Genomic DNA, 54259 nt, shown 5'->3' on the forward strand with positions numbered 1-54259 from the left:
TCGGCCTCTGACGCGCAGGAATCAGGCGCTGGAGAGGAAAAGCATTGAAAAGCTGAAGGCTGCCCAAGGCAGCCTTCAGCTATGAACAACTTTCCCCGGACACTAGTGACGGTCCCCGTGGGAATGCCGCTCCCGGCGCTCCGCGCCATTAGGGCAGGTTGACGCGGAGCGTCACAGGCTGCATTCCCACGCAGAGCGCGGGAACGATCAAAGGTCTCAGCCTTCCTTACGCTAGCTTCGCACCCACCGGCACAACCACCCTCGGCTTCCTGAACACCAGCACGTTCCCGGCCATCACCAGCACCAGCCCCATCAGCGCCGGGGCGGTCCATTGGTAGCCTTCGGCAAACGCCGACACATTCAACGCCACCACCGGGAACAGCACCGTGCAATACGCCGCGCGCTCCGGCCCCATGCGGCCGACCAGGGTGAGATACGCGGTAAATCCAATCACCGAACCCGGGATTACCAGATACAGCAACGAGCCGATGTACCGCGCGTTCCACTCAAACGCGAACGGCGTGCCGCTCAGCAGGCAATACACGCACAGCATCGTTGCGCCATACAGCATGCCGTAGGCGTTGGTGGTCAGCGGACGCAGACCGGCCTTCTGTTGCAGGCTGGAAAGCATGTTCCCCGCCGAGAAACACAGCGTGCCGAGCAGGGTCAGCGCCAGGCCGATCAAGGTCTCGCGACTGGCGCTGTGCCCAGCCAACTCTGGCCAGAACAGGCACGCCAGACCGATCAGGCCCAACGTGCCGCCCATCACCACGTTGCGCGCGATTTTCTGCTTGAAGAAGATCCGCGCATTGAGCGCGTTCCACAGTGTCGCAGTGGAAAACACCACTGCCACCAGACCGGTCGGGATCCACTGGCTGGCGGTGTAGAAGCACATGAAGTTGACGCAGAACAGGCACAGCCCTTGCGCCAGACAAATGAGCTGCCCGCGCCGATTGACCTTCTGCAGTTTCCCGGCCGCCAGCAACAGGGCGAAGATGATCAGTGCCGCGAGGCCGAAGCGGTAGACAATCGACACCGGGATGGCGACTTCGCCCAGTTGCAGTTTCAAGGCAATCCAGGTCGTACCCCAGATCAAAACGGTCAGCAGATACAAGGTGATGTTCATGTCAGGCTCCCCAGTGAAGCCTCAGTCTGGCGGCGCGGGTCTGCGCTCACTTGCAGAAACTTGCGCATTTGATCGTCACCCCGCTGGCAGGCGGCAGCGCTCGGAGTAGGATGCGAGGCGTAGAGGAGTCTCCATGTCGTCACTCGAAACCATCCAGGTTTTTCAATCCCTGAACAGCTCGCCCCACGCGCAGCTGGAGAAATGCGCGCCCCTGGGCGACGGGGTGATGGCGGCGCTGTGGAACAACCGCCACGACGCGCAGAATTACCACGCGCCTACGCACCACACGCTGTCGTGCTACATCGACGGCGGCACCGGGACGTTTCGCCGCGATCAGCCGGACCAAAAAGGCGCTCCGGACAAGATCTGCACGCTGCCGGCCGGCCATCAGTCTTCCTGGGTGGTGAACGGGGAAATTCGTCTGGCGCATCTGTACATCAGCCCCGAACAGTTCGCCCTCAACTGCGTCACACTGCTGGATCGCGAGCCACGCCAGCTGGCGTTGCAGGAGCACACGTTTCTGGATGACCCGCTGCAGGCCGAGCGCTTTCATCGCCTGATCCGCATGGACTGGAGCGAGCCCGGCGAACGCATGCTCACCAGCAGTCTCGCCCATGAGCTGCTCGATCACATGGTCCTGCGCCAGGTGGGACTGCGCGAAGGGTTACGTTTGAAGGGCGGATTGGCGCCGCACCTGCGCCGTCAGTTGGTCGAGTTCATCGAGCAGAATCTGGCCGATCCCTTGAGCCTCGGCCAGTTGGCGGGCCTGTGCGCGCTGTCGGAATACCACTTCGCGCGAATGTTCCGCGAAAGCTTCGGCCTGCCGCCGCACCAATACCTCCTCGCCCGGCGCCTCAACCGCGCGCGCGATCTGCTGCGTTCGACGCGCAAGCCGTTTGGCGAGATTGCCCTGGAATGCGGCTTCGCCAGCGCCAGTCATTTCAGCAACCGGTTCAAACAGTCAGTCGGTGCAACAGCAAGTGAGTACAGGGCGGCGTTTCAGTCCCGCTAAAACTCCAGCGTCGTCGCCATCACCACCTGCCGCGAATCCCCCAGCGACACGAAATAACGGCTCACCGCCGAGCTGTAATACGTGCGATCAAACAGGTTTTTCACGTTCAGCTGAAATTTCACTTTTTGCCCGTCCAGTCGGGTTTCGTAGGTCGCGAACGCATCGGCGACGGTGTAGCCCGGCAGATCAAAATCGTTGTCGGGATTGCCCGGGCGTTCGCCGACGTAATGGCCGCCCAAGCCCGCTCGCAAACGGTCCGCCCCCATCACCGCGCCAAAGTCGTACACCGCCGAGACCGACCCGCTGTGCCGGGGCACGTTCTGCAAGCGGTTGCCCTTCAGCGTCGGGTCTTCAACCACCCAGGCATCAGTGAAAGCGTAGCCGCCAATCAGGCTCCAGCGTTCTGACAGCTGCCCGCTCACGTCCAGCTCCAGACCCCGCGAGCGCACCTGACCCGCCGTGGTGTACACCGTGTTCGCCGTTAGCGAATCAAAATTCGCCACCAGCACGTTGCGCTTTCGGATGTCGAACAGCGCCAGCGTCGCACTGATGCCATCGGATGAATCCCACTTGGCACCCAGCTCCCACGCTTTCGATTCTTCGGGCAGCGTCGCTGAATCCAGCACGGTCCCGCCCGCCAGCGTGGCGATGCTGGAGTTGGGCTTGAACGCCTCGGTGTAACTGCCATACACCGACAGCTCGTCGCTGTAGCGGTAAACGAGGCCCGCTCGCGGAATCCACTTTTGCCCGTTCAAATCGGTATTGCGCGTGAACGGCGAGCCTTTTCCTGCCTGCTGATCGAACACTTGGTAGCGGGCACCCGCGACGAAAATCCAGCGATCGGTGAGGTGCACGGAGTCCTGAGCAAACACCGAGTCAGTGCGCAGAATGTCGAGCTGATGGCTGTCCGCCCCACTGATCTGAGTGCCCTCCGCTTCCTGGCCATACACCGGATTCACGTAGCTGAACGTGCTTTGGCTTTTCTGGCGAATTAACTCACCGCGCGCAATCTTGCGGTATTCGTCATCGACGCCGATCAGCAGCTCGTGCCGCATGCCGGCCAGCGAGGTGTCGCCGCTCAAGGTGAGGGTAGTGAAGCGATCGGTGCTCAGGGCGTTGCCGGTGCCGTCGATGGAGCGGGTCAGCGTCCCGGTTGCCGGATCGACGGCGGCCACGCGCACCTGGCTGGCGTCGTAGGTCTCGCGGTTGTAGCTGTAGCCGAGGTGGCCTTTCCAGTTGTCGTTGAAGGTGTGGTCGACCTCGAATCGATACAGGTCCGAGCGCCCTTCCATGTTATTGAACGGCTCGTCCAGACGCCGGGTCGCTGGGATGTTCAATGGACGGTTGGTGCGCGGATCGATGGCCGTGCCGCGATCAAACGGCGAGAGAAATTCCCGATGCTCGTAGGACGCCAGCACTTCGGTGTCGTCGCCATACCAGGCAAGCGACGGCGCCACCAGCGACTCACGGTGCACGCCGTAATTGCGCCAGTAATCTTCGTCTTCGTGGTCAACGATCAGGCGATACGCCAGTCCGGTCGCCGCGCCTCCAGCGCCATCCATCGCGCCGGTGCTGTCGAACGTTCCGCCGCTGCCGTTTTTGCCTGCGCCGTAGCTCGAACCCCGAGCCGTGAGGGCGTCGGCCGACTGCAACTGCGGGCGCTTGCTGACCACATTGATGACCCCGCCCGGGTCTTGAATGCCAAACAACAGCGATGCCGGCCCCTTGAGGACTTCGACGTGTTCAACAGTGGCATTGAGGTTGCGGCCCTGCACCACCGGCATGCCGTCGCGCATGATTGAACCGTCGCGATTGTCGCCAAAACCGCGCTTCATCAGCGTGTCCTGGGTGCTGCCGAGGGTGTTGCCCTGGGTGATGCCACTCACGTTGGCCAGCGCATCGTCGAGGTTGCGCGGCGCCTGATCGCTCAACACTTGCGCCGGAACAACGCTGACCGCCTGCGGGTTTTCAAGCGGCGGCGTCGCGCTGCGCATCACCGATGTCACAGCAGGCGGCTGATAGCTGTAGGCACCGCTGCGAGTGGAATCGATCTGCGTCGCGCCAACGGTGACCGCGCCCTCAGCGGGGCGGGATTGCAGCGTGAAGGTGTCGTCGGTGGCACGGCGGAACATGAGGCCGGACGTGCTCAACAGCACGCCTAACGCCTGTTCCGCACTGAACGAGCCAATCACCGCCGGGGCATCGACCGCGTAGGGCGCATCCTGGGTGTAAATCACGCCCTGCCCTGTCACCCGACTGAAATCCCTGAGCGCCTGGGACAGCGGTTTGGCCGGGATCGAAAAGTCGTAGGCCGGCACGGCTGCCTGAGCGCACGCGCTCCATAGCGCCACCACCGAAACGCCAAACCCACTTCTCACATCGATCAACCCCGTTTAAATGCGATACGCCTCAACAGCTCGCTTGCGATCAACGGATCACAATGACCCGCCCGAGCACTTCGTACTGCTCAAAGCCAACGACGGATTTCAACGCCGCCAGCACGGCCTTCGGATCGCGGCTCGGAAAGCTGCCGCTGACGGTCTTCGCGGCCAGTTGATCGTTGAGCAACATAATTCGCCCCGGGTAATAGCGGTTCAGGTCGCTGATGACATCGGCGAGCGGCGTGCGGGCGTAATTGAGCCAGCCCTGACGCCAGGCCAACTGGCTTTCGCTGTCGACAGGCTGCGGATCACTGGTGCGTTCGCGGTCATAAGTGACCCGCTGACCGGCCGTCAAAATCTGCTGCGGCGCATCGGAGGCCGCCTTTACGCCAACGCGCCCCGAAAGCACGGTGACTTGCGCCCCGACGGGCTGCAACCGTACTTCGAACTGGGTGCCCAGCACCCGGATTTCCCCGCGTCCGCCATCGACCACAAACGGCTCGCCGGTGTGGGTGACTTGAAAGAATGCGGCGCCACGGCGCAGCTCGACGTGCCGCTCACGCGCATCGAAATGCACGGCGATCGCGCTGTCAGCGTCCATCGTCACCTGCGAGCCGTCGGCCAGCGCCACGGTCCGGACCTGCCCCGGTGCCGACACATAATCGGCGCTCAGATCCTCCGCCCAGCGCTGCGGATTCCAGCCCATCCCAACGCTCACCATCAGCACCAGACACGCCGCCATCGCCAGCGCCGCCCCCCAGCGCGGGAGCCTTTGCGGCATGGGCGTATCCATTTTCCGCAACAAGGCGTCGAGCGCGGCGGCGTCCTCTTCGGCCAGGGTGGCGGCAGGCTCTTCACTGAGTTCCCACAGCACCTGAGCCTGAGCGTAAGCCTCGGCATGGGCAGGATCGGCGTGCAGCCAGCGGCTGAAACGCGCCTGATCGGCGACCGTCGGTTGGTTGTGCAACACACTGAGCCAGCTCAGCGCCATGGTGTGGGGATCGGCATTTTGATCAGGAACGGCATTCATCGACGTATGCCCCCGGATTTCCCACCAAGGGGCACAACCCGCGCGGCGTCCTCATTCACGCTCGCCTTGCAGGCCTGCAGGGCGCGCATCATGTGTTTCTCCACGGCACTTTGCGAAAGGCCCATGGCCTTGGCGATTTCGGCGTACTTGCGCCCATGGATACGGTTGAGCAGGAAGATCTGACGGGTTTTCTCCGGCAATCCGCGCAACGCCGCTTCGATGTGACGCAAATCATTGCTCGCCTCCAGCGCCGCCTGGGGTTCGTCAGTCTCGGGCCGATGCGCGTCAGGCAGCAACTCGTCGCTGAGCCGGGCGCGGGTGCTTTCATTGCGCAGATGATCAATGGCGATATTGCCAGCGCAGCGCAGCAGATAAGTGTTGAGCTCCTCGACCTGCACCAGCGGACGCCGCCAGAACCTGAGAAACAGGTCCTGCACCAGGTCCGCCGCCGTCGCCCGACAACCCACCCTTCGGCTGACCAGCGCCTCCATTTGCGGGCGCTGGGACAGAAACACCTCCAGAAACCGCGCGCGTGCAGCTTTCGGGGCCTCGTGGTCGAGGTCCTGACACGCTGAGTTCAAGGACGGAGGCGGATCAATCATGGTTCAGGCACTAGGTGGGGAGATGCGAGGCGCGATATTAATGATAAATATTCTCATGCGCAAAAGATGTCCGACGAATCTCGCAACAAATCTGCAGCGCCTGAAACCAGACCCTGAAAAGGCGCAGCCCAGTAAAAATGGACTTGCCGGTCGAGTTCCCGCGTCCGCGAAATATATTCTCGGTTCCAAGGGGTTGAATTGTTCGTGGATCGGCGCCAACACTGTGAATGAGGGCAGACGAAAAACAGCTCGTCCAGACTCTCCCGAGCAAGCCAAAGTAAGGGAAGAACTATGCAAATCCAGGTCAACAGCGATAACCACATCGAAAACAGCGTCCGTCTGGAGGAGTGGGTACGAACCACGGTTGAAACTACGCTCGAACGATACGAAGAGGATCTCACCCGCGTTGAGGTCCACATCAACGACGAAAACGGCGACAAGCCCGGCCCGCATGACATCCGTTGCCAGATGGAAGCCCGGCCAAAAGGACACCAACCTATTTCCGTGACCCACAAGGCCGATTCGATCGATCAGGCAGTGGATGGCGCAGCGGTCAAACTGGACCACGCCCTGGAACATCTTTTCGGAAAACTGCGCGGCAACAAACGCGGCGCGGCTCCGGTGATTGAAAGCGATCTGGATGACGAACCCGTCAGCGCTGATGCGTTGCTCGAAGAAGAATTTCTCGAGAAGGATGAAGCATTGCACGGCTGATGCAGCAGCCTTGAAACACTAAACTGCTGATGGAGGGGCGGGTCTGGAAACGGGCCCGCCCCTTTTTTTGCGTGTTTTTTGATTGCCGAGCATCCGCATGCAGCGCTGGGATAGACCTGCGACAAGCTTGCTCTCAAACCTACGCACACAAAGAACGCATGAGGCGCGCAAATGGTGCCGAGCGGGAATTGACCAAGCAGTTAGCCATTACAAGATGGAGGCCGAAACTATGACCTGCCTCTCGATTCAGCGGCCCGCGATGCACCTTTTGGGCGCATTTAAACCTTTCGTCCCTTGTGGCCCAAACCCTGCAAGCTTTGTATCGTCGAGCTTACACCTCACCTGCACGCCCCATGCTTATTGGCCTCGCGCGCAGTGACTCGCCCAATGAGACGACGTTTCAACGGACCACTGATGGATATCACCGCGACTTCAGCGAGAGCGGCCAGGGCAGGAATCATTAACCGTTGATCGGCTTCGAGAACTAAAGGGATTCACCCTCAGTCAACTTATGCAGATCGTTAACAGGTAACAGGCCATGGATAACCCTTTTCAACTGATCACCGACGCCTTCCACCCCGACTACCGGGTCAACCTGAGTATTCAGGGTCTAGACGGGACCATCATGCTGACGCTGTCGAATGAGTCAGGTGTGGTTGCCAAACGCCTGCTCAGCGCGGAGCAACGCAACTCGCCCAAGCGTCTGCGTCGCTTGATCGAAAGCATCCAGTTCGGCATCGCCATCGAACAGGGCCACAGCGCCATCAAGATCCTGGCAGCCATGACCGACGGCGACCTCAAGCAACTCTCGCCGCCGCCCACCCGAACCAGCTTCCTTGGCCGTCCGCAGCTGACTGCTGGCATCTGATTGTTCGATGCGCATGGAGTGAGGTGATCTCTGTCACCTCTCCAGCGCAGCCCCTTCGGGGCATCAGTGTTGATGCGCCCTGCCATCCGCCAATGATCGCCGATTCCCCTCTAAGTCCCGCCGATTCAGCCCCCAGACAGAAAGCACCTGTTACAACAAACCTGTAGCAAGCCGGCTGCCCCGTTACAAAAAACGGCGAGCAGCAGAGTCTGGACAAGTCTGAGGTGACGATATGTCTCTACGATACATAGCGCTGATTGGCGCGCTGGCCCTCGCGACCGGGTGCGTGGAAGAAAGAGTGGTACACGAGCGCCGAGTGGTCGACCGACCCGCGCCCCGCGCCGAATACGTCGAAGTCGTCGCCCCGCAAGCGCCGCCCGTGCGCGTCATCGAAGAAGAACCGGCCCCGCGTCCGGGCTACATCTGGTCCCGCGGCTACTGGCGCTGGAACGGCAACCGCTACGTCGCCGAGCACGGCCACTGGGAAGCGGTACGGCCTGGTTATCGCTATCAACATCCTTACTGGGAAAGCCGAGGCGATGGCTGGCATTACCATGTTGGGGTGTGGGTGAACTGACCGTTGTTTGCACATGAAAATGCCCCGCTGAGACGGGGCATTTTTTATGGATTTGCTGGTGGATAGGTCATCGAAAGCAGTTCATTGGTTGCAAGCAATGGTCTCCAAGGCGCGCTGAGGCTTTCCTAAGCAGAGTCGCACCAACCTCAGCATTTGGGCAATATCACGAGAATTGCGACAAGCCAGATGACGGCGGTCAGCTAAAGTCTGCAGCAAAGCGAAATCGGCAATCAGGACTGATTATGGATATTCAAGCGTTAAGACAAGCCGCCATAGAACTGCGGAAACAACTGGAACTGTATAAAGAAAAAGAGCCAGCGGCACTGGCCTTGTACGGACAAATGGAGCATTTGATATCCGCCGCTGAGCGTGGTGAGATCACTACCCAGGTTGAGGCACGGGATATACCAGGCGGTCGCTTAATGGATGAATCAAATCTCCGAAAATATCGCGATCTCTCTGGGGCCTACAGCAATTTTTATGTCGAACTCATCGAAGGTCGTGACATGCTCAAAATGATAGAAGAAATCATGAAAAAGGTCAGAAAATAAAAGAGTCTTGCTCTATTAACCTTGGACCGATATTAACTCTCCGGAGACGTACCGCTACTTCTCGGCGCTGGGTACTAACCGCCTGCACGCCAAACGCCAAAAATTAGTCGGACAAGCGTGGAATGAGCCCTAAACGATAAGGACTCGCCTCATCACTAATCCACCTTCTCCTGCACCGAAGGATACCTCGACGAGGAATACCTCACGACCAGAATCGAGAATGCCAGCAACAGCACGCCGCCGCAGACGTAAATAATCCCCAGATCCGGCGCCTTGTGGTGCGACACGTCACTGATCAGCAAGCGAATCAAAGCGGTCACGCCGATATAGAGCAAGAAGCGCAGGGGCATGTGGTTGGTCTTGAAATAAATCCCGACCATCGCGCCCAACTCGAGGTAGATGAACAACAGCAAAATATCATCTACGGCGATGTACTCCTGCCCGAGCATGCCGATGAAAGCCTTGATCGCGGCATAGGCGGTCACCGCGCCGATGCCGAACAGCGCCAGATAATGAAACGCTTCAACGGCCAAGTTGCCCAAGCTATTGGCGCCGCCATGAAGCTTCGCCCGCATTCGATCTGCCCATTTCACACCCGCCATCCCTCACCTCCCCTGCCCCAACCAAAATTGTTCATAACGAGCGCTGCGCTTCAGCGCAGCGGTGGATCTGTCGACGCAGGGATTCGGCCCCGCTGCTTTTCACGATGCACTTCCTTGAGTAACCCAGATCGGATAATGCTCCGTGCGCACGACGGTTTGCTCGTGCGCAGCCTGGTTGTAGGCAAGCATTAATAGGGCCATCGGCTAAGGTTGAGAACGTGACCAGATGTCGCAAGGCAGCGCCTGACAAAAAAGTGGGCGCACACCCCCTACCCAAGCAGCGGTGATTCACCTATGCTGCGCACTGTATAAATACACAGTAAAAAGACGGGGTACGCTGTCTTTGCATCATCTGTCGGCCATACGCGTTGAGCGACCGGGCTGATCCCTTACAACTCTGGAAATGACGACGAGGCCAACAATGGCTGTTGAAACCCTTTACCGCAGTACCCGTGATTTGGAGACTACGTTCGTGGACCGGAAACTCGCCGATGCGCATGATCAGATGCTGGAACTGGCAGAGCTGCTCACCGATGTGTTGATGAAGAACGTCGCCGGCCTCTCCGAAAAACACGCAGAAGACGCCAGTATTTTCATGGCGAAAAACCGCGCTGTCTTCGCCGCTGCGTTCAAAAGCAATGCGCTGGCCCTCAACGAGCTGGCACCCGCGGCGGAGCAGGCAGAGTAATCAGGCCGCGACCTCGGCCCACCAAGTTGAATGCAGGCTTGCCACCAAAGCGATTCACTCCATGTCCAGCAGCCGTTCTGCCAGCTCATCTGCAACCCGCGCGGGTGAGCGCTTTTCAGCTTGCGCATGGGCGAACACCTCGGTCAGCCGAGTGCCGATCTGAGACAGATGCGCGGTGATGGTGCTGGGGCTTTGCCCCTGATGATGCAGCGCGACATAGATCAGGCCGCCGGAATTGATCACGTAATCCGGGGCATACAGAATGCCGCGCGCTTCCAGTTGGTCGGCAATGGCGGCGCAGCTCAATTGGTTATTGGCGCCGCCCGCCACTGCAGCGCAACGCAACTTGGTCACACTGTGGCTGTTGAGCACCCCGCCCAGTCCGCACGGCGCAAGGATGTCGCAAGGCGTACTGAGAAGTGCCTCGCTGGCGATCGGCTTGGCGCCCAATTGCTCCATGGCGAGTTGCACCTTGCCGCTGTCCAGATCAGCCACCAACAACTCGGCACCTGCGGCATGCAGCTGTTCGGCGAGCGCATAACCCACATGCCCCAACCCCTGAATTGCCACGCGCAAACCTTCGAGATTGTCGCTGCCCAGTCTTGCCATGGCCGTTGTGCGGATCCCCGCGTACAAACCCAGCGCGGTGTGCGCAGACGGATCGCCCACCGCCGTAGTGCTGGTGACATGCGGGGTGAATTGCGCGATGCAGTCCATGTCCTCCCTGGAAGTGCCGCTGTCCATGGCCGTGACATAACGTCCGTCGAGGGTCTGCACGAATCGCCCGAACGCCTCGAACAAGGCAGCCCGGTCAGGCACGTGGGCCGGACGCATGATCACGGCTGTTCCACCGCCCAGTGACAACCCGGCCAGCACGGCTTTGTAGCTCATGTTCCTTGCCAGCTGAATGGCGTCCTCGATGGCGCTCTCTTCGTTTGGATAGGACAGGTAGCGACAGCCCCCCATCGCCGGACCTTTCTGGCTGCTGTGGATCGCGATCACCGCCTTCAGGCCGGTACGCGGCTCGACCATCATGTGCAGTGATTGCACGCGTGAGCTTTGCATGAGAGCGAACATGGGCACTGCTCCCCTTTTTCGTACTGCCGAGTATAGGCGCTGATTGAAAAAAAGAAGGCCCGGCCGGGCGGATCCGGACGACGGACTGCCGTTGGCCGCGCGCGATGAATCAACGCTGGACGAAGGCAGCGGCCAGGGATAAAACAGAGCCATCTGTTAATTCTTCTCAGCCGTCTTATCCTGCCGGAGAAGTCAATGAATCCGCGCCAGCAATGTATTGCCTGTCTAGAACGGAACCCGCCGTCCACGTTCGAAGCTGCGATATGGATCGCTGCGGAGCACGACGGGCAGGTTGATTTCCAGGTTATCCGCGACCAACTCACCGCTCTGGAACGCAGTGTCAGCGCAGCCCTACCTCTATTGCCGGCCGCAGAGCTCGCCCAGCCCTTGCTGCGGCAACTGGCGACGTTGGGGTTTCAGCAGGACGATGCCGCTCAGCCCAAACCCCAGGCTGCTTTGATTCACAAGGTCCTTGAACGTCGTCGCGGCCAGCCGCTGGGGCTGGCGCTGGTTGCGCTGGAAATGGCCAAGCGGCTGGAGATTCCCCTCGAGGGCGTCAACTTCCCCGGGCATTTTCTGCTGCGCGTGCCCGGAGCCGACCATACGCTGGACCCTTACGGCGGACGCAGACTTTACCCGAAGGACTGCCGTGAGCTGCTGCTGCGCCAGTTCGGCGCGGACATGCACCTCAAGGCCGAGCACATGAAAACCGCAACGCCAGCGGCAATGCTGCAGCGGCTGTCGCGAAACCTCCGGTATCTGCATCAGCTAAACGACGACTTGCTCGCCGCACTCAAGGACGCGACTCGCGTGATGGAGCTGGGCCAGGCCAACACCAGCGATTACCTCGCTCGTGCCACCCTGTACCAGCATCTGGAGTGCCCGCAGGCCGAACGTTTCGACCTGGAGCATGCGTTGATGTTGAGTGAAGACCCGGTTCAACGGGTGCGGCTCACTCAACGTTTGCAGTCTCTACCCAGCGGGCGCGCAGTCCATTAAACGGTCTGGGTTGCCAGTTTTTTTACCGCCCACTGACCAACTTTCGCACCCAGTCCCTGATCATGGGTAACAAGATCCTTGACGCCGCCGCCTACACTTATTAATTCAAAGACAGCGGATCCAAAAAACCATGAGGCTGTCGCGCGATCTCCGTCGTGATAGGCGAGCAAGCCTCGTTGCACATCAATGGCAATATGAAGCGCCGTCCATGCAAGCGCTGCGCCGGGAAACGGCGCCAGCAGCGCGGAGCCCAGTGTTCTTACAACCGAATATACCTTTTCGGCCCAGCGTTCCGTCTTGCTTGTAATCTGGGCATCGACATCCGCAATCATGCGGCTGACTTGTTCGTCGTAAAGATCATGGATGTCCGTGACTCGATCGGTATTCTGGTGTTCGCTATTTTCGATGCGGACCCATTGCTCCGGGACGTTGCGGTCCATGGCATCGAAACGAGACCCTGCACTGGGCTGCCCTTTATACGAAACTCGAAGGTAGTAATAGCGACGCATATCTGGTGAGCGCATGAGTTCCAGGTAGTCGGTCAACCTCCGGAAACTGACGCCATCGGGAGCATCAGGCGTATATAACAGATTGAAGTCGTCATCCGAGGAGCTGAAATCCCGGAGCATATAAACGCCTTGAACGATGTGGCCAGCGAAGCGAAACAGTGATGCGCTGCTGCGCTTGATACGTTGTCGAAGCCCCTCGTTTTTGCCGAGCGCCTGTTTATCCAGCGAAACAATCAAGTGAACTAACCATTGATATTGGGCAGTGGATAAATTGCCCTTCAAAAATTCCCGCATTGCTGCTGAGCGCATATCAAACTGCAACCGCCTGCCGAACAATGCTCTGCGGTACGGGTAGTGCTCGTGGGAGGTGTCCAGGAATTCTTTCCGGATCCACTGAATGTAACGCTCACCCAACGCCGCATCCCGCAGCGACTTGTCTACTTTTTGAACGAAGTACAACGGCAGTGCCCTGAGGTCCTGCCCCACCGAGGAGTACATCGGTGCAGCAGGAGTGAATGCGTACTCATCGGAAAAACCTTCCATGAACAGACTGGTCAAGGACCTCAGGCGCGTGTACGCACTGAAGTCCGGACTCGCGACGTAAGCAGCACTCTCCAGATCCACGAAGATCGTATCGGTATCGACGCGCTCGTCGATGCCTTGGCTAATCAAGTAATCATTGAGCAGCTTGCTGCCTTCGCGCCTGGCGAACTGCTCGAAAGACTCCATCGCCTGGGTGGTGTGTACGAAAGCCTTGTTGAGTTCGCTGACCCGATGCTCAAGCAACGCAAGGGCACCACGGTTCGCATACGCTGTTTCCATGGTGAACCCCAACAGGTCGGCATCATCCTGCGTCAGCGCCCTCTCGACCTTATGACGAATTGCATCTGAAAGGCGCTCTTCGAAGTTGTTCCCGTCCAGCTCGTCGAACACGACACTGGACTCACTCCACAACGTACCTTTGCGACGTACTTTGGCCAAAAAGTCGGAGTGGTCCGCCTCGGCGGTCAAGGCGGTCTGGTCCAGCACATAGTTGCCGCCTGCGTCGCTCGCCAGCCAGCTACCGACTTCAAAGGACAACTGGCGCCATGAGTTGAACCCGAACATATCCTGGCCGCCCGGTGCACCAGGTGCGTAAAGAACGTAATGGTCCTCGCCTGCCGCGTCCTGTTTACGGAACACCAGCAGGTCTTTGAAGCGCACGCCATTGACGGACAGTTTCAGGCTGCCCAGCGTCATCACCGCACCGTCTTGAATAATGTCAGCTCGCACCAGATGGATGAGGTCCTGACTTCGGTCGTCCACCAGATGGCCTTGAAGCGAAGCCGCACAGGCGCTCAGTGCCAATGCGGCATCTCGCCTGTGGGTCAGAGCTCGCAGGGTCTCCTCTTGGGAAAGCCGCGCCCTGAGCTGCTGGCGGTAACGACGCTGCACATCCAGCTCATCAAGCATTGTCTTTACAAACTCGAACGTAAACGCAGGATTTGAGTACGCAGCAGGGATGGTCACCTGACCCCTACCTGAAACCGCCGGCAGGCCGAGCATCGCGAACTCGAGCAACGACTTGCGGTGGTTCACCGAAAAAGTGCCGCCCCGGACGTCGAACTCATCCGGTACGTTGATCGTTATTTGCTGCGCATCGACCGAATAGCCCAGGTGCCTGCGCACATAGCGATCAATCTCATTACGAGCAAATACTTCCAGCGATTCCAGTCCCTCAAGCATCGCATCGACGGCTTCCTTGCGCTCGCTGTACTGGCTTTTGAGCTTCGCATAGTGCTCGCGCTTTTCGGGGGCTGCGTATTTCAGCCATTGCGGCTGAGTAAGGTCTTGGGCACGCACGGAAAGACTCTTGAATCGATACCCCATCGCTTCGTCGACATGAGCACACACCTGTACTTCACTGACCTTGTTCAAAAAGGCGTGATAGCCGTCACTGTGCGCTCTGGCCTGTTGCACCAGAAACTCGAAGTCTTTTGCCTGCTTGTTGCGAAGTCCCTGTACATGACAGTGCAGCATTGGCTCGACGCAGGACTCGTATTCAAGATCGTCAACGCCGACAACGTTATTTTCAGGCAATCCTGCAAGATCCGACAAATACAGGTTTTTCAGCAACGGCCCCCCACCCGCTGGCACGGACAGTCGCCGAGCCAGCTGGTCGTTGAGCTCGGAAAAGGATTCATACCGTTCAACCCCGCCTGCGGCCATGACGAGATAACACGGACCCGAGGCATGACGCGCATCGGCCGCATTTTCATCCTGAGCAACCGCGAAGACCGAGAGCAGCGGTGCTGTCGTTCCACCCGGAAGACGCAGGGATATTTTGAAAAGCCCGCCAGTGGGGGTGTGGCTCAATACATCCAGGAGGCGTTTTTTCTCATCGCTGTTCAGTCGCTCCTCAATGAACTGTAACTCAACATCGTGCTTGAGTGCCGAATGATGATGACCACTGACGATTTCATGGCGCGCTGCCCTTTTCCCGCCTGTGGGGAACTGCTCATGGCTGTCCCATGCCCAGGCGAGCGCCGCGTGGTAAGCCCCGGGAAACGTTGCCAGGACCTGGCCAAAAATACTTTTGATTGTGGCGAAATCCTTTTCGGCCACCAGGTGCTGCGCCTCGATGCTGTCGTGGCGGTAATACAGGGCCTGAAGATCTTGATCGAAAGCGCTTTTCCCCAACGTCATCGCCTGGATCAGGGCATCAGTAAGCGAACACGATCTTTGCACCGTCCCCGACTCGGACGCGGTGTTCAGAAAAATAATGTTCGGGTTCCATAGGGATACATGCCCGCGCAGGAAGCTTGAGAGGCGATCAAAAGCGACGTCCCGAAGCGAAGGGAGGTTGTCCAGTACCGAGGCGCATTGAGTGCATGCCGTCGTAAAGGCGAGAAGGTGATGAGTGGTGGCGTGCTGCTGACCAGCACCTTGGACATTGGAGTGAATTGCAGCAGATAGATCATTCACGGATACAGCTCCGATAAAGAACAGTCACGCCCACCGGCATCCGGCCAATGGGTAAAACGTGAGGTGTTCGAGAGCTGTATTTCAGACGATTGCTCAGCCCTATGAGTGGTACATATTGCTTGGCTCGCAATGTTGGGCCGACGTGGTTTGCAGGAAATAACCCGGGTAATGACCCCGGGCGAGGCTTACACCAGCGATTACGTCGACGGTATCGCGTCAAGCGTCGCGAACTCCTCCACCCGCCAGAGGGACTGAAGAGATAGACGGCGGCATAGGGGCTATCGGAAACCAGCGGCATGACATCGACGTCTTTGGCAGTCGCTTTCGCAGGGGATTCGGGTGAGAGTCTGCTCTTCCACAGCCCAGTACTCATCGAGAATTACCTAGTGGGCAGTCCGAATGAGCCGCCATCTGAACCGCTGAATCGCAGAATCGCAGACCGATGGGATAACTATTGATAGCGATGGGCGAGACCAGCCGACCCATGAAGCAGGAAAAAAGAGCGTTTGCTGCGGCCCCGTTGCGAGGTCCTACTGTTGCTGTGGCTGTAAAACTGCTTGTCACAAAGCACGCTGTTTCGGTTTCAACAAACCCCTTAATCTTCGCGCCCTCTGAGCAGCCCACTTGCCTTTGAATGGCTTGGAGATGCGCTCGACCGTCGTCACCGACGTTGTGTTTTGAAGCTCCTGGATTCAACGTCTTATTTGGCCGCTGCGATTGCAGCGGCCTTTTTTTTGCTTTGGGGTCAGTGACGATCTTCGGAAGCCTTTTATGCTTGCGATGGTCCATCCCTCCGCTCAAAAACAAAGCTCAGAAAGATCCCACAGCGTTTCTAGCGACATTCCTACGCGACCTTCTGTTTAAACATTAGTCATCGGCGAGGTGGAGACACCGCGCGACGATACCCAACAATAAATGGCTAATGGAGCTCTAACATGTTCAAGAAAAAAATGACCTCACTGATCCTGGCGGCAAGCCTGGCGTCGCTCGCGGGTGTAGCAACAGCCGAACCAGCTGCAATCAACTTGAATTTCTGCACCAAGATTTCAGGCGCTATTCCGGCCGGCACCGTAAACGCAGGTGAGCAACAGGTGATCTATGGCCCGTACACGGTGACCTGTGGCACGACTTCCCACCACTTCAGCGTGACAGGCGCTTCTGGACAGGTTCTTGTGATTGTCCAAAAGCTTCAAGGGGGAAGTTGGTCTCCGGTAACGGGTAAAACCTACGACCCATCAGGCTTGTTCGGCGCTGGCACATTCCGACTGGTACTCGATAACGTACAAAGTCCTGCGCCAACCCGTTACTCAGGGAGTTACGTCGTCCCCATGTAACAGCTAAAGGCCGAGGGCACATCGGTTGTGCCCCTGGCTCCGCACTCATATACCTCAGGCGCGAATATTCACCAATGAGCGCTCGCGAGGACGCTTTGCATGTTCCTCCAGAGCCATCAGCACAGAAACCGCGGTGTTCAAATCAACCACGGCGCTTTTCGCCATTCCATTGCCTTCCTTGATAATGTCCTGCAGTCGACCGAATTGCTCGGTGAAGAATTCATACGCATTGACCTCCTTGTCGATATTGATTTCTTTTCCCAGCGCATCGAACTCGACATTGATGCCGCCCATAGTGCCAATCAGGTCTCCATCAATAATTCCTTGCTCGGCCAGTAAAACGCCGATTTCCCTTAGTTGCCTGTTACTGGTCTTGCGCGGATCAAATCCAGCCAGATTGATGTTCAAGCCCTCCAGCTTTTTAACATCAGGAATGCTCTTGTCCGCCCAGTACTGACGCACCTTCTGCTTTACCGCCTCCTCTTGAGGATTAAGGCCGGAGCGCACGTTAAATTGTTTGTCCGGGACAGCGCTGTATACCCTCAGCCGCTCCTGCACCTTACTCAAATTGCCAATCATAAAACCTCCTGAAAATCGGTTGATCCTCAGGCATGTCGGGCGACTCGGGGCGGGGTTTAGGCTGAAAAAGTGAAGACGGAATCATTGCCTCATTCAGAGACCGTTCCTACGTCGTGGCGAATAACCCTCCTACAAAAACGGCCAATTCGATCGCCCGAACTGGCCGCTTATTGATCAAAGAACGATCAAGCAAATTTTTGCAGATTGGCCATCATTTCCTTGAGCGCTTCGACGTTGTCAGCCGGATGCACCGCATCGCTGAAGTCACTGATCGTTTGCCACTGTGACGCGACGTCTTCCAGTGAAAAGCCTGCATGTGGGTCGAAGCCGGCGCCCAGGGTGCGCTCCCAGCGGACTTTGCCAATCCAGCCGCCGCCCACTTCATACAGGCCGGCGCTGTCCTGGCACTGCTCGCTGCCCAGGTACACCACCAGTGGGCTGACCAACTCGGGCTTGAGCAGATCGAACACACTGGCGGGGATCAAGCCTTCGGTCATGCGTGTGCCACCAGTAGGCGCGATGGCGTTGACCAGAATGTTGTTCTTGCGTCCTTCGACCGCGAGCGTGCGCGTCAGCCCGTACAGGCCGAGCTTGGCCATGCCGTAGTTGGCCTGACCGAAGTTGCCGTAAATGCCGGAAGTGGACGAGGTGAAAATGATGCGGCCGTAATTCTGGTCCCGCAGGTGGGGCCAGGCCGCGCGGGTGACTTTGTAGGCCCCTTCGACATGCACGCGGTAAACCAGATCCCAGTCGGCGTCTTCCATTTTGGCGAAGCTTTTGTCGCGCAGGATGCCGGCGTTGTTAACCACGACGTCGACGCGGCCGAAGGCATCGAGGGCGTTCTGGACGATCTTGTCGCCGTCGGTGACCGAATCATGATTGGCAACCGCCTCGCCGCCCGCTTCACGGATTTCCGCGACCACTCGATCCGCCGCTGAAGCATTGGCGCCTTCGCCATGGGCGGAGCCGCCGAGGTCGTTGACGATCACGCGCGCGCCATGTTGCGCGAACAACAACGCGTGGGCTCGCCCCAATCCGCCGCCCGCTCCGGTGACGATTACCACTTTGTCTTCAAAACGTACGGACTCGCCCATGTTGCTCTCCCAATGATGATGCCGACTTTGCCACCGCTGCCCTTAACTAATCAGGCGTCAGCAGCGGCAATAGCGGGCGAAACAGTCATCGAGTGTCAACGACTCGCTGCCGAGTCACAATCATCACAAGACCCGCTGAATGGTGATCAATAATGCTGGGGGATGGCTGGGTCATGCCTTGACCGGGACGGGTCGTCGTCAGCGCGCTATTCAGCTATTCAACTGCGCGATGAACGCTGCCAGCCAGGGCTCGGCGTCGCTCTCCGGCGTCACGGTTTCGCTGGCATCCAGTCGCAGCATCTCCTGCACCTCGCGGATCCCAAGCTCGCCAAACAGCTCGCGCATCAACTCGCCGCCCGCGCAAAACGTGTCGCCGTAACTCGCATCGCCCAAGGCGATCACACCACCGGGCAGCCCACGCCATGCAGCAGGCAGCGCGTCGCGGATTTGGTGGTAGAGCGGCTGAAGGTTGTCCGGGAGCTCGCCCATCCCTGTGGTCGAGGTCACGGCCAGCAGAGCCTGTGGCCCAAAGGTTTGCAAATCGGTAAGGGTGGCGCGCGGGTTGAACAGCACCTCGTGCCCTGCATCCTGGATGATCTGTTGGGCGTGGCGGGCGACCTCTTCAGCCGAGCCATATACCGAGCCCGCAATAATCGCGACTTTCATGGTTAATCCTGTGACCGGTAGAAATTGTGCGGCATTATGCCTCAGCGCGACGGCATGTCTTGAACTGCTGGCCTTGCGATGCCAGACGGCAAGCCCAGTGATCAGCGCGCCGTTGATCCAAATGACTTTCAACGATGCTGGAAATTTCCTGTCCTATGTATGCTTCTGTACTACCTTCAAATTGGCACTCCAGTTCATAAGACCCACTGGCCATACGCCCGGCGGAAAGGAGTCGAGTTAAATGCCGAACGGGAGCAAGCTCGGCTGGAGAATGAAATCCTGAAGGGGTAACATCTTGCAACTGACGAACGGTCGCAACCTAAACGCGAACCATCTGTCTGCTTTCTCAATAACCGGTTAATCGAGCTTGACCATGCAGCGCGACAACATCCTCACGCCTGATGAACTGGAGTTTATCCAGAACATGCAGCACAACCCCACGCTGAATTTGGGCGACAAATCCAGCAGTCTGGTGGTTAACGGCGGTGTGCAGATTCAGGATCTGCTGACTCGCCTCGCCGCTCATGAGCAGGTCACGATTCAGGCTCAATTCGATAATCAGCAAATGACCTTCCCACTGCATCTGGTGGAAGACGAATTTCATGCGCTGCATCTGGAGCTGGGTGCGCCGAGCATCTTTGAGGAAGGCCCGCGCATTCGTCCATGGCGCCTGATATTGCCCGAGCCGATGCCTCTGGAAACGCAAAGGGGCTCGCCCACCGCGCTTTGGGTGCATGAAGTCTCCTTCAAAGGCATCCTGCTGGAAATGCGCAAACAGACCAAGCCGCCCAAATCTTTCTCTGCCTGGTTCAGTCCGGAGGGCTATGTGCCTATCGCGCTGCGCGGCACCTTCGAACGCTTGACCCAGCATGGTCTGGCTGCGTATCGATTGAGCCAGAACAGCAAAAAAGACACTGAGCGCCTGCGTCAGTACATTCTTCAGGAACACCGCAAGATTCACCCCTCGATGCACCTCTAGGATTGCCCGATCCCGCGATCCTTCGCGACAGCTCTCCCCTTCCGACAAACACCTCTGGCTTTATCGCAGGTTTCAGGAATAATCCTTGCTTGCTTTTTCCATTGAAGCTGACGCATCGCCACCACCCCGGCGCCGCGTCATGTGATTTCCCTACCCGGGAACCTCACGTGTTTATCGGAGATACACAATGTCTACCTCACCCGTCACGCTGATGGTTGCCCGTCGCGTCGCCCACGGCCGCTATCAGGAACTGATTGCCTGGCTGCATGAAGGCGAACAACTCGCTACAGACTTCCCCGGCTATCTAGGGTCAGGCGTGCTTGCTCCGCCGCCCGGGGATGATGAATTCCAGATTATTTTCCGCTTCGCCGATGAAGCCACCATGCACGCCTGGGAGCATTCGGCCTCCCGACGCTCCTGGCTGGTGCGCGGCAGTGGTCTGTTTGCCAAGAATTCCGTGCACCGCGTGAGTGGCATCGACGGCTGGTTCGGCGCCGTCGGTCAGCGCCCGCCACGCTGGAAGCAAGCCGTTGCCATCTGGCTGGCATTCTTTCCGGTGTCGCTGATCTTCAACTTCGCGCTGGGGCCGCTGCTCGGTCAGCTGGAGCTGTTCCCGCGCATCATGATCAGCACCTTGATCCTCACGCCGCTGATGGTGTTCTGGTTCATTCCGCTGTCGACCTATCTTCTGGCGGGGTGGCTGCACAGCAACACGCCTGCACCGGCCGGCTCGACCGGGCCCGCCTCCACGCGCTAGCTTCCCGCGAAGGGCGCCGATCAGGGGCGTTCACACCCACCCGCGATGAAGTGTCACAGCGGAACGCCTATCAAAAACATGTACATTTTTACGTGCTTGTACAAGTATCGACCGTTGGGGTAACTTTGCCCGACGGTCGTTTTCGATGCCGCAATGCGAGCACCCACTGTTCGTCATTCAGCACCGATTCGCCAGACCTCCCTCCCCGTTGATGAATGCGTGAAGATCATGGCCCGCTTCCCCGCCCCTGTATTGATCACCGGTGCCAGCCAGCGTGTCGGCCTGTATTGCGCCGAGCGCCTGTTGGCGGAAGGCCAGCCTGTGATTATCACTTACCGCAGCGAGCGGCCGGGCGTGCAGCATTTAAAGGCGCTGGGCGCGGTGGTGCTTCAAGCTGATTTTTCTTCGGAGACGAGCATCCGGGATTTCGTCGCCCGACTCCAGGAGCAGACCGACAGCCTGAGGGCCATTGTGCACAACGCGTCCGGCTGGCTGGCCGAGACGCCAGGGGACGAAGCGGATGTGTTCATGCAAATGTTCAACGTCCACATGCTGGCGCCCTACCTCATCAATCTGCACTGCGCCGAGTTGTTGCGGCGCTCGGAGCCGGCCGACATTATTCACATCAGCGACGACGTCACGCGCAGGGGCAGCAGCAAGCACATCGCTTACAGTGCCAGCAAGGCAGGCCTGGAGAATCTGACCCTGTCCTTCGCCGCCAGGTTTGCACCCCATATCAAGGTCAATGGCATCGCCCCGGCCATGCTGATGTTTCAACCCGACGACGACGCGGCATACCGTGCACGCACACTGGAAAAATCGGCACTGGGGATCGAACCCGGCGCCGAGGTGATCTACCAGAGCCTGCGCTATCTGCTGGATAACCCCTACGTCACCGGCACCACTCTGACCGTAAACGGCGGACGGCACGTCAAGTAAGCCGCCCCGAGGAACCATTGATGACCCTGTCACTGCCACAGCATTACCGTGAAATCCTCGTCGGCCTGGGTGAAGATCCTGAACGCGAAGGCCTGCTGGATACGCCCGAGCGCGCCGCCAAGGCGATGCAATACCTGTGTCATGGCTATGAGCAGACGCTGGACGAGATCGTCAACGGTGCGCTGTTTGCGTCCGAGAGCGACGAGATGGTGATCGTCAAGGACATCGAGCTGTACTCGCTGTGCGAGCATCACCTGCTGCCTTTCATCGGCAAGGCTCACGTGGCTTACATTCCTACCGGAAAAGTCCTGGGCCTGTCGAAGATCGCGCGCATCGTCGACATGTACGCGCGGCGGCTGCAGATTCAGGAAAACCTGACGCGGCAGATCGCCGATGCGATTCGGGACGTGACCAAGGCCGCAGGCGTGGCCGTGGTGATCGAGGCTCAACACATGTGCATGATGATGCGCGGCGTTGAAAAGCAGAACTCGACCATGAACACCTCGGTGATGCTCGGCGCCTTCCGCGAGTCGACCACGACCCGCATGGAATTTCTGCAATTGATCGGACGGAGCAAGTAGTCCATGGCAAGACTCGAACCCGGCACCGCACGCATCAGGGTCAAAGACCTGTGCCTGCGGACGTTTATCGGCATTAACGAAGCCGAAATCCTCAACAAGCAGGACGTGCTGATCAACCTGACGATCCTGTACGCGGCACAGGAAGCGGTGCGCGACAACGACATCGATCACGCGCTGAACTACCGCACCATCACAAAGGCCATCATCCAGCACGTGGAAAGCAACCGCTTTGCCCTGCTCGAGCGCCTGACGCAGGAAGTGCTCGACCTGGTGATGACCCATGAAGCGGTGCAATACGCCGAAGTCGAAGTCGACAAACCCCACGCGCTGCGTTTCGCCGAATCGGTGTCGATCACCCTGGCGGCGGCACGCTGATCCACTGGGCTTGCCGTTGCAGACGCACGCTTGCCCGGCTTGGCTGCCACTCTTATCATCCGCCCATCTTCAATACCGACAGAGCACACCATGACCGAGCAACAACGTCTTGAACTCGAAGCCGCCGCTTTCCGCCGTCTGGTTGCACACCTGGACAGCCGCAAGGACGTGCAGAACATCGACCTGATGAACCTCGCCGGCTTCTGTCGCAACTGCCTGTCCAAGTGGTACAAGGCCGAGGCCGACGAGAAGCGCATCGACATCACCCTCGATGACGCCCGCGAAGTGGTTTATGGCATGCCGTACAGCGAGTGGAAATCCACGTATCAGAAAGAAGCCAGTGCCGAGCAGCAAGCCGCGTTCGCCAAGGAACCCAAGCATGACTGACCTGAACAGCCTGCGCGCCAGCCTCGCCAGCGGCAATCATCAGTTCGCCGACACGCTGGCCTTCATCGCCGCGCACTACGACTATCAGCCTCAGGCATTCAGCAACGGCCCGGTGGATAACGCCGCTGGCCAAAACGAAGGTTCGTGCAAGACCCTCGGCCTGGCGCTGCTGGAAGGCCTGAGCGACGAAGAAGCGCTGCTGGCTTTTGGCGAGCACTACCGCTCAGTGCTGGAGACGCCGGAAGGCTCTGACCACGGCAACATTCGGGCGCTGATGGCAAACGGACTGGTCGGCGTGAAGTTCTCGGACCAGCCGCTCAAACCCAAGGCCTGAACCCGCGTTTGAGTCTGCAGGAGATCCCCGGCCTCAAGACACTGGCTTCGCGCAGTAAACACGGTCGTGTGGGAGTGAGCTTGCTCACGAAGGCGGTATGTCGGTCGTTGAAGTTTCAGCGGATGGCAGGACCTATTCGCGAGCAAGCTCGCTCCCACATTTCGTGTGCCGGCAGTAACGTCTGCGGCGTTTTCAGGTTTGATGAGCGGGCGTTTGCCAGACATAAAAAAACCGGCTCAGTGAGCCGGTTTTTTTGCAGCTGGAGATCAGGTCAGAACGACACGTTCGCCAGGCCGTCCAGGTAGCGCTCGACGTCCAGTGCAGCCATGCAGCCTGCGCCCGCCGAGGTGATGGCCTGACGGTAGACGTGATCCGCCACGTCGCCGGCGGCGAAAACACCGTCAACACTGGTGGCCGTCGCATTACCTTCGCGACCGCCTTGAACGACCATGTAACCGTCTTTCAACGCCAACTGAGCGTCAAACAGGCTGGTATTCGGCGTGTGGCCGATGGCGATGAAAACGCCGTCGACGGTCACTTCGGAATAGCTGCCGTCGTTGTTCTTCAAGCGCGCACCGGTCACGCCCATGTTGTCGCCCAGGACCTCGTCCAGGGTTGCGTTGAGTTTGAGCTCGATCTTGCCCTCAGCGACGCGTGCATGCAGCTTGTCGATCAGGATCTTCTCGGCGCGGAAGGTATCGCGGCGGTGAACCAGGGTGACCTTGCTGGCGATGTTGGCCAGATACAGGGCTTCCTCGACGGCAGTGTTGCCGCCGCCGATCACTGCGACCGGCTTGTTGCGATAGAAGAAACCGTCGCAGGTCGCGCAAGCCGAAACACCTTTGCCCATGAACGCTTCTTCGGAAGGCAAACCCAGGTAACGGGCGCTGGCGCCAGTGGCGATGATGAGCGCGTCGCAGGTGTACGTGGCGTTGTCGCCCTTCAGGCTGAACGGCTTACCAGCCAAATCCACTGCATTGATGTGATCAAACACAATCTCGGTCTCGAAACGCTCGGCGTGTTCACGCATACGCTCCATCAATGCCGGGCCGGTCAGACCATGGGGGTCGCCCGGCCAGTTGTCGACTTCGGTGGTGGTGGTCAATTGACCACCCGCCTGCATCCCGGTGATCAGCAACGGCTTGAGGTTGGCGCGCGCGGCATAGACTGCCGCGCTGTAACCGGCAGGGCCGGAGCCGAGAATAATCACTCGCGAATGACGTACATCAGACATGACACACTCCTATTGACCGGCCATCGTTACGCGTGGTCGGAGTCACTGGGTCAGAACCGGCGTACCGGTTGAGAGGATTGGGACTGACGAGGCCTACGCCGCAAGGGTGGCGCCCGCCGATCCTGAAAACGTGAAGCTGCCACTTGGGGCACAGCAACGGTGAAAGTTGCCCGCAAGCTTATCGGGGCGGAGAAGATTAAGGAAATATCGTTTCACAATCCAGCTCATAGGCCCGCGCTATGTGCATCTTTCGCTTCGCGACTGCAGTCCTGCATAGACTTCACCGCTGCACGATTGTTTCAGCGAGTGTCGCCCCTGCTGCTGCGCTTCCGCCCCCGCGGCAAAGCCGGTATGGTCGGCGCGATATCACTGCCTGGAGGCACACATGCCTGCACCCGTCCTGTCTGGCCCGCAATACCTGCGCGAAGGCCTGAAACTGGTCCTGAGCCCCGGTCTGCGCCTGTTCGTCCTGTTGCCATTGGCGATCAATCTGGTGCTGTTCAGCGCCATGATTTACTTTGCCGGCCACGAATTCAGGCTGTGGGTCGACTCCTTCATGCCGACCCTGCCCAACTGGCTCGGCTTTCTCAATTACATCCTGTGGCCCCTGTTCGTGGTGCTTGTCGCGCTGATGGTGTTCTTCACTTTCACCATGATCGCCAACATCATCGCCGCTCCGTTCAACGGCTTTCTCGCCGAGAAGGTGGAAGTGGTCCTGCGCGGGACGGACGATTTTCCCGCGTTCAGTTGGGGCGAGCTGGTGGAAATGGTGCCGCGCACCCTGAGCCGGGAAATGCGCAAACTGGGCTACTTCCTGCCCCGTGCCATCGGGCTATTCATCCTTTCGTGGATCCCCGTGGTGAACCTTGTTGCTGCACCGCTGTGGCTGATGTTCGGTGTGTGGATGATGGCCATCCAGTACATTGACTACCCCGCCGACAACCACAAAATGAGCTGGCAAGACATGCTCGCCTGGCTGCGCGCCAAGCGGTGGCAGAGCATGAGTTTCGGCGGGATTGTGTATCTGGTGCTGCTGATACCGGTGGTCAACATTTTGATGATGCCGGCGGCGGTGGCGGGAGCGACGTTGTTCTGGGTGAGGGAGCGTGGGGCGGAGACGCTGGCAGAGCGGATTCGCTGATGTAGAAAAAAGGCCTCGATTGAGGCCTTTTTTATTACATGTTTGCTGGACTCAACCAGGCATAGGTCTGCATTAAAAGCGCCCAATAACAGATGCCTATCACCGTCCAGACCACGTCCCCAAACGTGAAGCGGATCCTGCGACTTTCCCCGGACTCCCCGTCCAGCCGATTGATCAACGACTGAACCCTGAGCATGATCAAGAACTGGCCCAGCCCGGTAATGGCGTAGACCGCTATGGTCGGGATAAGCCCTGGCGCTGTGGACGGACTGCTGCCCATGCCCGATGCGTACCCAGTGACAATCGAAGGGGTAAACGTAAGAAGGTAGATCCCTGCTACGTAGACGCCCCAGTAAGGGATACCGCCTCGACCCGTCTCTTTAAGCGCGGCATTTACTTTGCTGAACAGTGAGGGAATGTAAAAAAAACAGAAAAGCGTGCGCATTACCGGCCAAATCGATTTCCCCGAATACGCTTTGTATCGCGACCAGTTTTTGTAATACCAGTAGAGCCCGTACAACCCGCACGTGATGAACATCATCACCGTCAGCTTGACCAGCGATACCGTGTAAAACGGCGGGCCGCTTGCAGGCAAAGCCGTCAAATCGGCAGCAGGTGGCGCGTTGAATTGCTCGGACACAGTGTTTCCTCCAGAAGTTGAGGCGACGCATGCTAAAGGCGGAAACACTCTTTTAATCAACCTCGGGAAAATCAGGACGGTTCCTACAACACTATTCACAACGTCCCACAGCCTTCCTGTTTAAGCATGGACATGCCCACGTCGGGCGAGCATTCGCCGCCGCGTTTCAATCGCGCGGCGTAGTCACCAACAGGAGCTAAATGTCTATGGAATCAACACCCCTGACCACCCCGCTAAAAACAACCGCCAATCCTGCATCCTTTCTGATGGATAGACAGAAGAAGCAGGAACCCCACGCCCCCACATTCCTGCAAGCGCTGGCGCAGGCGACTCAGCCGTTCGTTTCACAGACCCTCAACGCTGAATCCGCGAATCTCGCCAAGCCCGCTGAACCGCGTTCGCACCTGCAACTGATCAGCCTGAACCCGGTGCAGACCCATTACGTGCCAGAGCCAGCTGCCTTCGAGCGTATCGGTGAATCGAGGCTTGTGCCCTTCACCGTTGGTGGTTGACGCCTCCCCGCAGTTTTATCCGAACCTGGCCGGGTCAGATGTCGCACTGAAACCGGTCAGGATCGAGCGACGCGAATTTCAAAACCCGGCCAGATATTTGCGGTCACAAATCCATCACTCAACCGCCACACAAGCGCAATGACCCGCTCAGAAACTGATCTCATGAGCAAATCCCTGCGTATTACCCTGATCACCGAAACGTATGCACCGGAAATAAACGGCGTGGCCAATACGCTCAGCCGTTTGTGCGACGGACTGCGCCTGCGGGGGCATCGGGTTGAGGTGATTCGGCCGCGGCAGACCGACGATGAATTGCGCGCGCCCGGGGAAGATTTGATGCTGTGCCGTGGCTGGCCGATTCCGGGGTATCCCGGGTTGCAGTGGGGGCAGTCGTCGATGCACAAACTGCTGCGCCGCTGGCAGCGCAATCGCCCGGATGTGCTGTATATCGCGACAGAAGGGCCGCTTGGTCTTTCGGCGCTGCGTGCCGCGCGGCGGCTGGGGATTGCCATCGTCAGCGGGTTTCATACCAACTTTCAGCACTACACGCGGCAGTACGGGCTGAGCTTCATCACGCGCCTGCTGACGACCTACCTGCGCTGGTTTCATAACCGCTCCAACGCCACCCTGGTGCCCAGTTTCACGCAGAAAACCGAACTCGAACGCCGAGGTTTCGAGCGATTGGAACTGCTGTCCCGGGGCGTTGATTGCCAGTTGTTTCACCCGTCGAAACGTTCGAGTGCGCTGCGCGAAAGCTGGGGCCTTGAACCGGGCGATACGGCGGTTCTGCATGTCGGACGGCTGGCCGCGGAGAAAAACCTGGGCCTGCTGAAGACCACTTTTGATGGTCTGGTGAACACCTATCCCGAGAAGAACCTGCGGCTGGTGATTGTTGGTGATGGACCGGTCAGGCCGACGCTGCAGCGTCAGCTCCCGGACGCCATCTTCTGCGGCACCCAGCGCGGGGATTCGCTGGCAGCGCACTATGCGTCGAGTGATTTGTTTCTGTTTCCGAGCCTGACTGAAACCTTCGGCAACGTTGTGCTGGAAGCGTTGGCATCAGGGCTGGGAGTGGTCGCCTATGACGAAGCCGCGGCGGCCCAACATATTCGCCACGGCCATAACGGCGCGGTGGCGATGCCAGGTGATGAGGAAGGCTTCATTGATGCTGCGCGGTGGATGCTGGAGGATGACGAGACGTTGCGCCGGGTCAGGCTGAACGCCCGGCAGCACGCCAGTCGTCAGGGATGGGCCGGGATTATCGACTCATTCGAGACTTACCTGCGCGCTGCGAGCGAGACGCGGGAAGGGGTTGTTTTGGGGGTGTAGTCCCCCATCAAGGACAGATCCGGACCGTCAATCCAACCGGCCCAAGGCTTCGCGGCTGAACGGCAAAATGTCGTGCTCGCGGCCTTCCTTCACTTTCAATGCCCAGTCCGGGTCGACCAGCAGCGCTCGGCCGACTGCGACCAGATCGAATTCCTCGTCGCCCAGGCGTTTGAGCAGGTTTTCCAGGCTCGCGGGCTGGGCGACTTTGTCGGTGTTGACCATGAACTGCAAAAACTCGCCGTCAAGCCCGACACTGCCCACCGTGATGGTCGGCTTACCGGTGAGCTTGCGTGTCCAGCCGGCCAGGTTCAGGTCGGAGCCTTCGAATTCGGGCTCCCAGAAACGCCGCGTTGAACAGTGAAAAATGTCCACGCCCGCGTCGGACAGCGGCTTGAGGAATGCGTCGAGCTCTTCAACCGTTTGCACCAGCCGTGCGCTGTAATCCTGCTGCTTCCACTGCGAGTACCGAAAGATGATCGGGAAATCCGGGCCCACGGCGGCTCGCACCGCCTGAATCAGCTCGATGGCGAAGCGTGAGCGGTGCGCGAGGCCACCGCCGTACTCGTCGGTACGCTGATTGGTGCCCTCCCAGAAGAACTGATCGACCAGATAACCATGGGCGCCATGGATCTCGACACCGTCCATGCCGATGGATTTCGCGTCTTTCGCGGCTTGGGCGAACGCTGCAATGACCTCGCCGATGTCTTGCTTGCTCATGCCATGAACGACAACGTTACCGTCCTTGAGCTTCTCGGTCGGGCCATACGCCGGCACCGTGCCATCCGGCTCAGTACCCAGACGGCGCACGGCACCGACGTGCCAGAGTTGCGGCGCGATTTTGCCGCCTTCTTCGTGAACCGCTTCCACCACCTTGCGCCAGCCTTCCAGTGCCGCTTCGCCAAAGAACTGCGGCACATTGGGGTAGCCATTCGAGGCCTTGTGCCCGACTGTGGTGCCTTCGGTGATGATCAAGCCCACGCCCGCAGACGCACGACGACGGTAGTACTCGATGACTTTGGAATTGGGTACACCGCCCGGTGAAAACGAGCGGGTCATCGGCGCCATGACGATGCGCGTCGGCAACTCAAGGCTGCCCAAGTGGAAGGGTTTGAACAAGGCTTGAACAGGCATGCAGGCGTCCTCGGCATTCTGGAAATATGATGAAGGTCATACAGAATGAGCCGAAGCACGAGGGATACGAAGCACTATTGACTGGAGTGATTAAGGCTCAGAAGAAGGACAGCGAATTGAAATACTAGGGCAGTGCCTTCTCGATTGCACTCACCACTTTGGCGTCGTCCGGAAGCGTGCTTGGGGAGAAGCGCGCCAGAACGCGTCCATCCTTGCCGACAAGGAATTTCTCGAAATTCCAAGTGATGTCGCCGGGAAACTCGGCGCCTTCGCCCGCGAGCATTTGGTACAGACGATGCCGGTGCGGTCCGTTGACTTCAAGCTTGTCCCCCAGGGGAAAGGTCACGCCGTAGTTCAGCGAGCAGAACGTCTGAATCTCTTCCTGACTACCCGGCTCCTGGCCGGCGAACTGATTGCACGGCAGCCCGAGGACGCTGAAGCCTTGATCTTTGTACTTCTGATACAGGGTTTCCAGCGCAGCGTATTGCGGCGTCAGGCCACACTTTGACGCGACGTTGACCACCAGAACCACTTTGCCCTTGAGCGGGGCGAGGGGCAGCTCCTGGCCATCCAGAGCCTTCAACTTCAGCTCGTGAAATACACTCATGACAACTCCCCTAGAAACCCTTGGCCGAAAAAGGCGCCCTGTCAGACCGCAAAAACAAACGTTTTCACAAGACCGCGAGGACGCCTGGCCAGCTCACTCAGCTTAGCAGGACAATCAGTGGTGATGACCACCTTCGCCGTGCACGTGACCGTGGGCCATTTCTTCTTCGCTTGCATCACGGATGGCAACGATCTTCACATCGAAGTTCAAGCGTTGACCGGCCAACGGGTGGTTACCGTCGACAGTGACGTCGTCGCCGTCCAGGTCGCGGATGGTCACGATCTGCATCTGGCCGTCCGGCGCCGAAGCGTGGAACTGCATGCCGACTTCCAGCTCGTCGACGCCTTCGAACATGCTGCGGTTGAGGGTGCTGACCAGTTCGGCGGAGTATTCGCCGTACGCATCTTCAGGCTCGATGGCCACTTTCAGTTCGTCGCCGACTTCCTTGCCATCCAGCGCCTTTTCCAGACCCGGGATGATATTGCCTGCACCTTGCAGGTAGACCAGCGGCGCGCCGCCGGCAGAACTGTCGATGACCTCACCAGCGTCATTGGTCAGGGTATAGTCGATGGAGACAGCCTTGTTGGCGGCGATCGGCATGGGGCGAGACCTTTTGCAAATAGATATGAGCGGCCAAGTCTAACCAAGCACTCGCGCGAAAGCGAACGCAACTCAGACGGACGGCCCCGATTGGAATCCCCGAAAGCCCCCTCCCCCCATTCGATCATTACCGGCTTTGTTCAGGACCCGGACGGTCACTGGGTGGCCATGCTTTCCTGCGGTCACACCCAGCATTTGCGTCACGACCCGCCCTGGCAGTCCCGCGGCTGGGTGCTCGATCCGGCGCAGCGCCAGGCGAAAATCGGTCAGTCCTTTCACTGCGGCTGGTGCGCGTCGGGGTCAGATAACGATAACCTTGGGCCCCGTTGAGACGCTGCGACTGAACAGCGTCCTGGTTTATCCGGTCCGATGGCTGAATTCACAGCGCCATGACCCTTGCACTGCTCATTTTCGAGAAGCCCGCATGCAGACTTTCTTTATCGCGCCCACAGATTTTGGTGTGGGCCTGACGTCCATCAGCCTGGGGCTGGTGCGCACCCTGGAGCGCGCCGGGCTCAAGGTCGGTTTTTTCAAGCCGATCGCCCAGCCTCATCCCGGGGATCTGGGCCCGGAGCGTTCCACTGAACTGATCGCCCGCACCCACGGCCTCAAGCCGCCCAAGCCGTTGGGGTTGGCCCACGTCGAACGCATGCTCGGCGAAGGCCAGCTCGACGAGCTGCTGGAAGAAATCATCAAGCTGTATCAGGAAGCCTCGATCGGCCGTGATGTGTTGATCGTCGAAGGCATGGTCCCGACCCGCAGCGCCAGCTATGCCGCGCGGGTCAACCTGCACATGGCCAAGGCGCTGGATGCGGAAGTCATTCTCGTATCCGCCCCGGAAAACGAAGTGCTGACCGAGCTCTCTGGCCGCGTCGAGCTGCAGGCGCAGATGTTCGGCGGCCCGAAAGACCCGAAAGTGCTCGGCGTGATCCTCAACAAAGTGCGCACCGATGAGAGCATGGAAGCCTTCTCGGCGCGGCTCAAGGAACACTCGCCGCTGTTGCGCAGCGGTGATTTCCGTCTACTCGGCTGCATCCCGTTTCAGGCTGACCTGAACGCCCCGCGCACCCGAGACGTCGCCGATCTGCTCGGTGCGCAAGTGATCAACGCCGGTGACTACGAACAGCGGCGCATGTCAAAGATCATCATCTGCGCCCGCACGGTGCTCAACACGCTGCAGTTGCTCAAGCCGGGCGTGCTGGTGGTCACACCGGGGGATCGCGATGACATCATTCTGGCGGTGAGCCTGGCGACGCTCAATGGCGTGCCGTTGGCCGGACTGCTGCTGACCAGCGACACCCTGCCCGACCCGCGCATCATGGACCTGTGCCGAGGCGCGTTGCAGGCCGGGTTACCGGTGCTGTCGGTGAGCACCGGCTCATACGACACCGCGACCCAGCTCAATCAGCTGAACAAGGAAATCCCCATCGATGACCGCGAGCGCGCAGAGATCATCACCGATTTCGTCGCCAGCCACCTCGACGCCAACTGGCTGCATCAGCGCTGCGGCACGCCCCGTGAGATGCGCCTGTCGCCCGCAGTATTTCGTTATCAATTGATCCAGCGCGCCCAGGCGGCAAACAAGCGCATCGTGTTGCCTGAAGGCGCCGAGCCGTTGACCGTCCAGGCGGCGGCGATTTGTCAGGCCCGGGGCATTGCCCGCTGCGTGCTGCTGGCCAAGCCCGAGGAAGTGAACGCCGTCGCGCGCGCCCACGGCATCGACTTGCCGCCGGGCCTGGAGATTCTCGATCCGGACCAGATCCGCGAGCGCTATGTCGCGCCGATGGTTGATTTGCGCCGCAGCAAAAACCTCAATGCGCCGATGGCCGAGCAGCAACTGGAGGACCCGGTGGTGATCGGCACCATGATGCTGGCCCTCGACGAAGTGGACGGGCTGGTGTCGGGGGTGATCCATTCGACCGCCAACACCATTCGCCCTGCCCTGCAGCTGATCAAGACCGCACCCGGTTGCACCCTCGTTTCATCGGTGTTCTTCATGCTGTTTCCGGAGCAGGTGCTAGTGTACGGCGACTGCATCATGAACCCGCACCCGACCGCCACCGAGTTGGCGGAAATTGCGGTGCAGAGCGCGGATTCGGCCGTGGCGTTCGGCCTGTCACCGCGGGTGGCGATGATCAGCTATTCCAGCGGCAATTCGGCCAGCGGCGAGGAAGTGGAAAAGGTCCGCGAAGCCACGCAACTGGCGCGCGAGACCCAGCGCGGTCTGTTGATCGACGGGCCATTGCAATACGACGCCGCCGCCAACGAGCACGTCGCCCGACAACTGGCACCGGACAGCCCGGTGGCGGGTCGCGCGAATGTGTTCGTGTTTCCGGATTTGAATACGGGCAACACGACCTACAAAGCGGTGCAGCGCAGTGCGGATTGCGTGAGCCTCGGCCCGATGTTGCAAGGCCTGCGCAAGCCGGTCAATGACCTGCCGCGCGGCGCTCAGGTTGACGACATCGTCTATACCATCGCGCTGACGGCGATTCAGGCGGCCACGCTGCCGCAATAACATTGCGCTGCAATATCGCATGCCCACAATAACCCCGCCGGAACCCACCGGCGGCTGACTGCCCCCCCCGGAGTTCGATTCACATGGATTTCCTGCCCGCCCCTTTGCGTGGCGTCATCGCCTCGTTGCTGTTGGCGCTCAACACGATTCTCTGCTGCACGCCGCTGTTCGTCGTTGCCATCTTCAAGCTGTGCCTGCCCTTCCCGGCCGCGCAAAAGGTCACCGACTGGCTGATGAGCCACATTCACGAAGCGTGGATCAGCAACAACAACGCCTGGATGGACCTGCTCGGTCACACCCGCTGGCACCTGAGCGGACTGGAAAGCCTGGACTATCAGCACTCGTACCTGGTGACGAGCAATCACCAGAGCTGGGTCGACATCATGGTGCTGCAGTACGTGCTGAACCGACGCATCCGCCCGCTCAAGTTCTTCCTCAAGCAAGAGCTGATCTGGGTGCCGGTGATTGGCCTTGCCTGGTGGGCGCTAGGCTTTCCGTTCATGAAGCGCTACAGCAAGGCGTATCTGGCCAAGCATCCGGAAAAGAAAGGCAAGGACCTGGCCACCACCCGCCGCACCTGTGCGAAGTTTCGCAACAACCCGGTCGGCATATTCAACTTCGTCGAAGGCACGCGGTTCACCGAAGCCAAGCACGCACAGCAGAATTCACCGTTCCGTTACCTGTTGAAGCCCAAGGCAGGCGGCATTGCTTTCGTGCTGGATGCCATGGGCGAGCAGCTGGAATCCATCGTCAACGTGACCATTCATTACCCGGCTGGTCGGCCAGGGTATTGGGACTTGCTCTGCGGGAACGTGCGCGAAGTCGTCGCGCATTTTGAAGAAGTGCAGATCCCGCCGCAGTTCATTGGCAAAAGCTACGACCAGGACGATGCTTACCGCCTGGAGTTTCAGCAGTGGATCAACCGGCTGTGGGAAGACAAGGACGCATTGCTCGCGCAGATGCATGAACGTTACCCCGCCAGATCCTGAAAGCTGCATTGATACGCTGCTGTAGGAGTGAGGTTGCTCGCGATGGCAGTCTGTCAGGCGCTTATCAGTTGCCAGACACTCCGCTATCGCGAGCAAGCTCACTCCTACAAGGGATGGGAGAAATCTGCTCGGCAAATAAAAACCCCGGCTCACTGGCCGGGGGGGGGTGTTTGGTTTCACGTCACGCGGTTATTGTTGCTGTTGGTACTGCTGGCCAGGAATCGGCTTGAGGTTGACCTCAACGCGGCGGTTCTGGGCACGGCCGTTGACGTCGGCGTTGCTGGCGATCGGCGAATCAGGACCGGCACCGCGCACCGACAGGTGAGCTGCGTCAACGCCCTGGGAAGTCAGGTAAGTCGCCACGCTCTGGGCGCGCTGCTGCGACAGGTCCATGTTGTGCTGGCGGCTGCCGGTGCTGTCGGTGTAGCCGACGATTTCAATCATGTTCTGGTTGTACTGTTTCAGCGAGCCGGCCAGGTTGTTCAGCGGCGCATAGAAGCTGCTGGCGATGGCAGAGGAGTCGGTGGCGAAGGTGATGTTGCCCGGCATCACCAGCTTGATGTTGTCGCCCTCACGCTGAACTTCAACACCGGTGTTGGCCATGCTGGCGCGCAGCGCGGCTTCCTGCTTGTCGGCGTAGTAGCCGTAACCGGCAGATGCCGCGCCTGCCACGGCAGCGCCAATCAGCGCACCTTTGCCACGGTTGTTGTGATCGATGGCAGCACCGGCGACGGCGCCGGCCAATGCACCCAGGCCGCCGTACTTGGCGGTCTTGCTCATGCCGCCGGAGTTCTGCGCCTGCCCCTGATTGTCGTATGGATTCTGCGTCGCGCAGCCGGAAAGCACGGTCAGTGCGGTGGCAGCGATGATCAAACGGCGAAAGGTCAACATCAAGGAGAGCTCCTGTTTTGCTTTTCTACGGCCAAACATAAAGGCCGACGATTTGGGCGATTAGAGCACGGTCCCCGTCAAAAATTCCTTAACGCGGCCTGAACCGCCAGTGCACGGCCAAAGGCAGCAATTCTTTAATATAAAAAGCAAATATTTATATGCATTTTGAACATGCTGTTCATCGCATTTATTCGAGGCGAGATTCGTCAAACAAGGCTAACAATCTATGCAAGATACTGATTAGGTTTGGTATTTATCTATCAGGAGTGTGATTCCCACAACATTCAAGGGAGTTTCATTTCCCCAGCGCTTTCCTATACTGGCCATGCGCAAGTACAGGAAAGCGCAGTGATGAAGCAAAGAACAAAGATCGTTCTCACTTTCAGGCAAGGCAGCGCTGTATTCACGCGCATGAGCTGACTCTATGCTAAGAAAAATCCCCGTTTCCGACCTCACGCTGGGCATGTACATCCACGAGTTCTGCCGCCCACGGGTCAACGATCCCTTCTGGACTGCCCACGTCGAGCGCGAACTCAGCGACGACGCGGTGTTGCGGCACATTCAGGCATCGACCCGTGAGGTCTGGATCGACACCCGTCTTGGTAAAAACGCTGCCGACAGCCTGTCAGCCGAACAGACCTCCCCCGAGTGTCCCGACCCTGCCGAAACAGCGCCCTGCAGCCTTGAGCTGGAACTGGCCCGCGCGCGCTTGATTTGCGGGCGCGCGAAAGCGGCAGTCATGACCATGTTCAGCGATGCCCGGATGGGTCGGGCGATGAACACCGAAGACGTCGACCTGTTGGTTGAAGAAATTTCCACGTCCGTCATGCGCCATCCTCACGCGCTCATCAGCCTGTCGCGCCTGAAAACGACCGATGAGTACACCTACATGCACTCGGTGGCGGTGTGCGCATTGATGGTCGCGCTCGCGCGGCAGATGGATCTGGATGAGGATCAAGTACGTGAAGCCGGCGTTGCGGGGCTGATGCACGACGTCGGCAAGATGATGATCGACTCGGCCATTCTCAATAAGCCCGATCGCCTGACCTACGAAGAATACGAGGTCATGAAGCATCATCCGCAGGCCGGTCTGGAAATCCTCCAGGGCTGCGAGCGGGTAACCCGACTGGTGATGGACGTGTGCCTGCATCACCACGAAAAGGTTGATGGAAGCGGTTATCCCCACGGTTTGAAGGGCGATGAGATCAGCCTGCTGGCGAAAATGGGCGCTATTTGTGACGTGTATGACGCGGTGACCTCAGACCGGCCCTACAAGAAGGGCTGGGATGCCGCGCATTCGGTTCGCGAAATGGCGTCCTGGAAAGGCCACTTCGATGCGAAGGTGTTCCAGCACTTCGTCAAGACCGTTGGTATCTATCCCGTCGGCGCGCTGGTTCGCCTGAAAAGCGAGCGCCTGGGCGTGGTGGTCGAGCAGGATGAACAGTCCCTGCTGCACCCGAAAGTGAAAGTCTTCCTGTCCACCCGGACCCGCATGCCCTTCGAGCCGCACGTCATTAACCTCGCGTGCCCCACGGTACGAGACGGCATCCTGAAGTTCGAACTGGCTGAAGACTGGGGCCTGCTGGACGTGGCCAGCATGTGGGCCGGTCAGCCCGCTGCTTGAGTCTGCCGTCGCACGGATCGGCGCGATTACGCCTTAGAGACTGGTTCCCGCCGGCCGGCGTCGCAACGGAATAATGCCGACCTGCATACCAAAGGGCCTGAACACGGCGTTGAGGGTTTGCACCGTCGGATTACCCTCGTCCTGCTCGATCTGGCGCAGTGTGCGCAGCGAGATTTTGCACATGCTCGCGAACTGCTCCTGGCGCAATCCCGTGATTTCAGTGCCGATCCATCAGCCCAATAATCCCAACTCTTGTGCCCGGGCCACTGCTTGAGTGCGTCGCTCAACACCCAGCTTGCTGTTGATATGGCTGGCGTGGGTTTTAACGGTGTGCAGGGAAATGAACAATCGCTCGCTGATCTCCTGATTGGAGCAGCCTTGCGCGATCAGCTGCAGCACGCTGAGTTCTCGCGCGCTGAGGTGGTCGCCGCCATTGCCGCTGTTGCAGGTGGACGGCTCGCTGGCCATGCGCAAGCAAGGCGGCCCCTGACCGGGCGCTGCTTCAGGCAGTTGCTGAAGCAGGTAATCGACCAGCCGGCATGAGGGTCGTTTGTGCAGTTGCTCACGCAGCCAGTCGGGATGACCACGGATCAGGCGCTGGAAGGGCAGGACCGCACCACCCGTGGCGAGCTGAAGGCTCTGTTGAAAAAGCTCATCGGCTTCGGGCCCATGTGAAGTGTCAAGCAACAACAGGATGTGCTGACTCAGCGCATTGAGGCCGAGCAGTCCTGCACCGATCCGCTGGGCATACTCCACCAGACCGTGCAGCCGCGTCTTCGCCTCTTCGGTACGGCCCTGAATATGATCAAGAACCGCCCGCAGGGTTTCGATCTGCTGAGGCAGTTGCGGCGAGCATTCCGGGGCGGCGGCGGGTTGGTTGCCGCCGTAAGTCTGCCCCAGTCGCAGCAGCCACGCGTCGGCCAGGTCGATACGGCCCTGGGCCAGCCACAGTTCGCATTTGGCGAGGGTGATCATTGCCAGGTAATAAACCGGCGGCACGTCCCATATGTGCATCAACCGCTCGGCCTCGGCCAGCTCGGCGAAGGCTTCGGCGTAGCGCCCTTCGCGCCCCTCCATTCCGGCAATCACGCAGTGGCCGATCAGCACGCTGATGTCACGGCAGGCGCGTGCCTCGGCCAGCCCGGCAGTCAAGCGCTCGCGCCCCGCCTCCGGTTGAAGGAACTGCACCAGCAAATAGCCTTCGTACAACGTCAGGCGCGCGCGCACCGCGTACAGTTTTTGTGAAGACAGGCCATTCAAACGTCGCAAGCCCTGGCGCACTTCCTCCATCGAGCGAAGTGTTTCGCCACGGGCCTGCAAGGTGCGAGCGCGGTCGTAGTGCGCCAGCGCTTCAAACAACGGATTGGCCACCCGCTGCGCCAACTCAAGGGCGTCACGGTTCAGCGCACGGGCGCGCCATAAATCTCCATCGGCGATGGCCAGATTCGCCAGGGTCGACAGGCACAGCAAACGCTGGCCATATCGCTTCAGCGGCAGACTGACCAACGCTTCGCTGCAATAGCGCCGGGCGGTTTCACTGTCACCGCGGCCCCGGGCGATGATCCCGCTCAGCGCCAGCCACTGCGCCAGCATCGAATTTTGCGCGGTCGCGGAAGGCGCCGGCAGAAATCGACTGAGGTGATTGCCCAACTCCTCGGCCGCGTCCAGCTGACACGCCAGGCCCAGCGCCCAGGCGTACAGCACGATCAAACGCGGCGTGCTGACCAGCAGGCTGTCGGGCAGGTCCATTTTCCAGCGCAGCAGCATGCCGACGTTTTGCTCGGCGAGCAGTTGTTCTTCAGACAGGTTCTGCACCAGATTGGCCGCCACATCCAGATGCCCTGCGCGCAACGCCTGTTCAATGGCTTCGTCGAGCAGCCCCTGGTCGCTGAACCAGCGGCAGGCATTCAGATGCACGCGTCTTTGTTGCGGCGTGACACTGGGCCCGGCGCGCGCGCGCAGCAAATCCGAGAACAAATGGTGATAGCGAAACCAGCGACCGTGCTCGTCCAGCGGGACGAGAAACACCTGATGCGCCTGCAGATAACCGAGCATTTCGTCGCTGTCGTGACTGTCGCGCGCGGCGTTGCACAGGGCACCGCCAAAACGCTCCAGACACGCCGTTTCATAGAGAAAGACCTGAACGTCGGCCGGCAGACAATCGATGACCTCTTCGAGAAGGTAATCACGGATCAGCCCTTCCCCGCCGTTGAGCCCTTGGGTCAGCGCATTACTGCCCGCTTCGTTGGCCGCCAGCAGCCAGAATCGCAGACCGGCCACCCATCCCTCGCTGCGTTGCAGCAAAGCCTGAAGTGCTTCCTCGCTCAAGCCATTGCGCTGTTGATCCAGCACCGCCAGCGACTCGTCGTCTGTCAGCCGCAGGTCCTGCTCGGACAATTCCAGCAATTGACGCGACAGCCGCAGACGCGCCAGATGCCAGTTCGGCCTCTGCCGACTGGTGACCATGATGTTCATGCCCGCAGGCAGATGATTAAGGAGAAATTGCAGGCAGCGATCCAGCACGGGGCCCTGCACCAAGTGGTAGTCGTCAAGCACCAGCAGCAGCGGTTTGCTCAACATCAGGTGCATTGCCAGCTCGTCCAGTAAACCGTCCAGCCACTCTTCGAAGGCAAAGGGCTGGTGACGCTGACGCATTTTCAGAAGGCCGAGCGCCTGGCCGCCGAGCTGAGGAAAAAATTGCTGGAGACCGCAAAGAAGACGTTCGAGGAACCGGCCCGGGTCGCTGTCCCGGTGGCTCAGACCCAGCCAGAGGTTCTGCCACTGATCGGGCAGGCTCTCGCAGAACTCCACCGCCAGTGAGCTTTTACCGAAACCGGCCGGGGCACTGATCAACAACAGGCGCCCCGACAGACCCGCACTCAACCTTTCGCACAATCGAGGTCTCGATACATAACCTTCAGGCAGTGGCGGACGGAAGAAACGGCCTTCCAACGCAGTGACTGCGTGATTTGCGAATCCTTGCAAACGCGACAGATCAGTCATGGCCGGCTCTTGTTGGAGTGCTTGTTGTTCGGCGTTCAGATGTCGGGAGACTAGCGGCTATGCCGTGCCTTTTGAACATTGTTAGACGAAAGACTGTAAGAAAACGTATCCGATCAACAGGGCGAATGTTGGTTTATATGTCTGGGGAGGTACACGGTCCTACATCCGCTGCAGTGTAGTCGCCGCGGGCGCATCTACGCTCCACAATTGGCTCGTGTAAGACCCATCCGCAAATGCGCGTTGAAATCTCCTGTTCGTATTTCCCCCTCTGTAACCACGCGCTGGAATCCGCCATCGTGCGCACCAAATCTGGCCTTGCCGTAGCGCGAGGTTCGGATGCATCGGTCGAACAGGACGTTGACCGGGACCTCGCCGACAGAGCGGCAGCTTTGTTGGCTTATCTCGTGGAAAAGCAGGAGCCATTCCCATGACCCGATTATTCGCTCGACGCTACAAATCCGACGACTTACAGCAGCCTGTGCTGCCAACGCCCAACACATTACCCCCTCATTCACCGACCGACGTCGAGACTGATAACAACCTGCTGCAACCGGTCCAGAACTGGAGCCATCCCTTCCGCGACAATCGCGATGCGCTCCAGCACCTGACCCATCTGGCAAATGCCGCGAGCGGCAGCTATCCCCTCGGCAGCAGCGGGCTCTGGCATGGCGGTGTGCATTTTGATGCGGGAACGGCGGGCACGCTGGACCAGTCGAGCGTGCACTGCATCGCGGACGGTAAAGTGGTGGCCTATCGCATTGATGAGCAGTCGCCTGCCACGACGTATTTCGTCAATAAACAGCCCGTTTCAAAGCCGTTCTCGCGCAATTTCGTGCTGGTGCGGCACCGCTTGCGGCCGCCTGCCATCAAAGGCAGCACGGACACGCCGCCGAGTCTGATTATCTACAGCCTCTACATGCATTTGCGGGATTGGGCGGCGTACGAAAAAGACTCGGCTGTCGTCAGGCCAGGATTCTGGAAATCCGGATCGACCCTTCAAGTTCGCGTCGACGTTAACGACATCCATGGGGACTACCCCGGGCAACGCGGACTGAACGTGCGCAACAAGGCGAGCAAGGGCGCGATCATCGGCTGGCTGCCGCGTGGTGCGGAAGTCCAGGTCAGCGGCGAAGGCACTTATCGCAAGCTTGAAAACACCCCCGGCCCCGATCACCTGAAAGACGCCAGCGGCGGGTTGCGAGGTTATGTCTGCGCCGACTTCCTGCGACCCATGGCGGGCGAGCAGCATCGGGTCGTTTCCGAGACGCCCCTGAACGTCCGTGCTCAGCCAAGGGTTCGCAAAGGCAACGAGATCGGCACGCTGTATCCAGGCACCGAGGTGACGGTCAGTGGCACAGGCCGGTTTCGCAAGCTGGAGCAGGTCAATCAATACGTGCACTTCCCTTCGTTGCAGAGCGGCGCGGCCGAGCCGGAAGCGAGAGGCAGCGTTGTCGTTCTGGATAAGCCGGTTGCGATCAAGGCCGGTGAACTGATCGGGCACATGGGCCGATATCACGAAGGCGCCGTCGATTACCCGGAGAATCGTCTGCACCTGGAGGTGTTCAGCGCGGGCGACGTGAAAATGTTCCTGGGCCTCAGCCGCGTTTGGGCAGACAAACTGCCCGCCAGCAGCAAGACCTGGCTGAAGCTGGTGAAAGGCACTCCCGTGGTCGCGCATCAGGGGACTTTCAGCAGCAAAAAGCCGCCGACGTTGAAGGCGGCAGGCACGCTCAGCGCCGCGCAATTGTTGCTTCCCAAAAGTTTGCTCGACGGTTTGCCGGCCGAGCGAAAAATCGCGGTGCCTGCCAGTGCCGACAGCAAAGCGTGCAACTGGTATCGCCTGGATGGGCTGCTGCACGACGCCGACAACAACCTGCTCGACGGTTGGGTGCGTGAGGAAGTGGGCGGGACACCGTGGCTTAGCCCATGGTCATGGGAGGGTTACGAGACCCTGGCAGACTACGATTCACCGCGGAGCATGCTGGCGTCTTTTATGCGCGCATCGGGACGTTTCGATGATGACGAGATCACTCGCCACGACGCGGCGGCTGACAAGGCCGACCAAGGCCCGATCAAGAAGCGTCTGTTCGACATCATTGACCGTAACCGCGACGGCAAACTGAGCGGCAACGAAATACAAGCCGCACTGAGACTGCCAGCCCACGCGCAGTCAATTTCGCAACTGATTGTTCGCTACCAAAGCGAATGGCATCACACGCCGGGTAAGTGGGATGCGCTGGATGACTTGCTGGGGCATGGCGGGGCGACGCCTAACCTGAACTGGTTGGCGGAAAAGGAGCGGATCAAGGCGATGAGTTGGTGGGCCGAGGTGGCCGGGCAGCTTGGGTTGCCTGTAGATGGGAAAGTGCATCATCTGCATGCGGTGGGGTTGCTCAGTAGCTTTCAAGGAAGTGGATTCACGTTCAGCCTCGAAGCGATGCTTAAGCTTTATCCCCGGCTGGACTCAAATCGGCATAAGGACTTGACCACAATCGCCGACGAGCTTAATGCAAAAATTGAAGTTTACAAACTTGACACCCCCTTAAGACGCGCTCACTTTTTTGCTCAGATATTGGAGGAGACAGGCGAAGGATTAAGTGTCATTGAAGATCTAACTTACAGCGCCGATGCACTTACGGCACTTTTTAGCTACTTCAGGATTCGACCGAACGAAGCTAAAAAACACGGATACTATAAAAAGCATGGGAGGATAAAGGAAGATGGTTTTCCTATGTCCCAATCAGATTTTGAAGCGATCGCGAACGGTGCCTACGGAGCACGAAGTGAACTGGGCAACAGAGGCCACGCTAGCGGTGATGGCTGGAAGTACCGCGGGCGCGGGCTCAAGCAATTAACAGGCCTTCATAACTATAAAGTCTTCAACGACTGGCACGTCGAGAACCAGCAAAATTGGCCTGAAGACAAAGTAAACTTTGTAAAAAACCCGGATCTGCTCACCCACATGAGATACGCGACGCGATCAGCGATAAACCTCTGGCTGAGCAAGAAGATATATGAAATTGCGGACAAGGGAGCGGTGCCGGACGTTGTAAACCTGGTAACCGATATCGTCAACAAAGGGACCAAGAGTAGACGAAACCGCGTCAAGAATTTCGAAAGAATCTGGGCGAGCGGAATTTTAGAATGATACGTCCAGAAAATATAAGAAGGCACTTTCGCGGGGCCGCCAAAAACGGCACACGGACCGGGTTCATAAAAGGGTTGCCAGCAATACTGTTGATGCTGACAAGCGCGGCCACCGAGGCAGCCTGCCTTGAGGAATACGAGGCTCTTCTCACTGAACGCTATGTAGGCTATCAGCCCACCGAGCACGAGACAATTTGTAAGCGATGGCCGGCCACTGGATTCCTGATTTTCGCAACCGCCATCAAAACAGATGTAATTGCTGACCTGGATTTGGTGATCATAGACCCCACCACACAAAGCATCGTGGCCACAACTCGTGAAAGGGGAATTCTCGACGCTGGCGCAATCAATAGTCATGGAGTAACGATAGACACGGCCAATTACCGATTAGGTCAAAATCATCTCGCGTTTGGGATCCGGACCTCATGGAAAGGATCGTCACAGCCAAACCCATACAGCTCGACCTCCCTGAGCCTATACAGTTTGAGTGACAACGTATTGAACAATGTATTGGAAGGACTCACTGTCCAAGAACGGGTTGGTGAATGGGACACCCAGTGCGCTGGAAGTTTTCAAGAAAGGCACATGACTCTGGCAATGCAGCAGTCGCGAGAGGATTACGCTGACATCGTCGTCAGAGAGAGGGTGAGAAATACAAGATCGTTTGGAGCTGAAGCCAACTGTGAGACCACTACCCTGGGGCAGAAAACCAACTCATACACGCTTGAATACAAGCGAGGATACGCAGTTCCTGAAACTTTAAAATCACTTGGCCACCAGTAAACCCTGCTCCAGATGCTAACTGTGCCCAATTTGAGGAGGGTGCTTTATATGAGATGCAGCGCGTGGATGGCGGCACTTCCCAAGCGTTTCGCCATTATTGGTGTCGGTTGCGCAACGACGGTTGCTGTAGCGAGTTCGTCCACCAACGCACAAGCTAACTTCTCTTGGGAGGGTACGTTCAGAGTAGGCAGTTTGCTTTGCACATCGCCAGAGAACGGATCTGACTGCTCAGACGTTTTCAGCGACAGTTTAGAAGTACTCAAAAAAGGTGAGGACTATCTGGTGACGCTTGAAAGCACCCAGGCCAATCAGCATGTCTGTGCGTTTTCATTTCTCATGAAAGAAGCTGGCCGACAGCTGATTTACGAAACCGCGCACGGACGAATAGGGCTGATCCGAACGGAGGCAGAGCTGATCATCTCGTCGAGAAATGTCGACCCAACCGCATTAGGCCTGGGTATTTGCGGGGCACATGCGGACATTGATGGCCTGGTATTTCCTTGGTCAAGTAAGCGTCGAGCTGATTGAGTCCGAAGAATGAAAAGATTGAATCAAAGAAGTACGTGCATCAAGTCGATTTTGAGCCTCGGATTCACAGTTACGATTGTGATAAGCGTGTCAGTTCTCGCCAGTGAAGACGTCAGTTGCGTCAAAAACGAAACCCTCATTGCCGGTTGCCGTCTTGATGAGCAAAAGCAGCGGTCAGTCTCTCTATGCAGTAGTGCCGACAAAGAAACCATCACCTATCGATTCGGGACGCCTGAAAACGATGAGATGACGCAAACATTCCGAGCAATCCGCCCGCTTTTTCGGTGGGTAGATAAGGCGACATACACCACCTATTTTGGATTTCGCACGGGTGAGTACGGATATGTCGTGGGTGTGCCTCAACAAACCTTCGGTGCCAAAGCCTTTCTAGAGGTACTCAAGCTCAACAAAACCATCATGAGCAAAACCTGCACCGCAAACTCTTTCGGCTCGGAGCGTCTGAAGAGTGTCGCGATAAAGGAGCTAGAAGACGGCTCGGTTCGAGCACAGCATTTTTCATTTCCGCCGTGATCCACGCTTAAAGAGGAACAGCGTCCTGTGGACGCAAACCTTGGTCAAAAAAAAACACCCCGACCACTCGGGGTGTTTTCTTTCTGCGCTATGGGGTTCAGCCATAGGGTGAAACAGCGGAGGACTTCAGTGCGCTGTAGCTGTGATCAACGTTGCACGCTCTCCGCTCGTTCGGTCAGCCGTTAGCGCACGCCTTCCTGACGCAGCGCGTTGGGCTGGAAGTCGCTGACGGTGGCGGTAAAGCCGAAGTCATAGGCTTTTTTCTCTTCGTTCTTCATGCCCAGCGCCAGGTAGCGGCCTGATTGCAGGTCGTACAGGGCTTCCAGGGCGTACCACGGCACTTGCTTGTCGTAGTAGTTTTCGGCGTGGGCTTCAGCCACGCGCCACAGTTGACCACGGCCGTCGTAGTGATCGATGACCGCAGCCTGCCAGGTGTCTTCGTCGATGAAGAAGTCACGTTTGGCGTAGATGTGGCGCTGGCCTTCTTTCAGGGTGGCGGTCACGTGCCAGACGCGACGCAGTTCATAACGCGCCAGGTCTTGATTGATGTGGCCGGCCTTGATGATGTCGGTGTATTTCAGCTTCGGATCGTCGAGCTTGTAGCTATCAGAGGCGATGTACATTTCTTGTTTGCCGATCAGCTTCCAGTCGTAGCGGTCTGGCGCGCCGTTGAACATGTCGAGGTTGTCGGAGGTGCGCAGGCCATCGGCGGCGGTGCCCGGCCCGTCGTAGGACACTTGTGGCGCGCGACGTACGCGGCGCTGCCCGGCGTTGTAGACCCACGCCGCACGCGGCTCTTTGACCTGATCGAGGGTTTCGTGCACCAGCAGTACCGAACCTGCCAGACGCGCCGGCGCCGTCACTTCCTGCTTGAAGTAGAACAGGATGTTGCCCGGATTCTTCGGATCAAAATCCTTCATTTTGTCGCGGAAGACGAACTCGTCGTGGAAATACACCGGGTTGAACGAGCCGTTGGTCTGCGGCGTGGCCTGGGTGACCAGACGCGAGACGCTGCCGCCGCGATAACGGGTGATGTGGTTCCAGATCACCTCAAGGCCGTCCTTCGGAATCGGGAACGGCACTGCGGTTTCGAAATTCTCCAGGCCGTTGCCGCCACCCACCAGTTTGGTGTTGGTGGCGTTTTTCTTGATGGCGGCGAACACGTCAGCGGGCACAGTCGCGCCACGATGGGACGGGTAAACCGGCATCTTGTAGGTGTCCGGGTACCGCTTGAACATCGCGTACTGGCCGGGGGCGAGTTTGTCCTTGTACTGATCCACGTTCTGCGCCGTGATGGTGAACTGCGCTTTTTCGTTGGCGTACGGGTTCGCCAGGAAGCCTTTGTCGTCCACGGCGCCGGCATTGGTCGGCATCGGGCTCCAGGCCGGGATAGTGTTGGCAGCGTTGCCGGCTTTTTCCGCGCCCATCGGCGTCAGCGTGGTGCCCAGCTTGGCGGCTTCGGCGTCGGACACCGCAGCCATCACGCTGGTCGCCAACAACGACAGCCCCAACACGCCCACCTGCAACAGACCCTTCGTGATTTTCATTTTCATTATTGTCCTTAGAAGTTCATGCCGAAGCTGAGCGCTACGAAGTCGCGGTCGTCCACGGTGGTGTACTTGCCGTCGAAGAAGTTGGTGTAGGAAAGGTTGGCGGTGTAAGTGTTCTGGTACTCGGCGTCGAGGCCCAGACTCACGGCCTTGCGACCTTCCTCGAAGTTGCCGCCAGGACCTGGCGAGTAGCCGTCGACGTCGTGGGACCAGGCCACGCTCGGACGCAGGTTCACCCCGGCGAAGACGTTGTTGTAATCCCAGATGGCGCGAGCGCGGTAACCCCACGAATCGGTGGTGGTGAAGCCATCGTTTTCGCAGTAGCGGCTGAGGTTGTTCTGCGCGGCAGTGCCCAGGGTGCTGGCGTTGAGAGTCTGACATTGACCGCCTGGGAGCGGGCCCGGGCCATAGCTCGGGTCGCGGCCATAACGCAGTTTCGAGGTGCTTTCCAGCCCGCCGACGTGGGTCCAGCCCACCTCACCCACTACGGTCAGACGTTCGGCGCCCATCACCTGGTCGAAGAAGTGCGTGAAGGTGGTCTGCGCCTGGCTGATTTCCTTGCGGCGATAGCCTTTCTGGTCCTGGCCGGGTGCGCCCTGCAGCAACGAGACGTTGGAGTTCAGTGGCGACAGGCCCGAATACAGAATGTCGGTGGTGTTCAACTGCACCGGTGCGTTAGGGCGATAGCTGACTTCGCCGCTCCACGCCGTGCCGGTGGGCAAGGTGGTGGAGAAGCTCAGGCCGAACAGGTGAATATCTTCCGGGTATTCAACGTAGTAGCTGGAGTTGGCAGCGACCACGACGGGCAACAGGGTTGGCGCGAGGGCCGCCGCGACGCCTCGAGGAACGCCATTGGCCGCCAGACCGCCAACCAGACCTGCTGCGCTGTAGGCGCTTGCCGGCCCGCCCTTGCCACTGAAGATCGGCAGACGGCTGTGGTAGTTCATGTAATAGGCCCCGAACTCGGTGTCCAGCGGCTCGAAGTTGTAGTGCATGGCCAGGCCATACTGGCCACTGTCCCGGGCATCGCGATCAGGGCCGCGGGCGACCACTGCGCCCTCGTCAGGATTACCAAAGTTCACGCCGCGCGCCGCCAGCGTGTTCTGAACGGGGCCACGCAGCGCGGCAGGCAGAGCCGCATTCAGGCTGTTGCGGGTACGCAGTACGGCCAGGTTGCTGTTGCAGCCGTCCGCGATCACGTCCGGTTGCGAGAAGAAGGTGCCGCAGTTGTCGACAACGGTCTGGTCCCATTCCAGCTGGTAAAAGCCTTCCGCCGAGAGGTTTTCGGTCAGGCTTTGCGACAGGTAGAACATGTTGACCGGAATCAGGCCCTCCTTGATTTCCGAGCCAGGGCGACGGAACGCGGACACGTCGACCGGGTTGATGCTGTTGATGCCGCCCTGGATGAAGGTACTTTCACCCCAACTGACGACTTGCTTGCCCAGACGCACCGAACCCGGCTCATCGGCAATGGAGTAGTTGTGATAGACGAATGCGTCGAGCAGCTCGAAACCTGAGGATTTGGCGCCTTCCTTGCGGCCCGAATCGCTGATGTCCTTGAAGTCGCGGCTTTCGTCCTTGAGCTCGAAGTCATACCAGTACTTGCCCCGCAGGAACACACCGGTGTCGCCGTATTTCAGTTCAAGATCGTGGATGCCCTTGAAGATCTTCGAAAACGTTTCGCCGCTTTTGAAGTTCAAGTGACCGTCATCGGAGGTTTGCGAAAGACCGTGACCGCCGTTGTTGGAGCCGATCAGGTTCTTGTTGGCATTCTGGGTGGACCAGCTTGCCCCCACAGAAAGCGACGAGTCGAAGTTACCTTCGATTTCTCCGATATTGAAACTGACGCCGAATGCAGGGCCGGCGAGCGTGGAAGCGAGGCTGACGGCCAAGGGCAATTTAGCCCGGCGCCAGAACTGGTTAGCTGATGTCATCGACGCTACTCCATGTGCTTTTATTTTTATGGCAGTGGGTGCTTCCAGAAACGACTCAGGCGGACGGGCCGCAGTGCCTGGGTGTCAACGCCGATCGGGCAGCCAAACAACTGCGAAACGATCAATGCGCTTTTCTCCGGTACCAACCTACTGCCGACTATAGCCAGCAGGTGCTGCTGCTTGATCCCTCTAAAGTGTGATTTACAGCGCCAACACCTCTGGCACGCCGACGCCAGAGTGGCAAATCACATCGCAGGGGGAGCATGGCTGAAAAAGAAGAATTGGCAAGGAAGACGCCGGAGTAGAGCCTCCGCGGCACATTTTCAACGTAATGACCGATGAAAATAGCCGCGAAGAAAAGCGTCAGAGGGTGGAGAGGAAAGCGCTGTTACTGCCCTGCCATTCGAGGATGTTCTGGCGGATCTGCTTCTTGTCGAGCTTGCCGACACTGGTCTTGGGAATTTCGGTAACAAGGGCGATCTGGCTCGGAATCGCCCACTTGTTGATGTGCCCCTGTTCCACAAACGGCTTGAGATGCTCCTTCAATATTCTGGCGTCGATGACGTGCCCCTCGCGGGCGACCAGCAGGGCGAACGGGCGCTCGCCCCACTGCGGATCGGCGATGCCGACAACGGCCACTTCACGGACACCGGGATGGCGACTGCAGAGGTCTTCCAGTTGCAGCGAAGACACCCATTCACCGCCGGTCTTGATGACGTCTTTGATGCGGTCACGAATGTCGATCCCGCCCATGCTGTCCAGCGTCGCCACGTCGCCAGTGTGCAGCCAGCCGCCGGCCCACAGCTCGGCGCCCTTCTCCGGCTCGCGGTAATAACCTTCACTCAGCCAGGGCGCGCGCAGCACCAGTTCACCCTGGGTCTCACCGTCGGAAGGCAGGAAATTACCCTCGCCATCGACAATCGCCGCTTCGACCAGCACGCCCGGCGCGCCGGCCTTGATTCGGTAGGTGGTGCGTTCGTCTTCACTGGCGGCCATCAGGTCGTCATTCAGGTGCGCAACCGACACCAACGGCCCGGTCTCGGACATCCCGTAGGCCGCAGACAGCTGAATGCCCTTGGCCTTGGCCGCCTCGTAAAGCGAACGATTGAGTGAACTGCCGCCGATGATGATGTGCCAGCCGGTGAAGTCCATGTTCTGGGCGGCTTTGGCGTTGAGGACCATTTGCATGATGGTGGGCACGCAGTGGGAAAACGTGACCTTTTCCTTCTGCCAGAGCTGCACCAGCAACTCGGGGTCGTAACGGCCGGGATACACTTGTTTGGCGCCCAGCATCGTTGCGGCATACGGCACGCCCCACGCATGAACGTGGAACATCGGCGTGATTGGCATGTAAACCTTGTCGCCGCCCAGAATGCCTTCGACGCTGCCCATGATCGTCGCGACGGCCATGGTGTGCAGCACGAGCTGGCGATGGGTGAAATACACCCCCTTTGGGTTGCCCGTCGTGCCGGTGGTGTAGAACGTGGTCGCCACGGAGTTCTCGTCGAAATCCTCGAACTGATAGTGCGGGCTCGCGGCCGCCAACAACGCTTCGTACTCGCCCACAAGATTGGGCAGGTCGGCCGTTGCGCCATCGGTGTCGGTCAGTAACAGTGTTTTTTCGACCGTCGTCAGTTGCCCGGCGATGGCGTTGTAGAGGGGCACGAACTCACTGTTGACCAGCACGACCTTGTCTTCGGCGTGGTTCATGGTGAACAGGATCTGCTCGGGGGAAAGCCGGACGTTGATGGTGTGGATCACCGCGCCAATCATCGGGATGGCAAACATGCATTCCAGGTACCGATGGCTGTCCCAATCCATCACCGCCACGGTGTCACCCGCCTTGACCCCCGCCGCCGTCAGCGCACCGGCGAGCCTGCAGATGCGCTCGTTGAGCATTTGATACGAATAGCGCGAATGGTCCCGGTAAACGATCTCACGGGTTTTTTCGTAGCGCACGCCTGACAGCAGCAGTCGCTTGATCAACAGAGGGTACTGGTACGCCCCTTCGGCGGGCGGAATCACGCGGGTGTGCAGCATAGGAATCCCTTTTCACAGTGCAGGTGCGGGCTTGAAAATATGCACTGTAGGGCCTTGGCGCGTCGATCGGATCAGCCGAAGGGATGAATTGTGTAAGGCGCACGTCACCGAGTACTTGCGGAGTAAGGTACCTGCCAGAGGATATAAAAATAAGACCGAACGCAGACGGATGGTCTGCGTTTGGTCTTTTCGGGACAGCCAGTCGGCCACTAAGTCCTCAAGAGGCAAGACTGGCCGACGTGCTCGGCGTATTCAGGTAAGGCCCGATTGAGGATGCATATTCAGCCACTGCAGCATCAATCCGTTGCTTCAGCACGACGGTGGCGCGCTCCACTTCCGCAATCGCGAGTGGACCTGGAATAAAAAGCAAATGGCGAGGCGCTTGGCTGTCAGCAAGATCATCTTCCGGCTCACCGCTTCCGTCGGAGCGCGTTTGTGGAATGGGCTCCCTGGTAGCCGCTACTAACTCTGTCGCCAGTCGGGCTTCTTGCAACGCTGATTCTTGGGCTCGCTGATTAATCAATGCTTGAGCCGCAGCTTCGGCCTGATGCTCGGCAAGCTGGCGGGCGGCCATTTCAGCAGCCTCCTTCGCCCGACGCTGCTGAAGCTCGCGGGCTTGTTGCTCCGCAAGCTGTTGAGCGTGGAGGCGAGCTGCCTCCTCCGCTCGTTGTCGCGCCAGTTGACGAGCTGCTTCCTCTGCCTGTTGCTGGGCGCGTTGGCGAGCTGCCTCCTCGGCCTGTCGTTGAGCCTCTTGCCGGGCTGCCTCAATCATTTGCGCATGAATCGATGAAAGCTGATTGATGAAATTGTTCAAATACCAAACAACCTCACTAGCAATGATTTGGCGATGCACCTCCACAAGAGGGGCGGACATAAACGAAAGATCCGCCCCTACCATGCTATTGAACTGATCCAAGGTTAGATGCCCTGCATTGTCACGTTCCCCAGGAGCATAAGGGGGAATAAACGCAAGCTTGGCTGCTCTCAGTTGCGATGCCGCGTCCCGATACCGCTCAACAATCTGAAGCTCAGACATTCCAGTTGTTGAACCTAAATGAGCGACAACTTCGCTTTGGATTGAGCCTGGAAGCTGCTGAAGTAAAACTGTGTAATGAGCCATTAGTAAATTCCTTTTTAATTAAAAATGAGGTCGTGGGATGGGGAGTTAATCAGACGATGGTTTGAATCCTGCTTTACCATTAGCAGCTCGCCATTGTTTTACTTCTTCTACGATGCCTTCCGGTGAATCATCGGCATTTGGCTTAGGGTAGTAAATCAAATCTGAACCACATGGATGTTCACTCAAACGTTGAAACTCTCCGATCGCCTGACCATGTTGGTATTCAGTTCTGTAATCACCGCTGCATACTTTTTTAACCAACTCCAGAAATTCGTTTTCAGTCATATCTTCGATCGTGTGATTTTTCATGGACGTTCCTTATTGTCACGCATCTCCCGATGAATCCTATCGTGATGCGCTGGGGTATTGATTCCTAAATTATCGATCCCGTACACATCTCCGCCTTTTGAAATCAAGGTAATGTGATGAATTTCATACCACCTTCGTCCGTTTTTTTGCTCCGCATTGGGGGCAATCGGGGCTTTACCTTGTTTTATCAATTTTATATTTCTTTCGCTCATGCCTTGGGTAATTTCTGGATGCTTGGACATCTCGCGCCAGATAGCACGCTTGAAATTTCGAAACTGAGCATATTCCTTACCTCTGAGGGCATCCGCAACCACTGCGGGTATTGGCGATCCGAGCCCGGTCGAGGACTTGGTTTCCCACTTGGGATCGACGTCGCCACCCAAACCGCTCACAACACCAGGCAAATACCTGGGGCTGTTGAACATGACATACACAGGCGGAAGACCCGAGTCCGCCGGAAAGATAAGTATGTAGTCCTCGAAGTCCTCTATGTCGTAAGTCGGGAAACGTCCAAGCTGTTCCGAAACGGGCGAAATAGCGGCCCCGGAATATTCAGGACCTTTGGACTCATCGGCCGGCAAAGCAGTGGAACTGCTCTCCGGGCTAACCGCGGGTGTCCAGATCAGAGCCGGCCGGTCTGCCCCTTCCTGTTTAAACTCATACGCTTTGGCGCTCGGGTTATAGACGAACGTTCGCACCCGGACTTTGGAGCCGACTATCGAACCGTCGGCTTCAGCCCAGACCGGTTTCAGTTCGCCTTCAACCTCCTCAATCCTTAACCGGTGGGTAACGTCAACTGTTCCATCGCGGCCTGCGATGAAATCGAGGTCGACATGGCTAGAGACCCCAATTTCCGACGCAGGCGAAGCAATCAGTGGGGGCGCGAGTTCACCGTCAGCCAACTCGGTTGGGTAAAGTAAAGCAAGTTGCGGAAACGACCGCCCCAGTGCCTTGGCCGCCTGTCGGGTGAACAGCCTCTGCGCGATAGCTTTGGCTGTTTCAGACGCAGTGGGAAAGTTCTGCGTTGGAGCATTCGGTCCTGCCACCATCGACCAGAGTCGGCTTGCTTCAGTAGCATGCTTTAAGACCAGAATCTCGTCATTGACTACGGAGTTACGCGCCTTCCAGGCTTGCTCGGCATAGTGCTCTGAAAGTGCCGCAGATTTATCAAGCAACTGAGTAACTGCTTTTGCGTGCAAATCGGCTTCAAGCGCCTGCTCATAGGCAAGACTCCACGCTTGGTGAGTCTGAAAAGCTTGTTCTGCACTAATGCTTCGACTTTGTAAGATTGCTCCGTAGCGTTCGCTGGTTATTTGAAGAGGATCGCCCCCAGTAAAAGCATGCGAGCTCTGACGATTACTTTCAGAAGCCGCCTTTTTTTGGGCGATCAAGTAGTTGATCCGGGCTTTATGCTCAAGTATCGCGTTCAGTGACTGTTGACGCTGAGCGTCGTATAACGAGCTGTCTTCGCCGAGTTCGGACATGAGCGAGACAGGCAGTGCGGCTACATTGTGATCATGCTGAAGATCAAGCTCACGTTTTCGAGTTGCTTGCGCGAGAGGTAATGATTCCATGGCTTGACGGTGAGCCGCTGCTTGACGCTCTTGCTCGGCTCTAGCGTTTGCCGCAGCCATAGCAGCTTGAGCTTGCGCCTCCCTTCTGGCTTCTTGCTCTGCCTCAGCGTGAGCTTGGGCTCGAACCCGCGCCTCAGCGTCAAAAATGGATTGCTGATGAGCTTCTTTTTGAGCCTGTAATTCAGCGGCTGCCTTGACGCGGGCCGCTTCAGCTCGCTGACGTGCTTCCTGTGCACGGCGGCGCTTATCGCGAATACGCAGCCGGCGACGTTTGGAGCTAGACAATGTCCCGGCTCTGCCGCCCTCACCTCCGCTGCCACCACCCCATCCAATGCTCCATCCGTCACGGGAGGGTCGAAGTCCCCCGCCAGAGCCGTAAGGATTACCAGGAGGTATCCCTCGATTGACTACAATATTTTTTTCTTCGGTGTTGCTCATACAGGTTCTCCTTTTTGTCTGTATGGCAACTACGTAACGCTCATACCTCTGCTGTCAGGTAATACATAGTTATGGAGATTTTTCTATTTTTTGTGATATAGGGCGCGGCACTACGAGCCCTGCCTTGTTCACATCGGAATAAAAAGCAAGGACGAAAAAAACCCGCCGTTTAGGCTAATGCTGTTCACTTAAGCATTTGAGTCCAAGCCGGGCTTTATAGAGAATCCGATGTCAGCCCCCTGGCATCGGATTTTTTTATGCCCATTCAGCAGCAGTTGCTCGACCTTGGCGATCTCTTCAACTTTTCTGACCTGAGCACCTTCACTCAGAACATCCCAATAGAGTGGGTAGCGAGTGCGCT

48 protein-coding genes and 2 pseudogenes are annotated in these 54259 nt (G+C 58.5%); 26 read left to right on the top strand and 24 right to left on the bottom strand.

The annotated features are described in order from the left end of the window. Positions 1-226: 226 nt before the first annotated feature. Entirely contained in the window at positions 227-1126 is a 900-nt protein-coding gene (locus QWI20_RS25385; protein ID WP_369307752.1) for a DMT family transporter, read from the bottom strand. A 133-nt stretch (positions 1127-1259) separates the two neighbouring features. On the opposite strand from QWI20_RS25385, the gene QWI20_RS25390 reads away from it, so the two are divergent. Continuing rightward, positions 1260-2138, top strand: a complete 879-nt coding sequence (locus QWI20_RS25390) for a helix-turn-helix domain-containing protein (protein ID WP_369307753.1) — start codon at positions 1260-1262, stop codon at positions 2136-2138. On the opposite strand, the gene QWI20_RS25395 is transcribed toward QWI20_RS25390, so the two are convergent. The 3 genes from QWI20_RS25395 to QWI20_RS25405 form a co-directional block, all read right to left on the bottom strand. After that, entirely contained in the window at positions 2135-4492 is a 2358-nt protein-coding gene (locus QWI20_RS25395) for a TonB-dependent siderophore receptor (protein WP_369307788.1), read from the bottom strand. The genes QWI20_RS25390 and QWI20_RS25395 overlap by 4 nt on opposite strands. A gap of 73 nt (positions 4493-4565) precedes the next feature. Then, the gene (locus tag QWI20_RS25400; protein ID WP_369307754.1) at positions 4566-5549 is read right to left on the bottom strand and encodes a FecR domain-containing protein; all 984 of its coding nucleotides are present in this window, start codon (positions 5547-5549) and stop codon (positions 4566-4568) included. Then, on the bottom strand, positions 5546-6151 hold the full coding sequence (locus tag QWI20_RS25405; protein WP_369307755.1) for an RNA polymerase sigma factor: 606 nt from the start codon (positions 6149-6151) through the stop codon (positions 5546-5548). The genes QWI20_RS25400 and QWI20_RS25405 overlap by 4 nt, the downstream gene beginning before the upstream one ends. A gap of 291 nt (positions 6152-6442) precedes the next feature. Here QWI20_RS25405 and QWI20_RS25410 point away from each other — a divergent pair, with 291 nt between their 5' ends. From QWI20_RS25410 to QWI20_RS25425, 4 genes are all read left to right on the top strand, one after another. Next, positions 6443-6865 carry an HPF/RaiA family ribosome-associated protein gene (locus tag QWI20_RS25410; RefSeq protein ID WP_065991892.1) on the top strand — a complete coding sequence of 141 codons (423 nt, stop codon included), beginning with the start codon at positions 6443-6445 and terminating at the stop codon, positions 6863-6865. A 538-nt stretch (positions 6866-7403) separates the two neighbouring features. Next, positions 7404-7733 carry a DUF3509 domain-containing protein gene (locus QWI20_RS25415; RefSeq protein WP_282371920.1) on the top strand — a complete coding sequence of 110 codons (330 nt, stop codon included), beginning with the start codon at positions 7404-7406 and terminating at the stop codon, positions 7731-7733. Between the two features lie 232 nt (positions 7734-7965). Next, a complete protein-coding gene (locus tag QWI20_RS25420; RefSeq protein WP_122535300.1) occupies positions 7966-8310 on the top strand; it encodes a YXWGXW repeat-containing protein in 345 nt (114 codons plus the stop codon). Positions 8311-8552: 242 nt separating this feature from the next. Continuing rightward, complete coding sequence (locus tag QWI20_RS25425) at positions 8553-8861, top strand: hypothetical protein (RefSeq protein ID WP_369307756.1); 309 nt, start codon at positions 8553-8555, stop codon at positions 8859-8861. A 155-nt stretch (positions 8862-9016) separates the two neighbouring features. On the opposite strand, the gene QWI20_RS25430 is transcribed toward QWI20_RS25425, so the two are convergent. After that, on the bottom strand, positions 9017-9463 hold the full coding sequence (locus tag QWI20_RS25430) for a phosphate-starvation-inducible protein PsiE (protein ID WP_369307757.1): 447 nt from the start codon (positions 9461-9463) through the stop codon (positions 9017-9019). A 421-nt stretch (positions 9464-9884) separates the two neighbouring features. Between QWI20_RS25430 and QWI20_RS25435 the strand changes: the two genes are divergently transcribed. Beyond that, on the top strand, positions 9885-10151 hold the full coding sequence (locus tag QWI20_RS25435; RefSeq protein WP_065991884.1) for a YebG family protein: 267 nt from the start codon (positions 9885-9887) through the stop codon (positions 10149-10151). 54 nt (positions 10152-10205) lie between these two features. On the opposite strand, the gene QWI20_RS25440 is transcribed toward QWI20_RS25435, so the two are convergent. Beyond that, positions 10206-11228, bottom strand: a complete 1023-nt coding sequence (locus tag QWI20_RS25440) for a Glu/Leu/Phe/Val dehydrogenase dimerization domain-containing protein (RefSeq protein WP_369307758.1) — start codon at positions 11226-11228, stop codon at positions 10206-10208. 195 nt (positions 11229-11423) lie between these two features. On the opposite strand from QWI20_RS25440, the gene QWI20_RS25445 reads away from it, so the two are divergent. Continuing rightward, the gene (locus QWI20_RS25445) at positions 11424-12227 is read left to right on the top strand and encodes a SirB1 family protein (protein WP_369307759.1); all 804 of its coding nucleotides are present in this window, start codon (positions 11424-11426) and stop codon (positions 12225-12227) included. Here the strand turns inward: QWI20_RS25445 and QWI20_RS25450 are convergent. Continuing rightward, complete coding sequence (locus tag QWI20_RS25450; RefSeq protein ID WP_369307760.1) at positions 12224-15700, bottom strand: DUF6543 domain-containing protein; 3477 nt, start codon at positions 15698-15700, stop codon at positions 12224-12226. The genes QWI20_RS25445 and QWI20_RS25450 overlap by 4 nt on opposite strands. Before the next feature lie 935 nt (positions 15701-16635). Between QWI20_RS25450 and QWI20_RS25455 the strand changes: the two genes are divergently transcribed. Next, positions 16636-17034 (top strand): hypothetical protein, encoded by a 399-nt coding sequence (locus tag QWI20_RS25455; protein WP_369307761.1) that lies wholly within the window; start codon positions 16636-16638, stop codon positions 17032-17034. A gap of 54 nt (positions 17035-17088) precedes the next feature. On the opposite strand, the gene QWI20_RS25460 is transcribed toward QWI20_RS25455, so the two are convergent. The 3 genes from QWI20_RS25460 to QWI20_RS25470 all read right to left on the bottom strand — a co-directional run bounded on the left by QWI20_RS25460 (position 17089) and on the right by QWI20_RS25470 (position 19373). Further along, complete coding sequence (locus tag QWI20_RS25460) at positions 17089-17613, bottom strand: hypothetical protein (RefSeq protein WP_369307763.1); 525 nt, start codon at positions 17611-17613, stop codon at positions 17089-17091. Positions 17614-17798: 185 nt separating this feature from the next. After that, a complete protein-coding gene (locus tag QWI20_RS25465; protein ID WP_369307764.1) occupies positions 17799-18707 on the bottom strand; it encodes an SDR family oxidoreductase in 909 nt (302 codons plus the stop codon). A gap of 210 nt (positions 18708-18917) precedes the next feature. Beyond that, on the bottom strand, positions 18918-19373 hold the full coding sequence (locus tag QWI20_RS25470) for a flavodoxin (RefSeq protein WP_369307789.1): 456 nt from the start codon (positions 19371-19373) through the stop codon (positions 18918-18920). Positions 19374-19746: 373 nt separating this feature from the next. Between QWI20_RS25470 and QWI20_RS25475 the strand changes: the two genes are divergently transcribed. The 7 genes from QWI20_RS25475 to QWI20_RS25505 all read left to right on the top strand — a co-directional run bounded on the left by QWI20_RS25475 (position 19747) and on the right by QWI20_RS25505 (position 23725). After that, positions 19747-20352: a hypothetical protein gene (locus QWI20_RS25475; protein ID WP_369307765.1), complete on the top strand. Its 606-nt coding sequence runs from the start codon at positions 19747-19749 to the stop codon at positions 20350-20352. Positions 20353-20539: 187 nt separating this feature from the next. Then, positions 20540-21109 (top strand): antibiotic biosynthesis monooxygenase, encoded by a 570-nt coding sequence (locus QWI20_RS25480; RefSeq protein ID WP_369307766.1) that lies wholly within the window; start codon positions 20540-20542, stop codon positions 21107-21109. Positions 21110-21337: 228 nt separating this feature from the next. Next, positions 21338-22048 carry a dihydromonapterin reductase gene (folM, locus tag QWI20_RS25485; protein WP_369307790.1) on the top strand — a complete coding sequence of 237 codons (711 nt, stop codon included), beginning with the start codon at positions 21338-21340 and terminating at the stop codon, positions 22046-22048. 20 nt (positions 22049-22068) lie between these two features. Beyond that, complete coding sequence (gene folE / locus QWI20_RS25490) at positions 22069-22629, top strand: GTP cyclohydrolase I FolE (RefSeq protein ID WP_369307767.1); 561 nt, start codon at positions 22069-22071, stop codon at positions 22627-22629. Between the two features lie 3 nt (positions 22630-22632). Next, the gene (gene folX, locus QWI20_RS25495; RefSeq protein WP_065991860.1) at positions 22633-23004 is read left to right on the top strand and encodes a dihydroneopterin triphosphate 2'-epimerase; all 372 of its coding nucleotides are present in this window, start codon (positions 22633-22635) and stop codon (positions 23002-23004) included. A gap of 90 nt (positions 23005-23094) precedes the next feature. Beyond that, positions 23095-23391: a DUF1244 domain-containing protein gene (locus QWI20_RS25500; RefSeq protein ID WP_369307768.1), complete on the top strand. Its 297-nt coding sequence runs from the start codon at positions 23095-23097 to the stop codon at positions 23389-23391. Next, a complete protein-coding gene (locus QWI20_RS25505) occupies positions 23384-23725 on the top strand; it encodes a HopJ type III effector protein (RefSeq protein WP_369307769.1) in 342 nt (113 codons plus the stop codon). Before QWI20_RS25500 ends, QWI20_RS25505 begins: the two co-directional genes overlap by 8 nt. A 271-nt stretch (positions 23726-23996) precedes the next feature. Here the strand turns inward: QWI20_RS25505 and trxB are convergent, their stop codons facing one another. Then, positions 23997-24959, bottom strand: coding sequence for a thioredoxin-disulfide reductase (trxB, locus tag QWI20_RS25510; protein WP_369307770.1), 963 nt, complete (start codon positions 24957-24959; stop codon positions 23997-23999). A gap of 385 nt (positions 24960-25344) precedes the next feature. Between trxB and cysZ the strand changes: the two genes are divergently transcribed. Beyond that, the gene (gene cysZ, locus QWI20_RS25515; RefSeq protein ID WP_369307771.1) at positions 25345-26100 is read left to right on the top strand and encodes a sulfate transporter CysZ; all 756 of its coding nucleotides are present in this window, start codon (positions 25345-25347) and stop codon (positions 26098-26100) included. Positions 26101-26134: 34 nt separating this feature from the next. Here cysZ and QWI20_RS25520 read toward each other — a convergent pair whose 3' ends face one another. Next, positions 26135-26740 (bottom strand): hypothetical protein, encoded by a 606-nt coding sequence (locus QWI20_RS25520; protein WP_369307772.1) that lies wholly within the window; start codon positions 26738-26740, stop codon positions 26135-26137. 206 nt (positions 26741-26946) lie between these two features. On the opposite strand from QWI20_RS25520, the gene QWI20_RS25525 reads away from it, so the two are divergent. Next, the gene (locus QWI20_RS25525) at positions 26947-27252 is read left to right on the top strand and encodes a hypothetical protein (protein WP_369307773.1); all 306 of its coding nucleotides are present in this window, start codon (positions 26947-26949) and stop codon (positions 27250-27252) included. 162 nt (positions 27253-27414) lie between these two features. Next, the gene (locus QWI20_RS25530) at positions 27415-28581 is read left to right on the top strand and encodes a glycosyltransferase family 4 protein (RefSeq protein WP_369307774.1); all 1167 of its coding nucleotides are present in this window, start codon (positions 27415-27417) and stop codon (positions 28579-28581) included. A 27-nt stretch (positions 28582-28608) separates the two neighbouring features. Here the strand turns inward: QWI20_RS25530 and QWI20_RS25535 are convergent, their stop codons facing one another. The 3 genes from QWI20_RS25535 to QWI20_RS25545 form a co-directional block, all read right to left on the bottom strand. Then, the gene (locus QWI20_RS25535; RefSeq protein WP_369307775.1) at positions 28609-29712 is read right to left on the bottom strand and encodes an NADH:flavin oxidoreductase; all 1104 of its coding nucleotides are present in this window, start codon (positions 29710-29712) and stop codon (positions 28609-28611) included. Between the two features lie 124 nt (positions 29713-29836). After that, positions 29837-30319, bottom strand: coding sequence for a glutathione peroxidase (locus QWI20_RS25540; RefSeq protein WP_122536156.1), 483 nt, complete (start codon positions 30317-30319; stop codon positions 29837-29839). A gap of 114 nt (positions 30320-30433) precedes the next feature. Beyond that, the gene (locus tag QWI20_RS25545) at positions 30434-30919 is read right to left on the bottom strand and encodes a peptidylprolyl isomerase (RefSeq protein ID WP_074884740.1); all 486 of its coding nucleotides are present in this window, start codon (positions 30917-30919) and stop codon (positions 30434-30436) included. On the opposite strand from QWI20_RS25545, the pseudogene QWI20_RS25550 reads away from it, so the two are divergent. From QWI20_RS25550 to QWI20_RS25560, 3 genes and pseudogenes are all read left to right on the top strand, one after another. After that, positions 30888-31249 (top strand): annotated as a pseudogene (locus QWI20_RS25550) (DUF3565 domain-containing protein). The gene QWI20_RS25545 and the pseudogene QWI20_RS25550 overlap by 32 nt on opposite strands. A gap of 94 nt (positions 31250-31343) precedes the next feature. Further along, complete coding sequence (gene pta / locus QWI20_RS25555; RefSeq protein ID WP_369307776.1) at positions 31344-33437, top strand: phosphate acetyltransferase; 2094 nt, start codon at positions 31344-31346, stop codon at positions 33435-33437. A gap of 83 nt (positions 33438-33520) precedes the next feature. Beyond that, entirely contained in the window at positions 33521-34426 is a 906-nt protein-coding gene (locus QWI20_RS25560) for an acyltransferase (protein WP_133771959.1), read from the top strand. A 189-nt stretch (positions 34427-34615) separates the two neighbouring features. Here QWI20_RS25560 and QWI20_RS25565 read toward each other — a convergent pair whose 3' ends face one another. Beyond that, a complete protein-coding gene (locus tag QWI20_RS25565; protein WP_192171876.1) occupies positions 34616-35317 on the bottom strand; it encodes an OmpA family protein in 702 nt (233 codons plus the stop codon). Positions 35318-35741: 424 nt separating this feature from the next. Between QWI20_RS25565 and QWI20_RS25570 the strand changes: the two genes are divergently transcribed. Further along, positions 35742-36941, top strand: coding sequence for an HD-GYP domain-containing protein (locus QWI20_RS25570; RefSeq protein WP_369307777.1), 1200 nt, complete (start codon positions 35742-35744; stop codon positions 36939-36941). Positions 36942-36974: 33 nt separating this feature from the next. On the opposite strand, the pseudogene QWI20_RS25575 reads toward QWI20_RS25570, so the two are convergent. Then, positions 36975-37160: pseudogene (locus tag QWI20_RS25575) on the bottom strand (helix-turn-helix domain-containing protein); the annotation flags it as partial. 12 nt (positions 37161-37172) lie between these two features. Continuing rightward, on the bottom strand, positions 37173-39944 hold the full coding sequence (locus QWI20_RS25580) for a LuxR C-terminal-related transcriptional regulator (RefSeq protein WP_369307778.1): 2772 nt from the start codon (positions 39942-39944) through the stop codon (positions 37173-37175). Between the two features lie 427 nt (positions 39945-40371). Between QWI20_RS25580 and QWI20_RS25585 the strand changes: the two genes are divergently transcribed. From QWI20_RS25585 to QWI20_RS25600, 4 genes are all read left to right on the top strand, one after another. Beyond that, positions 40372-43092 carry a hypothetical protein gene (locus QWI20_RS25585; protein ID WP_369307779.1) on the top strand — a complete coding sequence of 907 codons (2721 nt, stop codon included), beginning with the start codon at positions 40372-40374 and terminating at the stop codon, positions 43090-43092. Then, positions 43089-43874, top strand: a complete 786-nt coding sequence (locus QWI20_RS25590) for a hypothetical protein (protein ID WP_369307780.1) — start codon at positions 43089-43091, stop codon at positions 43872-43874. The genes QWI20_RS25585 and QWI20_RS25590 overlap by 4 nt, the downstream gene beginning before the upstream one ends. A 66-nt stretch (positions 43875-43940) precedes the next feature. Beyond that, positions 43941-44402, top strand: coding sequence for a hypothetical protein (locus QWI20_RS25595; protein ID WP_369307781.1), 462 nt, complete (start codon positions 43941-43943; stop codon positions 44400-44402). Positions 44403-44411: 9 nt separating this feature from the next. Beyond that, positions 44412-44933, top strand: a complete 522-nt coding sequence (locus tag QWI20_RS25600) for a hypothetical protein (protein WP_369307782.1) — start codon at positions 44412-44414, stop codon at positions 44931-44933. Positions 44934-45115: 182 nt separating this feature from the next. Here the strand turns inward: QWI20_RS25600 and QWI20_RS25605 are convergent, their stop codons facing one another. The 6 genes from QWI20_RS25605 to QWI20_RS25630 all read right to left on the bottom strand — a co-directional run bounded on the left by QWI20_RS25605 (position 45116) and on the right by QWI20_RS25630 (position 53898). Next, entirely contained in the window at positions 45116-46480 is a 1365-nt protein-coding gene (locus QWI20_RS25605; RefSeq protein WP_192174913.1) for a DUF1329 domain-containing protein, read from the bottom strand. Between the two features lie 14 nt (positions 46481-46494). After that, positions 46495-48417 (bottom strand): DUF1302 domain-containing protein, encoded by a 1923-nt coding sequence (locus QWI20_RS25610; protein WP_369307783.1) that lies wholly within the window; start codon positions 48415-48417, stop codon positions 46495-46497. Between the two features lie 363 nt (positions 48418-48780). Next, positions 48781-50457 carry a fatty acid--CoA ligase gene (locus QWI20_RS25615; protein ID WP_369307784.1) on the bottom strand — a complete coding sequence of 559 codons (1677 nt, stop codon included), beginning with the start codon at positions 50455-50457 and terminating at the stop codon, positions 48781-48783. Positions 50458-50674: 217 nt separating this feature from the next. Then, positions 50675-51577, bottom strand: coding sequence for a hypothetical protein (locus QWI20_RS25620; RefSeq protein WP_369307785.1), 903 nt, complete (start codon positions 51575-51577; stop codon positions 50675-50677). Positions 51578-51622: 45 nt separating this feature from the next. After that, the gene (locus QWI20_RS25625) at positions 51623-51886 is read right to left on the bottom strand and encodes a bacteriocin immunity protein (RefSeq protein ID WP_369307786.1); all 264 of its coding nucleotides are present in this window, start codon (positions 51884-51886) and stop codon (positions 51623-51625) included. Beyond that, positions 51883-53898 carry an S-type pyocin domain-containing protein gene (locus QWI20_RS25630; RefSeq protein WP_369307787.1) on the bottom strand — a complete coding sequence of 672 codons (2016 nt, stop codon included), beginning with the start codon at positions 53896-53898 and terminating at the stop codon, positions 51883-51885. Before QWI20_RS25630 ends, QWI20_RS25625 begins: the two co-directional genes overlap by 4 nt. Between the last annotated feature and the right edge of the window lie 361 nt (positions 53899-54259).

Origin of the sequence: Pseudomonas sp. W2-17, assembly GCF_041060445.1 — a bacterium.
In the GTDB taxonomy this organism is placed as follows: domain Bacteria; phylum Pseudomonadota; class Gammaproteobacteria; order Pseudomonadales; family Pseudomonadaceae; genus Aquipseudomonas.

Excerpts from the sequence above, each read along its gene's own strand:
- QWI20_RS25385 (WP_369307752.1), bottom strand. The coding sequence starts at position 1,126 with ATGAACATCACCTTGTATCTGCTGACCGTTTTGATCTGGGGTACGACC.
- QWI20_RS25390 (WP_369307753.1), top strand. The coding sequence starts at position 1,260 with ATGTCGTCACTCGAAACCATCCAGGTTTTTCAATCCCTGAACAGCTCG.
- QWI20_RS25400 (WP_369307754.1), bottom strand. The coding sequence starts at position 5,549 with ATGAATGCCGTTCCTGATCAAAATGCCGATCCCCACACCATGGCGCTG.
- QWI20_RS25405 (WP_369307755.1), bottom strand. The coding sequence starts at position 6,151 with ATGATTGATCCGCCTCCGTCCTTGAACTCAGCGTGTCAGGACCTCGAC.
- QWI20_RS25410 (WP_065991892.1), top strand. The coding sequence starts at position 6,443 with ATGCAAATCCAGGTCAACAGCGATAACCACATCGAAAACAGCGTCCGT.
- QWI20_RS25415 (WP_282371920.1), top strand. The coding sequence starts at position 7,404 with ATGGATAACCCTTTTCAACTGATCACCGACGCCTTCCACCCCGACTAC.
- QWI20_RS25420 (WP_122535300.1), top strand. The coding sequence starts at position 7,966 with ATGTCTCTACGATACATAGCGCTGATTGGCGCGCTGGCCCTCGCGACC.
- QWI20_RS25425 (WP_369307756.1), top strand. The coding sequence starts at position 8,553 with ATGGATATTCAAGCGTTAAGACAAGCCGCCATAGAACTGCGGAAACAA.
- QWI20_RS25430 (WP_369307757.1), bottom strand. The coding sequence starts at position 9,463 with ATGGCGGGTGTGAAATGGGCAGATCGAATGCGGGCGAAGCTTCATGGC.
- QWI20_RS25435 (WP_065991884.1), top strand. The coding sequence starts at position 9,885 with ATGGCTGTTGAAACCCTTTACCGCAGTACCCGTGATTTGGAGACTACG.
- QWI20_RS25440 (WP_369307758.1), bottom strand. The coding sequence starts at position 11,228 with ATGTTCGCTCTCATGCAAAGCTCACGCGTGCAATCACTGCACATGATG.
- QWI20_RS25445 (WP_369307759.1), top strand. The coding sequence starts at position 11,424 with ATGAATCCGCGCCAGCAATGTATTGCCTGTCTAGAACGGAACCCGCCG.
- QWI20_RS25455 (WP_369307761.1), top strand. The coding sequence starts at position 16,636 with ATGTTCAAGAAAAAAATGACCTCACTGATCCTGGCGGCAAGCCTGGCG.
- QWI20_RS25460 (WP_369307763.1), bottom strand. The coding sequence starts at position 17,613 with ATGATTGGCAATTTGAGTAAGGTGCAGGAGCGGCTGAGGGTATACAGC.
- QWI20_RS25465 (WP_369307764.1), bottom strand. The coding sequence starts at position 18,707 with ATGGGCGAGTCCGTACGTTTTGAAGACAAAGTGGTAATCGTCACCGGA.
- QWI20_RS25470 (WP_369307789.1), bottom strand. The coding sequence starts at position 19,373 with ATGAAAGTCGCGATTATTGCGGGCTCGGTATATGGCTCGGCTGAAGAG.
- QWI20_RS25475 (WP_369307765.1), top strand. The coding sequence starts at position 19,747 with ATGCAGCGCGACAACATCCTCACGCCTGATGAACTGGAGTTTATCCAG.
- QWI20_RS25480 (WP_369307766.1), top strand. The coding sequence starts at position 20,540 with ATGTCTACCTCACCCGTCACGCTGATGGTTGCCCGTCGCGTCGCCCAC.
- folM (WP_369307790.1), top strand. The coding sequence starts at position 21,338 with ATGGCCCGCTTCCCCGCCCCTGTATTGATCACCGGTGCCAGCCAGCGT.
- folE (WP_369307767.1), top strand. The coding sequence starts at position 22,069 with ATGACCCTGTCACTGCCACAGCATTACCGTGAAATCCTCGTCGGCCTG.
- folX (WP_065991860.1), top strand. The coding sequence starts at position 22,633 with ATGGCAAGACTCGAACCCGGCACCGCACGCATCAGGGTCAAAGACCTG.
- QWI20_RS25500 (WP_369307768.1), top strand. The coding sequence starts at position 23,095 with ATGACCGAGCAACAACGTCTTGAACTCGAAGCCGCCGCTTTCCGCCGT.
- QWI20_RS25505 (WP_369307769.1), top strand. The coding sequence starts at position 23,384 with ATGACTGACCTGAACAGCCTGCGCGCCAGCCTCGCCAGCGGCAATCAT.
- trxB (WP_369307770.1), bottom strand. The coding sequence starts at position 24,959 with ATGTCTGATGTACGTCATTCGCGAGTGATTATTCTCGGCTCCGGCCCT.
- cysZ (WP_369307771.1), top strand. The coding sequence starts at position 25,345 with ATGCCTGCACCCGTCCTGTCTGGCCCGCAATACCTGCGCGAAGGCCTG.
- QWI20_RS25525 (WP_369307773.1), top strand. The coding sequence starts at position 26,947 with ATGGAATCAACACCCCTGACCACCCCGCTAAAAACAACCGCCAATCCT.
- QWI20_RS25530 (WP_369307774.1), top strand. The coding sequence starts at position 27,415 with ATGAGCAAATCCCTGCGTATTACCCTGATCACCGAAACGTATGCACCG.
- QWI20_RS25535 (WP_369307775.1), bottom strand. The coding sequence starts at position 29,712 with ATGCCTGTTCAAGCCTTGTTCAAACCCTTCCACTTGGGCAGCCTTGAG.
- QWI20_RS25540 (WP_122536156.1), bottom strand. The coding sequence starts at position 30,319 with ATGAGTGTATTTCACGAGCTGAAGTTGAAGGCTCTGGATGGCCAGGAG.
- QWI20_RS25545 (WP_074884740.1), bottom strand. The coding sequence starts at position 30,919 with ATGCCGATCGCCGCCAACAAGGCTGTCTCCATCGACTATACCCTGACC.
- pta (WP_369307776.1), top strand. The coding sequence starts at position 31,344 with ATGCAGACTTTCTTTATCGCGCCCACAGATTTTGGTGTGGGCCTGACG.
- QWI20_RS25560 (WP_133771959.1), top strand. The coding sequence starts at position 33,521 with ATGGATTTCCTGCCCGCCCCTTTGCGTGGCGTCATCGCCTCGTTGCTG.
- QWI20_RS25565 (WP_192171876.1), bottom strand. The coding sequence starts at position 35,317 with ATGTTGACCTTTCGCCGTTTGATCATCGCTGCCACCGCACTGACCGTG.
- QWI20_RS25570 (WP_369307777.1), top strand. The coding sequence starts at position 35,742 with ATGCTAAGAAAAATCCCCGTTTCCGACCTCACGCTGGGCATGTACATC.
- QWI20_RS25580 (WP_369307778.1), bottom strand. The coding sequence starts at position 39,944 with ATGACTGATCTGTCGCGTTTGCAAGGATTCGCAAATCACGCAGTCACT.
- QWI20_RS25585 (WP_369307779.1), top strand. The coding sequence starts at position 40,372 with ATGACCCGATTATTCGCTCGACGCTACAAATCCGACGACTTACAGCAG.
- QWI20_RS25590 (WP_369307780.1), top strand. The coding sequence starts at position 43,089 with ATGATACGTCCAGAAAATATAAGAAGGCACTTTCGCGGGGCCGCCAAA.
- QWI20_RS25595 (WP_369307781.1), top strand. The coding sequence starts at position 43,941 with ATGGCGGCACTTCCCAAGCGTTTCGCCATTATTGGTGTCGGTTGCGCA.
- QWI20_RS25600 (WP_369307782.1), top strand. The coding sequence starts at position 44,412 with ATGAAAAGATTGAATCAAAGAAGTACGTGCATCAAGTCGATTTTGAGC.
- QWI20_RS25605 (WP_192174913.1), bottom strand. The coding sequence starts at position 46,480 with ATGAAAATCACGAAGGGTCTGTTGCAGGTGGGCGTGTTGGGGCTGTCG.
- QWI20_RS25610 (WP_369307783.1), bottom strand. The coding sequence starts at position 48,417 with ATGACATCAGCTAACCAGTTCTGGCGCCGGGCTAAATTGCCCTTGGCC.
- QWI20_RS25615 (WP_369307784.1), bottom strand. The coding sequence starts at position 50,457 with ATGCTGCACACCCGCGTGATTCCGCCCGCCGAAGGGGCGTACCAGTAC.
- QWI20_RS25620 (WP_369307785.1), bottom strand. The coding sequence starts at position 51,577 with ATGGCTCATTACACAGTTTTACTTCAGCAGCTTCCAGGCTCAATCCAA.
- QWI20_RS25625 (WP_369307786.1), bottom strand. The coding sequence starts at position 51,886 with ATGAAAAATCACACGATCGAAGATATGACTGAAAACGAATTTCTGGAG.
- QWI20_RS25630 (WP_369307787.1), bottom strand. The coding sequence starts at position 53,898 with ATGAGCAACACCGAAGAAAAAAATATTGTAGTCAATCGAGGGATACCT.